48 protein-coding genes, 1 tRNA gene, 2 pseudogenes and 2 riboswitches (1 of these 53 running past the window's edge) are annotated in these 57,671 nt (G+C 67.8%); of the genes and pseudogenes, 26 read left to right on the top strand and 25 right to left on the bottom strand.

Annotation, left to right across the window (positions count from 1 at the left end):
• The 3 genes in view from ACWGID_RS38285 to ACWGID_RS38275 are tightly spaced (each overlapping or abutting the next) and all read right to left on the bottom strand, a layout consistent with a single transcriptional unit that may run on beyond the window.
• Positions 1–688, bottom strand: partial view of a carbohydrate ABC transporter permease gene (locus ACWGID_RS38285; protein WP_452204268.1) — the 5' portion only. Its footprint begins 209 nt before the window's first position; only the first 688 of its 897 coding nucleotides appear in the window; the start codon lies at positions 686–688; the stop codon falls past the left edge of the window.
• Entirely contained in the window at positions 685–1,950 is a 1,266-nt protein-coding gene (locus ACWGID_RS38280; RefSeq protein WP_452204267.1) for an extracellular solute-binding protein, read from the bottom strand. The genes ACWGID_RS38285 and ACWGID_RS38280 overlap by 4 nt, the downstream gene beginning before the upstream one ends.
• Entirely contained in the window at positions 1,947–3,416 is a 1,470-nt protein-coding gene (locus ACWGID_RS38275; protein WP_452204266.1) for a sulfatase-like hydrolase/transferase, read from the bottom strand. The genes ACWGID_RS38280 and ACWGID_RS38275 overlap by 4 nt, the downstream gene beginning before the upstream one ends.
• Before the next feature lie 112 nt (positions 3,417–3,528).
• Between ACWGID_RS38275 and ACWGID_RS38270 the strand changes: the two genes are divergently transcribed.
• On the top strand, positions 3,529–3,720 hold the full coding sequence (locus ACWGID_RS38270; RefSeq protein WP_452204265.1) for a hypothetical protein: 192 nt from the start codon (positions 3,529–3,531) through the stop codon (positions 3,718–3,720).
• 34 nt (positions 3,721–3,754) lie between these two features.
• Here ACWGID_RS38270 and ACWGID_RS38265 read toward each other — a convergent pair whose 3' ends face one another.
• Positions 3,755–4,396 (bottom strand): aspartate/glutamate racemase family protein, encoded by a 642-nt coding sequence (locus ACWGID_RS38265; RefSeq protein WP_452204264.1) that lies wholly within the window; start codon positions 4,394–4,396, stop codon positions 3,755–3,757.
• Between the two features lie 232 nt (positions 4,397–4,628).
• A riboswitch (glycine riboswitch) is annotated at positions 4,629–4,726 on the top strand.
• Positions 4,727–4,826, top strand: a riboswitch (glycine riboswitch).
• A 52-nt stretch (positions 4,827–4,878) separates the two neighbouring features.
• Between ACWGID_RS38265 and gcvT the strand changes: the two genes are divergently transcribed.
• The 5 genes and pseudogenes from gcvT to ACWGID_RS38240 all read left to right on the top strand — a co-directional run bounded on the left by gcvT (position 4,879) and on the right by ACWGID_RS38240 (position 8,811).
• A complete protein-coding gene (gene gcvT, locus ACWGID_RS38260) occupies positions 4,879–5,967 on the top strand; it encodes a glycine cleavage system aminomethyltransferase GcvT (protein ID WP_452204270.1) in 1,089 nt (362 codons plus the stop codon).
• A 14-nt stretch (positions 5,968–5,981) separates the two neighbouring features.
• Positions 5,982–6,356: a glycine cleavage system protein GcvH gene (gene gcvH, locus ACWGID_RS38255; RefSeq protein ID WP_452204263.1), complete on the top strand. Its 375-nt coding sequence runs from the start codon at positions 5,982–5,984 to the stop codon at positions 6,354–6,356.
• 1 nt (position 6,357) lies between these two features.
• Positions 6,358–7,629 (top strand): serine hydroxymethyltransferase, encoded by a 1,272-nt coding sequence (gene glyA / locus ACWGID_RS38250; protein WP_452204262.1) that lies wholly within the window; start codon positions 6,358–6,360, stop codon positions 7,627–7,629.
• Positions 7,630–7,808: 179 nt separating this feature from the next.
• Positions 7,809–8,162 (top strand): annotated as a pseudogene (locus ACWGID_RS38245) (hypothetical protein); the annotation flags it as partial.
• A 31-nt stretch (positions 8,163–8,193) separates the two neighbouring features.
• Positions 8,194–8,811, top strand: a complete 618-nt coding sequence (locus ACWGID_RS38240; protein ID WP_452204261.1) for a glycoside hydrolase family 6 protein — start codon at positions 8,194–8,196, stop codon at positions 8,809–8,811.
• A 6-nt stretch (positions 8,812–8,817) separates the two neighbouring features.
• Here ACWGID_RS38240 and ACWGID_RS38235 read toward each other — a convergent pair whose 3' ends face one another.
• The 9 genes from ACWGID_RS38235 to ACWGID_RS38195 form a co-directional block, all read right to left on the bottom strand.
• A complete protein-coding gene (locus tag ACWGID_RS38235) occupies positions 8,818–9,849 on the bottom strand; it encodes a LacI family DNA-binding transcriptional regulator (RefSeq protein WP_452204260.1) in 1,032 nt (343 codons plus the stop codon).
• A 64-nt stretch (positions 9,850–9,913) separates the two neighbouring features.
• Positions 9,914–10,243: a cupin domain-containing protein gene (locus ACWGID_RS38230; RefSeq protein WP_452204259.1), complete on the bottom strand. Its 330-nt coding sequence runs from the start codon at positions 10,241–10,243 to the stop codon at positions 9,914–9,916.
• Positions 10,243–10,860 (bottom strand): glyoxalase, encoded by a 618-nt coding sequence (locus ACWGID_RS38225; protein WP_452204258.1) that lies wholly within the window; start codon positions 10,858–10,860, stop codon positions 10,243–10,245. Before ACWGID_RS38225 ends, ACWGID_RS38230 begins: the two co-directional genes overlap by 1 nt.
• 118 nt (positions 10,861–10,978) lie before the next feature.
• Complete coding sequence (locus ACWGID_RS38220) at positions 10,979–11,761, bottom strand: polysaccharide deacetylase family protein (protein ID WP_452204257.1); 783 nt, start codon at positions 11,759–11,761, stop codon at positions 10,979–10,981.
• Positions 11,762–11,841: 80 nt separating this feature from the next.
• Positions 11,842–15,825 carry a hypothetical protein gene (locus ACWGID_RS38215; protein ID WP_452204256.1) on the bottom strand — a complete coding sequence of 1,328 codons (3,984 nt, stop codon included), beginning with the start codon at positions 15,823–15,825 and terminating at the stop codon, positions 11,842–11,844.
• 28 nt (positions 15,826–15,853) lie between these two features.
• The gene (locus tag ACWGID_RS38210; protein WP_452204255.1) at positions 15,854–16,702 is read right to left on the bottom strand and encodes an ATP-binding cassette domain-containing protein; all 849 of its coding nucleotides are present in this window, start codon (positions 16,700–16,702) and stop codon (positions 15,854–15,856) included.
• On the bottom strand, positions 16,695–18,458 hold the full coding sequence (locus ACWGID_RS38205) for a dipeptide/oligopeptide/nickel ABC transporter permease/ATP-binding protein (protein ID WP_452204254.1): 1,764 nt from the start codon (positions 18,456–18,458) through the stop codon (positions 16,695–16,697). The genes ACWGID_RS38210 and ACWGID_RS38205 overlap by 8 nt, the downstream gene beginning before the upstream one ends.
• Positions 18,455–19,396: an ABC transporter permease gene (locus ACWGID_RS38200; RefSeq protein ID WP_452204253.1), complete on the bottom strand. Its 942-nt coding sequence runs from the start codon at positions 19,394–19,396 to the stop codon at positions 18,455–18,457. Before ACWGID_RS38200 ends, ACWGID_RS38205 begins: the two co-directional genes overlap by 4 nt.
• Before the next feature lie 13 nt (positions 19,397–19,409).
• Positions 19,410–20,966: an ABC transporter substrate-binding protein gene (locus ACWGID_RS38195; RefSeq protein ID WP_452204252.1), complete on the bottom strand. Its 1,557-nt coding sequence runs from the start codon at positions 20,964–20,966 to the stop codon at positions 19,410–19,412.
• Between the two features lie 281 nt (positions 20,967–21,247).
• Here ACWGID_RS38195 and ACWGID_RS38190 point away from each other — a divergent pair, with 281 nt between their 5' ends.
• From ACWGID_RS38190 to ACWGID_RS38180, 3 genes are all read left to right on the top strand, one after another.
• Positions 21,248–22,270: a LacI family DNA-binding transcriptional regulator gene (locus ACWGID_RS38190; protein ID WP_452204251.1), complete on the top strand. Its 1,023-nt coding sequence runs from the start codon at positions 21,248–21,250 to the stop codon at positions 22,268–22,270.
• A 99-nt stretch (positions 22,271–22,369) separates the two neighbouring features.
• Positions 22,370–23,815: an arabinose isomerase gene (locus ACWGID_RS38185; protein ID WP_452204250.1), complete on the top strand. Its 1,446-nt coding sequence runs from the start codon at positions 22,370–22,372 to the stop codon at positions 23,813–23,815.
• A gap of 498 nt (positions 23,816–24,313) precedes the next feature.
• A complete protein-coding gene (locus ACWGID_RS38180) occupies positions 24,314–24,700 on the top strand; it encodes a hypothetical protein (protein ID WP_452204249.1) in 387 nt (128 codons plus the stop codon).
• 436 nt (positions 24,701–25,136) lie between these two features.
• On the opposite strand, the gene ACWGID_RS38175 is transcribed toward ACWGID_RS38180, so the two are convergent.
• Positions 25,137–26,339 (bottom strand): exo-alpha-sialidase, encoded by a 1,203-nt coding sequence (locus ACWGID_RS38175; RefSeq protein ID WP_452204248.1) that lies wholly within the window; start codon positions 26,337–26,339, stop codon positions 25,137–25,139.
• Positions 26,340–26,526: 187 nt separating this feature from the next.
• On the opposite strand from ACWGID_RS38175, the gene ACWGID_RS38170 reads away from it, so the two are divergent.
• Positions 26,527–27,534, top strand: coding sequence for a LacI family DNA-binding transcriptional regulator (locus ACWGID_RS38170; protein ID WP_452204247.1), 1,008 nt, complete (start codon positions 26,527–26,529; stop codon positions 27,532–27,534).
• Between the two features lie 14 nt (positions 27,535–27,548).
• On the opposite strand, the gene ACWGID_RS38165 is transcribed toward ACWGID_RS38170, so the two are convergent.
• The gene (locus tag ACWGID_RS38165; protein ID WP_452204246.1) at positions 27,549–29,888 is read right to left on the bottom strand and encodes a polysaccharide lyase 8 family protein; all 2,340 of its coding nucleotides are present in this window, start codon (positions 29,886–29,888) and stop codon (positions 27,549–27,551) included.
• Positions 29,889–30,161: 273 nt separating this feature from the next.
• Between ACWGID_RS38165 and ACWGID_RS38160 the strand changes: the two are divergent.
• The 4 genes and pseudogenes from ACWGID_RS38160 to ACWGID_RS38145 all read left to right on the top strand — a co-directional run.
• Positions 30,162–31,970, top strand: a pseudogene (locus tag ACWGID_RS38160) (KAP family P-loop NTPase fold protein); the annotation flags it as partial.
• A gap of 161 nt (positions 31,971–32,131) precedes the next feature.
• Positions 32,132–32,983 carry an alkaline phosphatase family protein gene (locus tag ACWGID_RS38155; protein ID WP_452204245.1) on the top strand — a complete coding sequence of 284 codons (852 nt, stop codon included), beginning with the start codon at positions 32,132–32,134 and terminating at the stop codon, positions 32,981–32,983.
• A gap of 21 nt (positions 32,984–33,004) precedes the next feature.
• Entirely contained in the window at positions 33,005–34,306 is a 1,302-nt protein-coding gene (locus ACWGID_RS38150; protein WP_452204244.1) for an MFS transporter, read from the top strand.
• On the top strand, positions 34,303–35,280 hold the full coding sequence (locus ACWGID_RS38145; RefSeq protein ID WP_452204243.1) for a hypothetical protein: 978 nt from the start codon (positions 34,303–34,305) through the stop codon (positions 35,278–35,280). Before ACWGID_RS38150 ends, ACWGID_RS38145 begins: the two co-directional genes overlap by 4 nt.
• Before the next feature lie 54 nt (positions 35,281–35,334).
• Here ACWGID_RS38145 and ACWGID_RS38140 read toward each other — a convergent pair.
• Positions 35,335–35,407, bottom strand: a tRNA-Thr gene (locus tag ACWGID_RS38140).
• Positions 35,408–35,433: 26 nt separating this feature from the next.
• Between ACWGID_RS38140 and ACWGID_RS38135 the strand changes: the two genes are divergently transcribed.
• The gene (locus ACWGID_RS38135; protein WP_452204242.1) at positions 35,434–36,642 is read left to right on the top strand and encodes an MFS transporter; all 1,209 of its coding nucleotides are present in this window, start codon (positions 35,434–35,436) and stop codon (positions 36,640–36,642) included.
• On the opposite strand, the gene ACWGID_RS38130 is transcribed toward ACWGID_RS38135, so the two are convergent.
• Positions 36,572–37,789, bottom strand: a complete 1,218-nt coding sequence (locus tag ACWGID_RS38130) for an MFS transporter (RefSeq protein WP_452204241.1) — start codon at positions 37,787–37,789, stop codon at positions 36,572–36,574. The two genes, ACWGID_RS38135 and ACWGID_RS38130, sit on opposite strands and share 71 nt — an antisense overlap.
• A 48-nt stretch (positions 37,790–37,837) precedes the next feature.
• Between ACWGID_RS38130 and ACWGID_RS38125 the strand changes: the two genes are divergently transcribed.
• From ACWGID_RS38125 to ACWGID_RS38115, 3 genes are all read left to right on the top strand, one after another.
• Entirely contained in the window at positions 37,838–39,211 is a 1,374-nt protein-coding gene (locus ACWGID_RS38125; RefSeq protein ID WP_452204240.1) for a pyridoxal phosphate-dependent decarboxylase family protein, read from the top strand.
• 71 nt (positions 39,212–39,282) lie between these two features.
• Complete coding sequence (locus tag ACWGID_RS38120; RefSeq protein WP_452204239.1) at positions 39,283–39,579, top strand: DUF4287 domain-containing protein; 297 nt, start codon at positions 39,283–39,285, stop codon at positions 39,577–39,579.
• Positions 39,580–39,594: 15 nt separating this feature from the next.
• Positions 39,595–40,335, top strand: a complete 741-nt coding sequence (locus ACWGID_RS38115; protein WP_452204238.1) for a TrmH family RNA methyltransferase — start codon at positions 39,595–39,597, stop codon at positions 40,333–40,335.
• 33 nt (positions 40,336–40,368) lie between these two features.
• On the opposite strand, the gene ACWGID_RS38110 is transcribed toward ACWGID_RS38115, so the two are convergent.
• Positions 40,369–41,049, bottom strand: coding sequence for a SecDF P1 head subdomain-containing protein (locus ACWGID_RS38110; protein ID WP_452204237.1), 681 nt, complete (start codon positions 41,047–41,049; stop codon positions 40,369–40,371).
• A 27-nt stretch (positions 41,050–41,076) separates the two neighbouring features.
• Positions 41,077–41,970 (bottom strand): GIY-YIG nuclease family protein, encoded by an 894-nt coding sequence (locus ACWGID_RS38105; protein ID WP_452204236.1) that lies wholly within the window; start codon positions 41,968–41,970, stop codon positions 41,077–41,079.
• A gap of 172 nt (positions 41,971–42,142) precedes the next feature.
• On the opposite strand from ACWGID_RS38105, the gene ACWGID_RS38100 reads away from it, so the two are divergent.
• The gene (locus ACWGID_RS38100; RefSeq protein WP_452204235.1) at positions 42,143–45,160 is read left to right on the top strand and encodes a PQQ-dependent sugar dehydrogenase; all 3,018 of its coding nucleotides are present in this window, start codon (positions 42,143–42,145) and stop codon (positions 45,158–45,160) included.
• A gap of 43 nt (positions 45,161–45,203) precedes the next feature.
• Entirely contained in the window at positions 45,204–46,340 is a 1,137-nt protein-coding gene (locus ACWGID_RS38095; RefSeq protein ID WP_452204234.1) for a serine hydrolase domain-containing protein, read from the top strand.
• Here the strand turns inward: ACWGID_RS38095 and ACWGID_RS38090 are convergent.
• Entirely contained in the window at positions 46,300–47,175 is an 876-nt protein-coding gene (locus tag ACWGID_RS38090) for an MBL fold metallo-hydrolase (RefSeq protein ID WP_452204233.1), read from the bottom strand. The two genes, ACWGID_RS38095 and ACWGID_RS38090, sit on opposite strands and share 41 nt — an antisense overlap.
• 109 nt (positions 47,176–47,284) lie before the next feature.
• Here ACWGID_RS38090 and ACWGID_RS38085 point away from each other — a divergent pair, with 109 nt between their 5' ends.
• The gene (locus ACWGID_RS38085; RefSeq protein ID WP_452204232.1) at positions 47,285–48,574 is read left to right on the top strand and encodes an esterase-like activity of phytase family protein; all 1,290 of its coding nucleotides are present in this window, start codon (positions 47,285–47,287) and stop codon (positions 48,572–48,574) included.
• 2 nt (positions 48,575–48,576) lie between these two features.
• Here the strand turns inward: ACWGID_RS38085 and ACWGID_RS38080 are convergent, their stop codons facing one another.
• The gene (locus tag ACWGID_RS38080; RefSeq protein WP_452204231.1) at positions 48,577–49,233 is read right to left on the bottom strand and encodes a DUF998 domain-containing protein; all 657 of its coding nucleotides are present in this window, start codon (positions 49,231–49,233) and stop codon (positions 48,577–48,579) included.
• A gap of 176 nt (positions 49,234–49,409) precedes the next feature.
• On the opposite strand from ACWGID_RS38080, the gene ACWGID_RS38075 reads away from it, so the two are divergent.
• Positions 49,410–50,738, top strand: coding sequence for an FAD-binding oxidoreductase (locus ACWGID_RS38075; RefSeq protein ID WP_452204230.1), 1,329 nt, complete (start codon positions 49,410–49,412; stop codon positions 50,736–50,738).
• Complete coding sequence (locus ACWGID_RS38070) at positions 50,735–51,538, top strand: SDR family NAD(P)-dependent oxidoreductase (RefSeq protein ID WP_452204229.1); 804 nt, start codon at positions 50,735–50,737, stop codon at positions 51,536–51,538. The genes ACWGID_RS38075 and ACWGID_RS38070 overlap by 4 nt, the downstream gene beginning before the upstream one ends.
• A gap of 6 nt (positions 51,539–51,544) precedes the next feature.
• Here ACWGID_RS38070 and ACWGID_RS38065 read toward each other — a convergent pair whose 3' ends face one another.
• On the bottom strand, positions 51,545–52,384 hold the full coding sequence (locus tag ACWGID_RS38065; protein ID WP_452204228.1) for an EamA family transporter: 840 nt from the start codon (positions 52,382–52,384) through the stop codon (positions 51,545–51,547).
• 111 nt (positions 52,385–52,495) lie between these two features.
• Here ACWGID_RS38065 and ACWGID_RS38060 point away from each other — a divergent pair, with 111 nt between their 5' ends.
• Positions 52,496–53,311 (top strand): endonuclease/exonuclease/phosphatase family protein, encoded by an 816-nt coding sequence (locus ACWGID_RS38060; RefSeq protein ID WP_452204227.1) that lies wholly within the window; start codon positions 52,496–52,498, stop codon positions 53,309–53,311.
• Here ACWGID_RS38060 and ACWGID_RS38055 read toward each other — a convergent pair.
• Together ACWGID_RS38055 and ACWGID_RS38050 are read right to left on the bottom strand one after the other, a co-directional pair.
• A complete protein-coding gene (locus ACWGID_RS38055) occupies positions 53,296–53,763 on the bottom strand; it encodes an N-acetyltransferase family protein (protein ID WP_452204226.1) in 468 nt (155 codons plus the stop codon). The genes ACWGID_RS38060 and ACWGID_RS38055 overlap by 16 nt on opposite strands.
• Positions 53,753–55,132: an MFS transporter gene (locus ACWGID_RS38050; protein WP_452204225.1), complete on the bottom strand. Its 1,380-nt coding sequence runs from the start codon at positions 55,130–55,132 to the stop codon at positions 53,753–53,755. The genes ACWGID_RS38055 and ACWGID_RS38050 overlap by 11 nt, the downstream gene beginning before the upstream one ends.
• Before the next feature lie 114 nt (positions 55,133–55,246).
• Here ACWGID_RS38050 and ACWGID_RS38045 point away from each other — a divergent pair, with 114 nt between their 5' ends.
• Complete coding sequence (locus ACWGID_RS38045) at positions 55,247–55,822, top strand: TetR/AcrR family transcriptional regulator (RefSeq protein WP_452204224.1); 576 nt, start codon at positions 55,247–55,249, stop codon at positions 55,820–55,822.
• Positions 55,823–56,521: 699 nt separating this feature from the next.
• On the opposite strand, the gene ACWGID_RS38040 is transcribed toward ACWGID_RS38045, so the two are convergent.
• A complete protein-coding gene (locus ACWGID_RS38040) occupies positions 56,522–56,884 on the bottom strand; it encodes a cupin domain-containing protein (protein WP_452204223.1) in 363 nt (120 codons plus the stop codon).
• Positions 56,885–57,029: 145 nt separating this feature from the next.
• Here ACWGID_RS38040 and ACWGID_RS38035 point away from each other — a divergent pair, with 145 nt between their 5' ends.
• Positions 57,030–57,554 (top strand): gamma carbonic anhydrase family protein, encoded by a 525-nt coding sequence (locus ACWGID_RS38035; RefSeq protein ID WP_452204222.1) that lies wholly within the window; start codon positions 57,030–57,032, stop codon positions 57,552–57,554.
• Positions 57,555–57,671: the final 117 nt, after the last annotated feature.

Genomic DNA, 57,671 nt, shown 5'->3' with positions numbered 1-57,671 from the left:
ACGCCGGGGTGAACGCCTGGAACGCGCCGATGATCTGCAGTACCAGGTTGAAGAACACCACCGGCGACAGCAGTGGGAGCGTCACCCGCCAGAACCGTTGCCATCGGCCCGCACCGTCCACCTCGGCGGCTTCGAGTACTTCGTCCGGAATCTGCCGCAGTCCGGCCAGGAAGATCACCATCGGCGCACCGAACTGCCAGACCCGGAGCACGATCAGCGTCCACAACGCCGTACCCGGTTCGGAGATCCAGCCGTGGCCCTGGATTCCGAAGAGGCCGAGGACCTGGTTGAGCAGACCGTCGCTGCCGAAGATCTGCTGCCAGAGCAGGGCGATCGCGACACTGCCACCGAGCAGGCTCGGCACGTAGTACAGCGCCCGGTAGACGGCCAGACCCTTGAGCCCCCGGTTGAGGAGTACGGCGACCGCGAGCGCGAACGCCATCTCGAGCGGGACCGAGACGCCGACGTAGATGAACGTGACCTTCAGCGACTGCAGGTACCGTGGGTCCTGGAAGAGCGCCGTGTAGTTCTGCAGACCCTTCCACTCGGGGGTGTTGAGCAGCGCGTAGTCGGTGAACGAGTAGTACAGCGACAGCAGCATCGGACCGATGGTCAGTCCAATGATCCCGATCAACCAGGGCAGCAGGAACAGGTACGCCGGGACGCTCCGGCGGAGGTTAGCGATCACTGACCGAGGGTCTTCCCGGCCAGGTCGACGAACTGCTGCGCGCCGGCCGCGGGCGTGGCCTTTCCGAAACCGATGTTCTCGGCGATCCGGCCGAACCCGGTGAGCAGCTCGCCGTACCCCTTCGGCCACGGCTTCGGCGACGGACCGACCTTCCCGGCCAGGCTCTCGACGTACTTGATCGCCCGCGCGCCCGCCGAGCCCGCGTCCGCGGAAACCAGGTCACGCGCTTTCTTCGACGGCGGTACGCCGAGCAGGATCCCGATCGCCTTGATCGCCTTCTCGTCGTTCAGCAGGAACCCGATCAGTTTCGCGGCGTCCTCGGGGTGCTTGCTCGCCGACGACACGCACCACAGGTCGAGGCCCTTGACGAACTGGCCCTTCAGGTCGCCCGCCGTCACCTGCGGGACCGGGAGGATCGTGAGCGGGCTCTTCACCAGCGGCTGGTAGAAGGTGACCTGCTGGACCCAGCCGAACTGCACCGGCGACTTGCCCTTGGCAATCAGCGACTTCTCGATCGCGGTCGTCTCGGCACTGACGTTCTGCGGCGGAGCGGCCTTGGCCTTCCGCAGGTCGTCCCAGTACCGGAACCACGCCTCGACGGTATCCTTGGTGGTCAGCAGTTTTCCGCCGTCGTCGGAAAACATTTCTGTTCCGTGCTGGCGGGCGAACACCTCGAACAGCTGGAAGTTTCCGGCCTGGTCCGTGGACCCGTACGAGCCCTGGACCGAGCCGGTGTAGTCGCGGGCGAACTCGGCGAACGCGTCCCACGTCCAGCCCTGTGCCGGAATCGTTCCGCCGGCTTTCTTGATCGCGCCTTCGTCGACGTACATCGAGTAGCTGATCGAGCTCTGCCCGATGCCATAGCTCTTGCCGTCGACGACACCGCTGTCCGCCACGTCTTTGTCGAGACCCGACGTGTCGATCCCCAGCGAACCGAGGTCCTTCAACGCACTCCGGCCGGCATAGTCACTGAAGTAGCTCATCGACATCCGGAGTACGTCGGGGGCGTTGTTTCCGGACGTCTGCGTGGCGAGCTTGTCCCAGTAGTCGTCGAACGGGGCACTTTCCGCGGTGTACTCCGCGCCGCCGTTCGACTTCCACGCGGCGAGGGCCGTGTTGATGGCCTTGGTCACCGGGTCCGGGCCGTACCAGGAAACTCGCATCGGACCGGACTTTCCGGAGGAGCAGCCGGGGATCATCGTCGCGGCGGTGGCGGCGGCGCCGAGCCCGAGCAGGGTGCGGCGGCTGAAGGTGGGGGTCATCGGGGTTCTCCTTGGGTGGCCGTCCAGCGCCAGTTGTGGGCCAGGCGGAGCGGGACGTAGTTGCCGTTCGGGAGGTCGTCGGTGAGCCGGGCCTGCCAGCGGGTGAGCTGGTGCAGCAGCCGGGCCCGGACGGCCAGGTGACGCTCGTCGTCGAAGAGGTTGTCGAGCTCGACCGGGTCGTTCTCCAGGTCGTACAGCTCGCCGGCGAGATCCGCGTGCACGATGAGCTTCCAGCGGCCGCTCCGCAGCATCCGCGCGGCGCCGGACTGGGTGACCGTGTTGAGTTCGTCGAACGTCCGGCCCTCGTACGCGAAGTGCAGCGGTGGCCGCGCCGTCACGTCGTACGCGCGACCGCCGAAACCTTGCTCGGCGATGACGCTGGCGAACTCCTCCTCGGGTGCTGGTTCCCCCTGGGCGAGCGGGAGCAGGCTGCGGCCCTGGACGCCATCGGGGATGGGTGCGCCGACGGCTTCACAGACGGTCGGGAGTACGTCGACGATCGAGACCGGTTCGTCGCGCTGCTGCACGGCGACGCCGTCGCCGGCGAGGACGAACGGGATCCGCATCAGGAACTCGGACAGGCCGGCGCCCTTGCGTTGCAGGCCGTACTCGCCGACGTAGTCACCGTGGTCGGCCAGCACGATCGTCAGGCGCGGTCGTTGCCGCTGCGCGAGACCGTCGTGCAGGCGGCGAATCTGGTCGTCGAGGAGCCGCAACATCCCGAGATAGTTGGCGGTGTAGCGGCGCCAGTTGTCGTCGTACCCCGGCCGTTTTTCCTCCTGGAGTTTCCGCAACCAGGCGTACGTTCCGCCTTTCTGCTCGGCCGCTTCGGGACCGGTCGATCGTTGCGGAACGTCTTCCGGTGCGACGAGGTCGAAGTACGGCTGCGGGACCTGGTACGGGTTGTGCGGCTCGGGATACGAGACCCAGAACAGACCGGGCTGATCCGGGTCGGCGTCGTCGATCGCCTTCAGCGCGTCGGACGTGATCCGGTACGGGAGCTGGCAGGTCACGTCGTACGGCGTCGGCTCGTCGGAAACACCGTGATCGAGCTGCGCGAGCCACTCGTCGAACGCTTTCTCGTCCGCGCTGCGCTCGGGGCCCTGGGTGTGGAAATAGGGGCCGGCGTAGGTGTCGAAGTCCCCGTCACCGCGGTGCATGTGCGGCTTTCCGGCGAAGTGCAGCTGGTAGTCCGCGCCCCGCAGTACGTCGAGCAGGTCCTGCTGGAAGGCGGCGTACTGCGCGTTGCTGTTCTGGCGGACCTGGTGGGCGCTCGGAAACCGTCCGGTGAGCAGACTCGTCCGCGCCGGAACGCACGCCGGGGCGGCCGTGTACGCGTTCCGGAAATCCGTTCCGCGGTCCGCCAGCCCGTCGACGAAGGGCATGGTGTCCACCGGATACCCACTCCGCCGGGTCAGCCCCACGCGCTGCTGATCGGTCATCACGATGACGATGTCGGGACGCATCGACCTACTCTCTGCTCGGGTTTTACAGCGCTGTAATACAGCGCTGTAAACCATGCCGCAGGGTCCGCGTGGTCGTCAAGAGGTGACCGGGCGGCCCGCTACCATCGCCCTCGTGATGTTCGAGCCGATGAGCCGCCGCCTGGCCGTGTCCTTCGCCGTCACCGGGCTGATCCTGTTCGTCGCCGGCCTTCTGGTGCGCCCGACGAACATCACCGTCGCGGTGGTGCTCTTCCTGCTGGCCGTCGGCCTCCTCGGCCTAGGCGCCTACGGAGCCCTCGAACGCCTCGTCAGCCGCCGCCGCTAACAGCGTCGTTCTCCTAGCGCGGGACCGTTTCCGGTCAGTGCGCAAGTGTTTCCGCGAGCCGGCGTACCCCTCGGTCGGGGCTGGTGAGGACCGGGACGGAGAGGTCCAGCCCTTCGGCCGCCGATGCCATGGATGCCTGCGCCAGCACCACCACGTCGCCATCGGCCGCCTGGATGGCAGCAGCAACCAGCGCATCGTGACGGGCACGATCTCCAGCAACGGCAGCCTCGAACGCGCCGGGCACAACAACTTCAGTGATCTCGACGTCCTGATCCAGGAGCTGCGCACGCTCACGCAGCAGCGCGGCCGTCGGCTGGACGGTGGTCGGCAGCGTCGCGATCACCGTCACACGCTTTCCGGCACGCACCGCCTCGTCCGCCATCGCCTCGTCGACGCGGTACACCGGTACGCCGATGCGGTCGGCGAGCGGAGCGGCGTACTGCGAGATCGACGAGCAGGTGAAGAGCACGGCCTCCGCGCCGGCCGCGACGGCCGCGTCACCGAGGTCGGCCAGCCGCTGGGCGACCTGCTCCGCCGCGGCACCGCGTCCGAGGTCGGCGACGATCTTGTCGTCGAGCAGGTTCTGCACCTCGACGCCCGGCAGGTGCTCCGCGGCCAGCGTCGCGAACGTCGGGATCACCACGGCCCCGGTGTGCAGGAAAGCGATCCGCGTCATCCGACGATCCTCACGTTTCAATGCGTGATACCGCTGTGGTGGCGACATCAACGGCGCTGCTTCGGAACCCAAGATTGACACGTTTCAGAACACCGGGTCAACGCCACGCGTGTCGCGCAGGAAACACCCTCCTCGAGCGTTTCCGGCGCGTTCCGGAACGGGTTTCGCGATCGTTTGACCTCGGGTGGCGGTCCGGCATACGGTCGGTCGCACAATTGCACATCGTGCCGTTCGAACCGGGGCGGAAGAGTTCCCTGCCCGACCAAGGCAGGGGCGCCGGAGGAGCAACTCTCCCCAGAAACTCTCAGGCCCAGTCACCGCTCCGGATGAGGCAACCTCTGGAAAGTCAGGACCGTCGTGTCCTGCACCCACGGTGCAAGCCGCACACTCTGCGGTGAAGCTCTCAGGTACCGATGACAGAGCGGGGAGGTCACCCAACCGGTGGTGCCACTGCGTGGCGCCGGAAGCCAGGGAGCCTCCTCATCGTGTCCCGACACACGCCGCTGTACGCCGTGCACCAAGAGCTCGGCGCGAGTTTCACCGACTTCGCGGGCTGGTCCATGCCGGTCCGCTACACCTCCGACGTCGCCGAGCACCACGCCGTCCGCACCACGTCCGGCTTGTTCGACCTCAGCCACATGGGCGAGCTCGAACTGACCGGTCCACAGGCCGGCCATGCGCTCGACTACGCGCTCGTCGGGCACCCTTCGAAGATCGCCGTCGGCCGCGCCCGCTACTCGATGCTCTGCACCGAGTCCGGCGGCATCGTCGACGACCTCGTCGTCTACCGCCTCGCCGACGAACACTTCCTGGTCGTCGCGAACGCCGGCAACGTCCCGGCTGTCCACGCGGCGCTCCAGGAACGCACCAAGTCGTACGACTGCCAGTTACGGAACACGTCCGACGACTGGGCGCTGCTCGCGGTCCAGGGTCCGGATTCGGAAAACGTTGTCGGAACGCTCACGGAACTCCCGGTCCAGCAACTGAAGTACTACGCCATCACCGCCGGCACCGTTGCCGGGCGCAACGTGTTGCTCGCCCGCACCGGGTACACCGGCGAGGACGGCTTCGAGATCTACTGCCGCCCGACGGACGCGCAGCGGGTCTGGACCACGATCAGCGCCGTACCCAGCGGGCCGCGACCGGCCGGACTCGCGTGCCGGGACACGCTCCGGCTCGAAGCGGGGATGCCGCTGTACGGCCAGGAGCTGAGCACCGCGACCACGCCGTTCGAGGCCGGACTCGGCCGGATCGTCGCCTTCGGCAAAGAAAACGGTTTCGTCGGCCGGGACGCACTCGCCCAGCGCCGCGACGACGGCTCCACGCAGATCCTGGTCGGCCTGGTGTCCGACTCGCGCCGCTCACCACGAGCCGGGTACGCCGTACTCGATCCAAGCGGTGAACCCGTCGGCACGATCACCAGCGGCGCGCCGTCGCCGACCCTGCGCCGCCCGATCGCGATGGCCTACGTCCGCCCCGGTCTGGAGCAGCCCGGAACCCCGTTGCTCGTCGACATCCGCGGCCGGCACGAGCCGGTCGAGGTCGTCACCCTGCCGTTCTACCGCCGCTGACCCCAGGAGCCACCATGCCTGTCCCGACCGACCTGAAGTACACCGCCGACCACGAATGGCTGACGCTCGACGGCGACACCGCGACCGTCGGCATCACCGCGTTCGCCGCCGACGCGCTCGGCGACGTCGTGTACGTCGACCTGCCGATCGTCGGCGCCACTGTCCGGGCCGGCGCGCCCTGCGGCGAGATCGAGTCCACGAAGTCGGTGAGCGATCTGAACGCCCCGGCCGACGGCGAGGTCGTCGAGATCAACCACGAGGTGATCGCCGACCCGTCCGTCCTGAACACCGACCCGTTCCAGGCCGGCTGGCTCTTCCGCCTGAAGGTCTCGGGGACGCCGGACCTCCTCGACGCGACCGCCTACGAAGCGCTGACGGGCGGTGCCTGACATGAGCCTGCTGGACCAGCACCTCGCGGACGCCGATCCCGAGGTACACGCCGCGATCCAGGCCGAGCTCGGCCGCCAGCGCGACACCCTCGAACTCATCGCCAGCGAGAACTTCGCGCCGATCGCCGTGATGCAGGCGCAGGGGTCGGTCCTCACCAACAAGTACGCCGAGGGCTACCCCGGCCGCCGGTACTACGGCGGTTGCGAGCACGTCGACGTCATCGAGCAGCTCGCGATCGATCGCGTGAAGGGTCTGTTCGGCGCCGGTTTCGCCAACGTCCAGCCGCACTCGGGCGCCCAGGCGAACGCCGCGGCCATGGCCGCGCTGCTCGAGCCCGGGGACACCATCCTCGGCCTCGACCTCGCCCACGGCGGCCACCTCACGCACGGAATGCGGCTGAACTTCAGCGGAAAGCTGTACGACGTCGTTTCCTACCACGTCCGCGACACCGATTTCCGGGTCGACATGGACGAGGTCGAACGGCTCGCCGTCGAGCACCGGCCGAAGCTGATCGTGGCCGGCTGGTCGGCGTACCCGTTGCACCTGGATTTCGCCGGTTTCCGGCGGATCGCCGACCTGGTGGGCGCGTACCTGATGGTGGACATGGCCCACTTCGCCGGCCTGGTCGCGGCCGGGCTGCACCCGAGCCCGGTACCGCATGCGGATGTCGTCACCACGACTACGCACAAGACCCTGGGTGGTCCGCGCGGCGGAGTGATCCTCACGAACCGCGCGGACCTCGCCAAGAAACTCAATTCCGCGGTCTTTCCGGGCCAGCAGGGCGGTCCACTGGAACACGTTGTCGCGGCGAAGGCGGTCGCCTTCAAACTGGCCGCGACGGACGAGTTCGCCGAGCGGCAGCGCCGAACGCTCGACGGCGCGCGGGCGATCGCCGGACGGCTGCTCGCGGACGACGTCCAGGCAGCCGGGATCTCGGTCCTGACCGGTGGCACGCAGGTGCACCTGGTCCTGGTCGACCTGCGGCGGTCCGAGCTCGACGGACAGCAGGCCGAGGATCTCCTGCACTCCATCGGCGTCACGGTGAACCGGAACGCCGTACCGTTCGATCCGCGGCCGCCCATGGTGTCGTCGGGCCTGCGCATCGGTACGCCGGCGCTGGCGGCGCGAGGCTTCGGGGACCCGGAGTTCCGCGAGGTCGCAGACATCATCGCGACCGCCCTGCTGCGCCCGCGGGACACCGAGAGTCGCGCCGTACTGCGGGATCGCGTCGCGGTGCTGGCCTCGAAGTTCCCGCTGTACGCCGGGAGCTGACTGGAAGCGCTCCCGGTCATATCCGGCAAAGCGAGAAATGCTCGATTTTGCTTTCTCTGCAAGCGGTTGACGGCAACGCCTGGATCGGACACTATCGGGCATGTTGTCGATACGGTGAGTGATTTCTGAGAGCGCTCCCGGAGCGTCCGCCCCGTTTGCTCGAGACAGGAGCTGCAGAGATGAGATGGATCGTGCGCGGCCTGCTGGCCGCCGGGCTGATCGGTGCCGTGGTGGCACCCGTGATCCGCACCGCCGACGCCTCGACCCCGGCCGGCACAACCCCAGCCGGCGCAGCCACCGCGACGGCCGGCAACCCGGTGCAGCTGACGAGCGGCTTTTACGTCGACCCGAACTCGAACCCGGCGACCTGGGTGCGGAACAACGGCGGCGACGGCCGGGCGACCGCGATCAAGAACTCGATCGCGAGCAAGCCGATGGCGCGCTGGTTCGGCAACTGGAGCGGCGCGATCGGGGCGGCGGTCGGCGGCTTCGTGGGGGCCGCCGACACAGCCGACAAACTCCCGGTGCTGGTCGCGTACAACATCCCGGGCCGGGACGCCTGCGGTGGCCATTCCGGCGGTGGTGCCGGGTCACCGGGCGGCGTACCGGACCTGGATCCAGGAGTTCGCGCGCGGGATCGGGAACCGTCCGGCGGTGGTCGTCATCGAGCCGGACTCGCTGGGCGACTTCAACTGCATGAACAGCGACCAGATCGCGGAACGCAACGGAATGCTCGGGTACGCCGTCCAGCAGTTCAAGGCGCTCGCGCCGAACGCGTGGGCGTACCTTGACGGTGGCAACTCCGGCTGGGTCGCCGCCGACGTGATGGCGCAGCGCCTCCAGGGTGCCGGGCTGGCGAACGCCCACGGTTTCGCGCTGAACGTCTCGAACTACTACACCACCGCCGAGTCGGTGACCTATGGCAACGCGGTGAAGAGCCACCTGTCCGCGGCGAAGCCGTTCGTCGTCGACACCAGCCGGAACGGAAACGGAACCGGAAACGACTGGTGCAACCCGCCGGGCCGGAAACTCGGCGTTCCAGCGCAGAACGGCGGCGGCGCGGAAATGCTGCTCTGGCTCAAGGTTCCGGGCGATTCCGACGGCGACTGCGGCATCGGCGCGGGCATCCCGGCCGGCACCTTCAGCCCCGACCTGGCCACGCACCTGATCAACGGAAACTGAGCCTGCTCAGCGGGAGCTGGCGGAGTCCCGGACAACGAGGCGGGTCGGGAGGATGAGGGGTGAAGGGTCCTTGCCCTCGAGCAGCGCCCGCAACATGCGGGCCATCTCCCGGCCCAGCGCCTGGATCGGCTGACTGACGGTCGTCAGCGGCGGGCTCGTGTGCCGGGCGGTGGCGATGTCGTTGAAGCCGACCACCGCGACATCGGCCGGTACCGATCGGCCGGCGTCGGCCAGCGCTCGCAACGCACCGATCGCCATTTGATCCGAAGCGACGAACACGGCGTCCAGATCCGGGTGTGCGGAAAGCAGTTCCGCCATCGCTTTCCGGCCACCGTCCTCGGAGAAGTCGGCGTGCGCCACCCGGTGCGCCTCCAGCCCGGAAACCGCGAGAGTTTCCTGAAATCCCTTGTACCGCGCGGTTCCGGCGGCCTCGTCCATCCGGCCGGTGATCGTCGCGATCCGAGTCCGGCCGACAGCCACCAGGTGCTCGACGGCAAGCCTCGCCCCGCCGCGGTTGTCCGCGTCCACGTAGTACCGAGGTTCGAAGGTCACCGGCCGGCCGCCGAACACGACCGGCACCTCGGCCTCTTCGGCGAGTCGCGCGAGCGGGTCGTCGCCGTGCATCGACATCAGCATCACGCCGGCGGCCTTTCCGTTCCGCAACAGTTTCCGCAACCGTTCCTGACCGGGGACCGAGGTCGCCGTCCTCAGCACCAGCTCGAGGTCGGTCTCCTCCAGCGCCGAGGCGATCCCGACCACGACCTCCGCCACGAACGGATCCGCGAAGACCTGCGGATCCTCGGCGGAAACCGCGAGCACGACCGATCCCAGTTCGGTTCCGGAGGGCGCGGCACCGTTCCGCCGCGCGAGTTCCCGGGCCGTTGCGTCCGGCACGTATCCGAGCGCCGCGATCGCCCGCTGCACGGCGTCCCGCTTGGCCTGGCTGACATGCGGCGCGTTGTTGATCACCCGCGACGCCGCGGACCGCGAAACCCCTGCCCGAGCGGCAACCTCGTCCAACGTGACCCGCCGGCTCACACCCACAAGCACTCACTATACGAGAGCCGCACGCGCGATCGCCGCGCCTCACTGCACTGCGACCTCAGTGCAGGGCAACCGACAGCAGCAGCACCGCCGCGGTCCGGGCGTGGACGTCGTGTCGCTGCGGCGGTACGGCGACCAGATCGCCTGCCCGCAACTCGACCTCCGCATCACCCGCCCGGAGCACGGCTTCTCCCCGAAGACACAGCAACGACGCGTCCCCGGGACTCTGATGTTCACCCAGCGTGCGCCCCGCGTCCAGCGCGATCAGCGTCTGCCGCAACCGCGCACCCGACCGCCCGTAAACGGTCGTCGCGCTCCGCCCACTGTCACTGGACGCCGCCGACTCAAGATGAGCCGCTGCCAACTCCTCGATCCGCAATGCCTCCATCAACCGATGATGGCACCGGCCTCCCAGGCGAATCCGTCCGGGTCGACGAACTGGCCGCCGTCCGCACGGAGCACGATCCGGTGCGAACCGCTGCCCTCCATCGGTACGCCGGCGTCCTTGGCCAGCGCCTTCCGCGCGTACAGTCCGAGCTTCACCTCGCCGGCCGCCGCGAACTCGACGTACTTGCGCCCGAAGCTCTTCGACACCTCGAGCCCCTGCTCCTGGTAGAACTTCTTGCTCGCGGCCACGTCGTCACACCCGAGCAGCAGGACGACGGAATCGATCGCACGCGTCGCGGGACCGGTGTCCTTCTTCGCCGACGTGGCGATCTTCCAGATCGTCCCGTCGGGTGCCTGCAGCGTTCCGCCGTACCCCCAGATCGACTTGGTCACCGGCTTCACCACCGTCGCGCCGGCCGCGACCGCGGACTCGAACAGGCTGGTCACGGTGCTCGGCTGCCCAACCGTCAGCGACAGCGTGAAACCGCGGAAACCCTGTGTTTCCGCGCTGGCCGCACGCACGGTCACCTGTCCGTCGAGCCCGAACGCCTCGCTCAGGAACCGCTCAGCCGCGGCAACGTCACTAACTTCCAGAACCACACTCTGAAGATTTGTCATGCCTTAAACCTAGGAAGCCGGGCGCCCCCGTGCTTCTCGATTCCTGACCAACCCCGATCCGGAATCTTTCCGGACCGGCGTTTCCGTCAGCAGGCGTTTCCGTCAGCAGGCGTTTCCGTCAGCAGGAAAGCGTCGCGAACCCGTACCCGCGCGCGGCCAGACTCGTCAGCGCCTGGTCCAGCGCCGCCACCGTCTGTGCTCGGTTTCCCCCACCGTCGTGCATCAGGATGATCGCGCCCGGGTGCGCGCCGGCCAGCACCCGCTGGGCGATCGTCGACGCCCCCGGCCGCTTCCAGTCGTTGGTGTCCACGTCCCACAACACCTGCTGCATCCCGTCTCGCTTGATCTCCGCCTTCACCCGCGCATTGGTCGCGCCGTACGGCGGCCGGAAACACTTCGACACGATCCCGTTCGCCACCTGCCGATGCAACTGCGCCGGCGACAACTTGGTCAGCTGCGGATGCGAGATCGAGTGATTCCCCACCGAGTTCCCCGCCGCCCGTACGTCGGCCACCAGCCCCGGATGCGCCGCTGCGTTCTGCTCCAACATGAAGAACGTCCCATGCGCCCCGTGCTTCGCCAACACCGCCAACACCTCAGGCGTCCACCGAACATCCGGCCCATCATCAAACGTCAGATAAACAACCTTCCCCTTAACCTGCTGGACAGGCTGAGTCGTCCGCACACTCGAAGGCGTGGTCGTGCTCGGCTTCGTCGTGCCCGGCGTGGTCTTGGCCGCTTTAGTAGCACCCGGCTTAACAGAACCAACCGCCACCGGCCGCGCAGTCGTCTCAGCAGCACTGGCCTTCCACCCTGGCCCAGTCACCGCCGCGTGCAGACTCCACACAGCAACCCCAGCCCCCACCGCCAACACCACCGGCAGCCTGAACCCACGCCACATAACCCCAACCCCCAAGCATCGAACCACCCTCACCTACAGCCAGTCCGACGCCCCCAACCCCCAGAAAGTTGACCCTCCGATCACCTGACCCGTGCGAGCCGCACGGGTCCGATCAGGCCGGACTCGAGCTGACCGGACAGCACCCACATCGTCGGTGTCGACTCATGCAGGAACGGCCCCAGCGTGTTGTAGACGCGGATGCTGAGCACGAACGGCGCCGCGCGCCGGCCGAGGGCAAAACGGAACGGCCCACAGAACCGCGTGCCCACGACCTCACCGTCGATCTGCACCTCGGCCGTCCCCCGGATGTGCCCGAGATCGAGTTCTACTTCGCCGTCGAGCTCCGGATCGGAAATCGTCGTACGGTACTCGACGCCGCCGCTCCACGCGGCGAGCCCGATATCGCCCCAACTCCCCAGTCTGATCGGCGCCTCGGTCGTCGTCACCTGCAACGGACCCTGCCATGCGGCACCGGCACGCCGATACGTCCGCTCCGGCAAGCGGACCGTCAAGGACCCTTCGCGTTGCAAGGGTTCGCGGAACACAACGCCGTCGGCTGTTCGCTCCCACTGCGCCGTGTCGTCGTCGAAGGTGATCGACTCCGGCTCGACATCGGCCGGAAGCGTCACGGCGGTAGCGCCCGCCGGCAGCCCGATCCGGTACCACTGCGGCGCCGGCGTCACGTCGTCGGTGAGCGCGAGCCGACGGAACTCGGTACCCACCTCGGCCTCACCACGCATCCAGCTCGCCTCAGGAAGCGGATGCGGACGCCGTACCGCTCGCATCGACGCGGTCTCGCGCCAATGCCGATTGAGTACGGCGGCCTGACGCTCGCCCCCGGGGCCGCGCACCGTCCACGACGGATCGGTCGCGATCACCGTGAGATCACCCGCACCGCTGCGCAGGGCGAGGTCGGCGTACGCGAACTCGGCCCCCGGAAATGCCTCGACCTCGAGCTCGAGGACGTGGTCACCGGGACGCAGTCGTTCAGTGAGGTCGTACGCGAAGTACCGCGGCTCGTCTCCGGTCTGGTCCTCGTACAGTTCGTTCCGAGCCTGGAGGGCCAGCACGTCGTCGTCGAGGCGAACCGCCATCGTGGCGTGGGACCCGGCGATCAGCTGCGCCGACGACAACTCTTCGTCGATGGCGAACTCGGTCCGATAGGTCAAGGTCGCGGGCTCGTCGAGCGCGCCGTACGTGACGAACTGCGCCGGGACGTCGAAGCCACCCGGTTCGGCCAGCCCGACGAACGACCCCAGCTCCGGGGTGCCCCGGGTCGGCCGCGAGATCGCCGTGAGCCGATACTCCACGATGTTGGCTCCAGGCCGTACGTCGACCTGCGCGATGGCGTAGTACCCCTGCTCGTCCGGCGTCACCTCATGCCCGTTCCACCACACCCGTTTCGTGGCCGCGGCCCCGATGACGAGATCGGCCGCGCCCGCGCTGGTGTCGGCGATCACCGCACGAATCTGCACCGTCTCGCCATCGACCGGTTGCGGTGTCCGCACGAACTCCTCGTACACCAAAGACTTGTTGCCTAGTTCCCCGTCCTCGCGTTCCCGTCCTCGCGATGCCGAGTACTCGTACCGCTGCCACTCGCCGTCCGCGAGCGGCAGCCGCCCGGCCCGGACAGCCTCGACACCATCGGCGCAGAGCGGCTCGGCCAGTCGATCGACCGGCGCCGGGCCGAAGGTGCGCAACCTTTGGCCGAACGTCACGCGCGTCGGCTCCCACTCGTCAACGGTTGGCTCCGAGGTGGCCGGAGACTCCGCCCACTCCAGCGCCCAGATCTGTAGCCGATCGAGCGATTCGCCGACGGGTCGCGCCAGGTCGCCCCAGCGGTTGTCGAGCGTCGGTATCAGCGTGCCGGTCCACTCGGTGAGGTCCCGTACCGCGACTGGCTGCCGATCCGTGGAAGGCTCGTCGGCAACCGCACTCGACTGATCGACAGCCCGCCAGGTCACGAACAGCGCCGGAGCGCCGTCGAGCGGTACGGCGATCTCATATGAGCCGCCGGCGCGGCGAACCGTCCCCGATCGACGCTCACCGGTTGCCGGATCCCAGAACTCCACGTCCCCGACCGGGCCCGGCACAGTGATCGTCCGGCTGTCGGCGTACCGACTGCGGTCGAACTGCTTCACCGTTCGCAGTCCCACACCCTCGATGTGTTCGGTGGCGCTCGGCCACACCGCCGGTACCAGCGTCACGTACTGATCGCCGGAGTGTTTGGTCAGCAGCGGTACGTCGCTGCGCGGGCCGTCGTACCGATCCCTCAGCAGCGTGAGCGTCTCGGCGACGGTGTCGACCTGGATGAGCTTCGGATGCTCCACGAGTCGCCTGATCAGTCGCTCATCGGTGGCGAGCCCGCTCGCGAGCCGCGGCACGGCGCCGACGGTGATGACCGCTCCGCCGGCATCGAGCAGATCGGCGAGCGCGGTCACGGTGCCCGGTTCGAGCACGATCGCACCTGGCAGGACCACCGTGCGGTACCGCTGGTCGCGGGCTGCCAGCGCATCGCCGTCGATCGTCGCTGCCTGGATCGACGCGTCGTCGATCACGTCGAACGGTACGCCGGCCCCGTCGAGCGCGCCCGGCTTCGGATTGAACCAGTTCCCTTCGCCGGACAGACCGACGTAGAGCTCCTGGGCGCGGTCCACTTCCGGGTACTCGTCGCCCAGGAGTCCGAGGCCCTCGGCCGAGGTGTTCGTGACGGTGTCGAGCCGCACCAGTGCCTGGGTCGTCGTGGCCGGGTGCAGCAGCGCGACATCGGCGACGAACGTTCCCCAATTGGCGACCGAGCACAACCGCGCGACCGCGGCGGCGAAGTGCGGATAGTGGCCCCAGTACGGTTGCCGCCAGTCCGTCGACGGTGGTGCCCACTCGAACCAGCCACCGAACGTGCCGAAGTAGGTCGCGTGCGGGTTGTACAGGTCGGCGCCGGACCCGACGAACGGGATCAGCCAGTCGTAGGTCTCCTCCAGCGTTCCACCCCAGCCGCTGGAGTGGAACGACTCCATCCACACCCGATCATGGCCGTACAGGTGCGCCATCGAGCTGTGGACCTTCGCGTCACCGTTGTGGTCCGAGCCAAGCGCGCTGTACCAGCGGTGGGTGCGGAAGTAGTCGGAGTACAGCTGGGTCGACTGCGTCGGCCAGCCCGACCGCGCCGGATGTGACTGATCGGCGCCGAGCAGCATGCCGTACCGCTCGTGCCACTCGCCCAGTGGCCGGAAGAACGCCTGCTCGGCGAGTGCCGTGCGTACCTCGTAGTAGTCGGTCCGGATCTTCGCGGCCCGATCGTCACCGCTCCGGAACAGCGCTGGCAACTCGTCGAGCAGGTCGTAGCCCTTGAGCTCCACGAAGCGCTCGGCGAACCGGGGCGTCCACGTGTTCACCGGTGGCAGCTCGTCCTGGAAACTGCCGAAGATCACGGTGCCGAGGTACTGCGGCACGCGCCGCTCGAACTCGCCGTGCACATAGTCGAACAGCAGCCGCGTCGCCTCGGGATTGAGGTAATCGAGCGAGGTCCGCTGGCTCGTGATCACGTCGATCTGGGCACCGCTGCGCTGCGCGTCGGGCAGTTCGTCGAGCGTGTATCTCCGGCCGTTCACGGCGTACGCCCCGACGAACGTGTCCTCGTCGAGTTCGGCCAGATCGTCGGTATCGAGGTCGGCCAGGTCGGTCCGGACCAGCTTGCGTCCCGCTACCCACGGATGCTCGCGGGTCAGGCTGCCGGGAATGTTGGCTCCCGTTCCCGGGAAACCGAGCTGGTCGTAGAACCAGATCTTCATGCCCCGCCGGTCCGCCGCGGCGCAGGTGTGGCCGAAGCGGTCCCACCAAGCCTGCGAGAACCAGGCCGGATCATCGGCGTACGCGCCGACCAATGGTCCCCGCGGAGCCAGGTTGATGATCACCAGATGGTGGACACCGCCGGCGACGAACTGATCGAGCTGCCAGTCGATGCGCTCATCGGTGACCTGATCACCGCTCCACCACCACAGCGGGATCGGCGCGAAGGAACGGTCGGGATCGGTGAAGCGATCGAGCAGGTGACGTGACGGCATGGACGTGACGGTCCTTCCGGATCGATGGTCAGGCGGGCTCGGCCGACTCGCTGGATCGCGCGGCGAGCAGCGCGCGGAGGTCGTTGCGGCGCCGGCGCTGGCGCTCGGGATCGGGCACCGGCGTCGCCATCCGCAACTGCTGCGTGTACGGGTGCTCGGGATCGTTCATGATCTTGCCGGCCGGACCGGACTCGACGATCTCGCCGTGCAGCAGCACCGCGACCCGATCGCTCATCCGGTGCACCACGGCCAGATCGTGGCTGATGAACAGGTACGCGACCCCGGTGCGCTGCTGGATCTCGGTCAGCAAGGTCAGCACCCGGTCCTGGGTGGTCATGTCGAGTGCGCTGGTGGGTTCGTCGCACACGATCAGCTTCGGGTCCAGAGCGAGCGCGCGGGCGATCGCGATCCGCTGCCGTTGCCCACCGGAGAACTCCCGCGAGTACCGCAGGCCGGCGTCGCTGGGCAGGTGAACGGCGTCCAGCAGGTCGCGTACTTTCGTCCGGCCGCTCGTGATGCCCTGGGCGCGCAGGGGTTCGACGAGGATCTCCTCGATGGTCATCGCCGGGTTCAGCGACGAGTACGGGTCCTGGAAGATCACCTGAATCCCGCGGGCGAGCCCGCGGCGCCGGCGCCGCGGCAGGTTGCTGATCGTCCGGCCGTCGAAGGCGATCGTGCCGTCGGTGACCGGAGCGAGTCCGAGCACGGCCCGTCCGATGGTGGTCTTGCCCGATCCGGACTCTCCGACCAGGCTGACCGTCTCGCCACGACCGATGCCGAGCGAGACACCGTTGATCACCTGGACCGGCTGCCGGCGCAGTCCGGGCTGGGGGAAATGGACGTGCAGGTTGTCGATCTCGAGCAGTCGGTCAGCCACGGCGATCACCTTGCTCGGCCGCGGCGATCAACGCTTTCGTGTACTCGTGTTGCGGTGACGCGAACAGTGCGCCGCAGTCTGCCGACTCGACGATCTCACCCGAACGCATCACGCTGACGGTGTCGCAGATGTCGGCCACCACGCCGAGGTTGTGCGTGACCAGGATCATCCCTAGTCCGCGCTCGTCACGCAGCCCGCGCAGGATCTCGAGTACGTCGGCCTGCACCGTCACGTCGAGTGCCGTGGTCGGCTCGTCGGCCAGGATCAGATCCGGATCGGACGCCACCGCGCCGGTGATCAACACACGCTGTGCCATCCCTCCGGAGATCTGGTGCGGGTAGGAGTCGAACACCCGTCGCGGGTCGCGGATCCCGACCGATCCGAGGAGCTCGAGCAGCTCGGCGCGGGCCTGCTGCTTGCTGATCCGCCGTACGGCGCGCAGCCCGTAGGTGAGCTGCTGCCCGACGGTCATCGTCGGGTCGAGGTTGGTCATCGGCTCCTGCGGCACGTACGCGATCCGGCGGCCGCGCATCGCCCGGAGCTCCGGCCGGCGGAGGATCTCGGCACCGTCGATCGTCACGCTGCCGCCGAGCAGGACCGCCTCCCGCGGCAGGATGTCGAGTATCGCGAAGATGGTCTGCGACTTGCCCGATCCGGACTCGCCGACCAGGCCGCGGATCTCGCCGCGCCGTACGGACAGGTCGACACCCTTGACGACCTCGGACGTGCGGCCGTCGCGGTCGGGATATCCGACTCGGAGCCCGCGGACGGTCAGGAGTTCGGCGTCGCCGGATCGTTCCGGGCGCGGTGTTTCGTTGGCCTCGACGGGCACGCTCAGCTCGAGTTGGCGCCGGGCTCGCCGGCTGAGCTCGGCGTTGCGGGTCCCGCGCTGCATCGCGTCGCGGAGTGCATTGCCCAACAGCACCAAGGCAAGCACCGTCAGGCTGATCACGACCGCCGGCCAGACGGCGGCCGACCGGTTGATGTAGATGTTGCGGAACGCCAACTGCAGCATCCCGCCCCAGGACGCCTTCTTCGGGTCGCCGAGACCGAGGAACTCCAGCCCCGCTTGGATTCCGATGCCGGCGGCGAGCACGAACGAGCTCTGGATGATCACCGGCGGACGGACCGCGCTCAATACGTGCCGGAAGATGATCCGGGTATCCGACAACCCGGCGACGTACGCGGCGTCGACGAACAGCTCGGAGCGAACCGTCGCGACGACGCCCCGGACCAGGCGGTAGTAGGTGGGGGCGATCATCAACCCGTACACCGCCATCGCGATCGTGGTCGATGTTCCGATCAACGTGTACAGCGCGATCAGCAGGATCATTCCCGGCAGCGCGATGATCGTGTCGGAAAGCCAGTTGGCGACGGTCTCGACGCGGCCGCCGTAGAAGCCGGCCAGCAGTCCGCTCGTGACGCCGACCAGCACAGACACGACCAGCACCACGAGGCAGGCGATGATGGTCGAGCTGGTTGCCCAGAGCAATCGCGACCAGATGTCGCGACCCGCGGCGTCGCCACCGAGCAGATAGTCGCCGGCGAACGGCGGCGCGTTCGTCAGCGCGGGCCGGGTCAGGTTCGGATCGTACGGCGCGATCAGCGGCGCCAGCAGACCCATCACCACGACCAACAGCAAGTAAGCGCTGCAGACCAGGCCCACGGGTTCGCGCAGCAGCGCGCGGAAGACCGACGTACGGCGGCCGCTCGGAGCCGCGATCGCTTCGGACTCGATGATGGTCTCGGCGGTCATTTGGCCCTCGCCTTCGGGTTGACCCACGCGATCACCAGGTCGGCGACGAAGTTCACCACGACCACCACCACGATCGAGAACAGCACGCAGCCCATCACCACCGGTACGTCGGAGCGCAGCGAGTTCGCGACCGTCAGGTTGCCGACGCCGGGCAACGCGAACACCTGCTCGATGATCACCGCCCCGCCCATCATCCCGACGATCTGCAGTCCGAGGATGGTCAGCCCGGGACCGGCCGCGTTCCGCAGTACGTGCCGGAAAATGATCGCGTTTTCGGACATGCCGCGGGTGCGCAGCGTCCGCACGAAGTCCTGCCGCAACACGTCGGCCACTGCGCCGCGGAACTGTTGCGCGGCGCTGGCGGTCGATCCGACCAGGATCGCCGTCCAGGGCAACGCCAGGCTGGCCATCCAGCCCGCCGGGTTCTTCAGCGAGGTGTAGCCGGTCGGCGGAAACCAGCGCACGCTGATCGCGAACGCGATGATCAGCCCGATCGCGACGATGAACTGCGGAACCGCCGCTCCGAGCACGCCCAGGAACTGCAGCACGCGATCGACCCAGCCGCCGCGTACCGCCGCCACCACGCCGACCAGCACGCTGAGCAGCGCCGTCAGCAGCATCACGACGACCATCACCGACAACGTCACCGGGATCCTGGACGCGAGCAGCCGGCTCACCGGCTCATGCGTGTAGAAGCTTTGGCCGAGATCGCCGCGGGTCAGCAGGTCTCCGAGCCAACGCCCGTACTGCGTGATCACCGGCCGATCGAGCTGCAGTTCGACGACCTTCGCGGCCACTTGATCCTGGCGGGCCTCCGGTCCCAGTACCGCGCGTGCGATGGCGGAACCGTTGCTGAACACCATGGCGTACGTAGCGAAGCTCACCACCACGAACAACCAGAGCGCCGACGCCAGCCGTTTCAGCGCGAACCTGATCATCGGCGACCCGGGCTCACTGGAAGTCCCACAGGTGTGGCGTGGTCTGGAAATAGTCGGAATTTCCGCGCAACCGGTCGTTCCGATCGATCCCGAAGTAGAACTTTCCGTTCACCCACGGCGCGAACCACGCCTCCTCGACGCAGAAACGGTTGATCGCCTGGAAGTTCTTCGTGGCCGCGTCCCCGGTCAGGGTCTGCGCCTTCGCGACCATCGCGCTCAGCCGCGGATCCACGGCTTTGCTGGTGTTCCAGACCGCGTCCGGCACCAGCGACTGGACCGTGTCGAAGAGCGGATCGGCCATCCCGATCGTCGCGAACAACACGTCGAACTGCCCGCTCAGGATGTCGTTGATCGCCTTCGGGCCGGACAACGGTTTCTCGATCACCTTGATGTTCAGCTGCCCGAGTTGCTGGATTATCAACGGGTTCGCCTGATCGGTGCTCGGGGACTGGGCCGGAATCGTCAGCTTGAAGCCCGCGGCGTACCCGGCGTCGGCCATCAGCTGCTTGGCCTTGGCGACGTCGTACGGGTACCGCGAGTCGAGGTCCTTGAGGTACGCAGGCGAGTCCGGGTGGAAGATCTGGGTCGTCGGCGTCGCCTCGCCCTGGTAGAGGCCTTTGGCGATCTCCTCACGGTTGAACACCATGTTGATCGCCTGCCGGACGCGCTTGTCCCCCAACGCCTTGGTGCGCTTGCCGTTCCGATCCATGAGGTAGAGGCCGAACCAGCTGTTCACCTTCGTCGTGACCTTGATCCCGGCGCCCTCCGCCTCGGCCGCGACTTCCCGCAGCAGGCTGGCGCCGCTGACCTGTCCGGTCCGAAGCGCGTTGATCCGGGCGTTGACGTCGGTCATCACGGTCAGCTTGAGCTTCTCGTACGGGTAGCGCGAGGCCTCCCAGTGATCCGGTCGCTTGGTGAAGGTGTAGACCGACCCGCTGGTCGTGTTGGCGGTGTCGAGCACATAAGGGCCCGAGCTGACCGGGGTGTTGTCGACGTCCTTCGACTTCAGCGCGGCCGGACTCGCAACCACGCCGGTCGAGAACGACATGAACACCGGGAGCTGACCTCTCGGCTCGGGCGACTTCAGTACGACGGTCAGGTCGTCCGGCGTCTCGATGGTCAGCCCTGCCACCCGGCTCGCGTCGGTGCCGCCACCGTTCTGCATGTTGACGATCGATGCCTTCACCGCCGCCGAGTCGACCGGATTGCCGTCCGAGAACTTCATGCCCTGGCGCAGCTTCATGGTCAGCGTCTTCGCGTCGTCGCTGAAGTCGTACGACTCGGCCGCACCTGGAACGATCTTGCCGCCGGGCTCGGCCCGGAGCAGCGTGTCGTACACGGCCATCCACCGCCACCGAACGTCACCCGCACTGGTCAGCAGCGCCGGATTCCACGAACCCGGCTCCCCCGCGAGCGCCAGGTTCAGCACACTGTGGTCGATCTTGGCGCCGCCCGCGCCCTGCTGCGTCGCCCCCACACAGCCCGAGAGCGCCGCTGTCGCGGCCGCCCCGAGGCCGGCACCCAGCACGGCTCTCCTGGAGAGCGGAACCTGATCAAGATGTCGCGTCATCGTTGCTCCTTGCAACCGATCGCAGACCGTCGGCTGATCATCGGGACCGAGGTTTTTGTATCGATTCACGACTGAACCAGGCCGATAGCGGCGCGTCAAGAGGTGACCACCGAACGTCGTGTCCACAGTCGGACAGCCACGGACGACCACGCCGGCGACCTTCCGGCGGACGTCGTGGAGTCGGCCAAGAGCCTTGGTGAGATACGGTTTATCCGCCTGGCGACGACGGTGCGGCACGATGGTCGACCGGTTCGGGCAGTCAGTCGACGGAGGTGGGTTCTGTGGCCGGGAAGGCAACGATCGGGCTCGACGCGGTGGCCCGGCATGCCGGCGTCTCGGCCGCCACCGTGTCGAATGTCTTGAATCGTCCGGAAATTGTCACCGCCAAGACCAAGGCCAAGGTCCTCGCCTCCATCGAGGCGCTGGGGTTCGTTCCCAACCGTGCCGCGGCGACCCTGCGACAGGGCCTCAGCCGGCTGGTCGGCCTGGTGGTTCCCGACATCACCAACCCCTTCTACGCCGAGATCGCGCGCGGTGTGACCGACGCCGCGGACGACGCCGGGTTCACGGTCGCGTTGTGCGTCACGCGCGACGAACCGGAACGGGAGGCCCGGCAGCTGAGCATGCTCGCCGAACAGCGTGCCGCGGGCGCACTCATCGTTCCCATCACGGCAGACCAGGGCCGGCTCCGCAGGCTGCGGGCGGTGGGCTCACGGCTCGTGCTGGTCGACCGGTTGGTGCCGACCACCGAGGGGTGCGCGGTCGCGATCGACGACGTACAGGGCGGCCGGATCGCGGTCGACCACCTGTTGTCGACGGGGCACGCCTCGATCGCGTTGATCAACGGCTCGACCACGGTGACGCAGTGCGCGAACCGGCGTACCGGAGCACGCCTTGCCTTCGAGGAGAACGGCCTCGACCCGGACACCCTCGTCGAGTACGAGGTGACCGACATGTCGATCGACGAAGGCCGCGAAATCGGCCGCCAAATGGCCGACAACGCCCTGCCGGATGCGGTTTTCTGCATCAACGACCTGTTGGCCGCGGGCCTCGTCCTCGGGCTGCACGATCGCGGCGCACGGGTACCGGAAGACGTCGCGGTGATCGGGTACGGCGACCTCGAGCCGGCCACGCACGGCATCATCGGACTGACCACCGTCGAGCAACCGAAGTACGAGCTCGGCCAGGCCGCTATGCGCATGCTTCTCGAGGAGACGACGCCCGGTCCAGGGACTCATCGGCACACCACCGTGCTGTACACGCCGAGCCTGATCATCCGCGATTCCGCGCCGGCGTCCGCGTAGACGCCGAACTCCACAGCCTCTTGCCGGGTGCCGTGGAGCGATGTTTCAATCGATTCAAATTTCGCCGGACGATTCCCCTCAGACGGACAAGGATCGACGATGCCCCCAGCGCGTGAGCTCACCGCCGACAACCTGCTCCAGCGCAAGGTCCGCCGACGGCCGCGGATCGGGTTGGTGGCCGGCGGCCTGGGCACCTACTGGCCGCAGTTCCCGGACCTGTTGCCGCAGCTCCAGGAGTCGTCGCGCTATGTCTCGGAGCGCTTCCAGCAGATGTCGGCCGACGTCACCGACGTCGGGTTCATCTCCGACGCGGTCGAAGGCGCCGCGGCGGCCGAACAGCTCCGCAAGGCCGACTGCGACCTGATCGTCCTGTTCCTGACCACGTACCTCACGTCGTCGATGGTGCTGCCGATCGCGCAGCGTTCGCACGCGCCCGTCCTGGTCATCGACCTCCAGCCGTCACCACGAATGGACCACGAGAACTTCGACACCGGCGCCTGGCTCGCGTACTGCGGTCAGTGCTCGGTACCGGAAGTCGGCAACGTGTTCCGGCGCGCCGGCATCGAGTTCCGATCGGTGTCCGGGTGGCTGCGCCAGGAAGCCGCCTGGGCGCGAATCTCGCAGTGGGTCGAGGCGGCGCGCATCCGAGCGGCCTTGCGCGAAGCACGCCATGGGCTCATGGGACACGTCTACCCCGGCATGCTCGACGTCTCGACCGATCTCACCTTGCTGCCCACCACGTTCGGGTCGCATGTCGAAGTACTCGAGTTCGATGACCTGCGGCAACGGATCGAGCGGGTCGACGACACCGCGACCACCGAACGGGTCGAGCTCGCCAAACAACTCTTCACGATCGACGACTCGGTCGTGACCGAAGACTTCGTCTGGGGCGCGCGGGTCTCGGTCGCGCTCGACCAGCTCGTCGACGACTTCGCACTCGACAGCCTCGCCTACTACCACCGCGGGCTGGACGGCGAACTCCACGAACGCATCGGCGCCGGCATGATCCTCGGCGCCTCACTGCTCACTGCCCGCGGCATCCCGACGACCGGCGAGTACGAGCTGCGGACCACGGTGGCGCAACTAGCCACCGAGGTCGCCGGCGCAGGCGGCTCCTTCTGCGAGATCCAGGCACTCAACTTCGACGACGGCGTGGTCGAGATGGGCCACGACGGCCCCGCGCACCTCGCCGTCAGCTCCCGAGACCCGCTGCTCCGCGGCCTAGGCGTTTACCACGGCAAACGCGGGTGGGGCGTCAGCGTCGAGTTCGACGTACAACCTGGCCCGGTCACCCTCCTCGGCCTCGGCCAGGACCGCGACGGCTCCCTCGCCTTCGTCGCAGCCGAAGGCATCGTGGTCCCCGGCCCACTCCTCGCGATCGGCAACACCACCAGCCGAGTCGACTTCGGCCGCGACCCCGGCGAATGGGTAGACGCCTGGAGCGCCACCGGCGTAGGCCACCACTGGTCCCTCTCCACCGGCATCCACGCCGCCAACTACAAAGCCGCCGCCTCTCTCCTGGGAATCGACTTCCGCCAGGTGTGACGTCTGGAGCATCCACCCATGTCAGCGCCACGGACTATTCTGGCGATCCATGCCGACGGCCTGGGGAATCCGCAAACGATCAGCCGGATACGACCCGCTGAAGGACCGCGCGGTGCGGATCGGTTGGGACGAAGTCGGCGACCTGGCAGAGACCGGCGCGACCCGACGCGTTCAAGGCGGCGGTAGCGCTGCAGATGCCAGAACTCGACGAGCCGTCGACCCAGCCAGCGCCGGGACTCTTTGTCGGTTCGTGCACACGATAACCGAGGGCGACGTCGTGGTCTGCCCCAATCGGGCCGACAAGACCCTGGACATCGGCAAGGTCGCGGCCGTACGAGTTTCACCCGGACAGTCAGGTCCATCTGCATTAGAGGCCAGTCACGTGGTTGCGTACTGCCGTGCCTCGCAGCGAGCTGTCAGAGGCAGCCCAGAACGAGGTCGGCGCCGCGACGACGTTGTTCGCCATTTCCCGTAGCGCTTCTCGAGAAGGTGTAGGACGTGGCGGCAGCTTCGGGGCGCCCTCAGTTGTTCAAGTACCTGCAGTCCGATCGCCGGACCGACGGCAGCTACGGGGCCTTGCGTGACGTCGGCCCGTTCACGGTGCCGGGGACATTCAACCGCGGCCTCCGGCCCGAGGCACGTTCCCTCATCGCCCGCGCGTACGGCGAGGAGTTCGATCTGGAGCCGCCCTTCCCTCACACGTTCGCAGGCGTACCAATTGTCAACAATCTCGGCTCGTGGTTCGTCTCCTGGGAGAACGTACGCGGCCCGCACGATGTCGACGCCTTGTGGGAGCTGTCCCGCGCCGCCATCGCCTACGCCGCGAAGCCACCGAGGAGACACGCGAACGACTCGTCGCCGCCTTCGACGCCTGGGCAACCGTGAGCACGCGCAAGCTGAGCATGGGCATCTACTGGATCCGGCCGCACACGTTCGCGACGACGGCTGCTTCATCCCGACCGCCGACCTCGAGCCGATGATCGAGCGACTGCGATCCCGCAAGAACATCGTCCTTCAGGGACCACCCGGAACGGGGACGACCTGGCTCGCCCGTCGGCTCGGGTGGTCACTGTGCGAGGTACGCGAAATGACGTTGTGATGCTCCAGTGCAGGTGGCGTCCCTGCGTGACGGCCCAGCCGGCCGGGCGAGGCAATCATGTCGGTGTCGAGCATCATGTCGGTCCGCGCAACCTCGTCATCGGACAGGTGGGCGACGTAGTACTGCAAGCCGACAGGCCGTCCTCCTCGCCGCCGAACCACAGGACACCTCAGGCGTCCACCGAACATCCGGCCCATCATCAAAGGTCCGGCAGCGAGACGATCAGGGTCTGACCAGTCTGAGGACGCCGATCATGATTTTGTTGCCGTCGGACCGTACGTTGGCCATCGTGGTCACGAGGGTTCGGTCTCCGGTGACCTCGATCGCGCCCCAGTACCCCTTGCCCGGCAGGAATGCCACCGCATCGCCGAAGTCGCGGGCCTCGCTGTCGCCCAGGCGGATGTATTGGCGGGAAGCCTGGTTGTAGGCCAGGACCGACTCACCGGACCGGAATCGCCCGAGATACGGGCCGGCGCCGAGGAAGAGGTTGTTCTGCCGATCGGCCGGTCCGGTCTCGTCCATGCCCAGCTTGTCCGGCCAGTTTTGCGCGGTGTAGGCCAACGAGATCATGTAATCACCGTTGGCCAGATGGGACTCCATCGCGAGCGCGATCCGGCCGGGATGGGTCTGCAGCGCACTGGGCATCTGGTCGGTGAACATCTTGACGCCGGCGTCGGTGGTCTTGGTGTACTGCTGAGCAACGCGATCGGCGGCGTACGGGGACTCGGTCACGTTCGGCGTCCACGTCCGGCCTCGGTCGTGGGATCGGATGATCGCGACGCCGGTCGACCCCGAGACGTTCTCGAGCACCCGCTTCGGCGCGGTGTGGGTGAAGTACACCTGGACCTCACCGGTCTCGGTCTGGTGCACGAACGGCTCCCAGTTGGCGCCGACATAGATCACCTGCTCGGGCTGCCAGGTCCGGCCGTTGTCGGTACTGCGGCGCAGCATCAGCCCGTCGAGCTTCATGTTGGTACTGAAGCCGCGATTCGCCCGGAACGAGCACACCGCGAGGATGTCACCGTTGTCCAACACCCGCGCGTCCCCGGAGGAGTAGCACTGGTCGTCCGCGCCGTCGAGGATCTTGTGCGTTGCGAACAGCAACTGCGGCTTGGCCCACTGCTTCAGATCGGAGCTGGTCGTCCAGTAAATGCTCCACGCCTGCGGAGAGGTTTGGTAGAAGAGGATGTAGCGACCGTCACGCATCCGCTTGATCCGCGCGTAATGGGCGGTTTGCGTGTTGAGGAAGTCGGCGTCGAGCTCGACGTACCTCGAGGCGTCCATCTCCAGCGATGCGACGCGGCGGGGAGACCTGCCGGCGGCCTGCGCCGGCGCAGGTGATCCGGCCAGGAGCGGCGCTCCGATCGCGGCGACAGAACCTGCAAGGACGTGACGGCGGGCGATCCTGCGTTCGGGTGACGGCATTGTCTGGCTCCCTTGTCAGAAGGTGTGGGCGGTGCACGAGAGTGCATGGCCGGAGAGCTGGTACAGCGCTGTACTAGACAGGCTGGTACAGCGCTGTACCACTGTCAAGACGATGGCCGCAGTTGATTGCCGCCCGGCGCGCGCACGGTCCGCTACGATCGGCCGCACAGGCGGCGAGGGAGGTCGGATGGGTACGCCGCGGTTGACCGACGTCGCGGTCCGCGCGGGGGTCTCGATGAAGACGGTCTCGAACGTCGTCAACGGAACGGGATCCGCCTCGCCGGCGACGCGCGCCCGCGTCCAGGCAGCGATCGACGAGCTCGGGTACCGCCCCAACGTCACCGCGCGACGACTGGCCACCGGCCAGACCGGGACGATCTCCGTCGCGGTCTCGTCGGTCACGGTGCCCTACTTCGCCGAGATCTCGAACCTTCTCGACCGCGCTGCCCGCAAGCTCCACCTTCGAGTGGTGATCGAGCAGACGCACGGCGATCGCAGCAACGAGTTGGCGATCCTCGACGAGCGGGAACGCGGCCTGGTCGACGGCGTGATCTTTCACCCGGTAGCCCTGACCAGCGACGATCTCGCGGACCGCAGTCCAGGATTTCCCTTGGTACTGCTCGGCGAAGGCCCTGCCCCTGCAGCGATCGACCACGTCATGATCGACAACGAGATCGCTGCGCGCGAGGTGACGACGCATCTGATCACCAGAGGATGCCGGCAGATCGCCTTCCTCGGGGTCGAAGGTCCCGAGCTGACACACACCACCGGCCAGCGCTTCGCGGGATACCGACAAGCACTCAAAGCGGCACGTCTGCGAGCAGACCGTCGACGCTACCTGCAGGTCAAGCACTACTCGGCCGACGAAGGGTACCGAGCCGTCATCGACGCGATCGACCACGGCGTTACCCTCGACGGAATCGTTTGCAGGGACGACTCACTCGCCGCGGGAGCCCTGCATGCACTGCACAGCCGACAGATCGCAGTACCAGGCGAGGTGGCCGTGACCGGCTGGGACGACATCATCGTCTCCCGGCACCTCTGGCCTCCGCTCACCACAGTCGGGGCGAACAAGACCGACATCGCTCAGACCGCTCTGCGCCTGCTCACCGAGCGCGTCCAGGGTTACAAAGGACCTGGACGCCACGAGCTCGTCACGTCACAACTGGTCGAGCGTGAAAGTACCGCCAGGTGACTGGTTCGTGTGCCTCAGCGGCGGAAGCGAGCGACGTACGCTCGACCTGCCGAGCCAGTCATGTCAACGGTCAGCGACACCGACGACTGGTGACATGAGGCGTGCACCTTGGCGTCACCGCCGACGTGCTTCCGAGCCGGCACAGCCACTTCCACGGTGACGTTGCCGGTCAGCAGTTGTGTCGGATCGCAGATGGCCACGCTGAGCTCATCGCGTCGGTCACTGACAACCACCGATGCTGTGCGGTCGACGGAGATGCCACCGACCGGCGGCGTGCCGGGCGCCCAGAAGTTCGCCATCGTCAGACCTAGGTCGCGGTGCTTCGCGGCTTGGACCGCGGGCGTGTTCGCCAGCACTTCCACCACGTTGCGCCGGGCGAAGTGTTCGGTGTCTGCGCGGGACGCCGCGGGTAGCTGCACGTAGGCATAGCGCGCGTCGGTCGGATCGGTGCCGTGGTCGACCCACAGGGTCACGAAGCGCCGTGTGTAGAGCGTTGGGTCCTCGTAGACCCCACGCTGGTCCATGTCGGTCCAGCGGCCCGACCGATCCTCGCGAAGGATGTTGAGATCGGTCCGCTCCGGGAAGACGTAGCCGCCGACCTCGTCGAGATGGACCCAACCCACGCGCTGGCGAGCCGAGGTGGCATCCGGGGCGGAGTTCGTTGCGCGTCCATCGACGGTGAGCCGAGCGGTACCGGACTCGCCGACGTTCCGGTTCTCGATCACCGTCTCGACGCCGTAGCCATCGGTGCTGGAGATCCCGGCGCCGAGGCAGACCACCGCATCGTCCATACAGAACCACGATTTGTTGCCGCGCAGCGTCTGTCCTTTCGGGTTCAGCTGCAGGCCCACCGCGGCGCGGTCGTCGAGCACCGCGCCGCCGGCCCACTCGTTGAAGGTGTACCGCGCGACGCCAGGCTGCGGCGTACGACGGTCCCTCGTGATTCCGGGGATGCGGGATTTGTCAGCCGTCGGCCAGTACATGTCCGCCCAGTGCCCGCGCTGATCCGGCAGGTAGACGTAGACCGCGCCTTCGCCGGTGTACCAGCCCTTCAGGTTCTCCTGGTTCGCGGTCTCGAAGGAATAGATGGCGTGCCGATTCATCGCGATGGCGTAGGCGAAACCAGGTCGCCGGTGGACCGCGCGGGCCATCGACGTGGCGACCCTTGTCGTCACCAGTTCGTCAGCGGCCGGGATCGACGTGTCGGCCAGCACCGCGCGGGCCTGGACGATCGACGGGATCCGGATCTGCTCGATCGGGATGGGGTCGTAGGTGAAGAACGGCTGGAACGTGTCGTCGGTCAGGTAGGCCTTGACCTGCGACTTCAGCGCCCGGGCCTGCTCTTCCGGGAACGCCTGCGCCAGTTGGAGCAGGGTGGCCGTGGTGAGCCGGCCGATGCGTTGGTCCGTCTCGTAGAAGCGCGAAAGCGCTCGGCCCCGAGTCATGTCCATGAACGCCCCGTCGTACATCCAGGGCCGGTAGTTGTCCTGCACCCAATTGATCACGCGGTCGATCGCCTCGGGAGTGAAGGCCCAGGCCGTCCCGCGCGCCGCGACGAGGCCGTAGGTCAGATACTGCAGCAGCGAGACGCCGTAACTACCGTTGTACGAGAAATGGTTGTGCTGGATGAAGCCGCCGTCGGTGTAGAACCCGTCTCCGCTGCTCGAGTACGGAAACATGCCTGCCCAGGCGGACTTGGCGAGGCTCAGCGTGTTCGCGTCCCGGCTCAACGCGCCCCGCAGCAGGGTGACCGCCGAGGTCCAGTTCAGATTCGCGCTCGTGGCCGGCCCCGACCCGATGACGCGCGGATCGGGCTCGTAGCGCGCGATTGCCGCCATGGCTGTGGCGATCCGGTCCGCCGAGAGGTCGTCGTACATCAGGACGCAGAAATCGTTGAGTGCCAACGGGATGCCGATCTGCCAATCCCACCAGCCGCCGTAGATGGCGGTCACCCCGTACTTGTTCGCGAGGAACCAGTCGAATGCCGACACCAGGTCCGCGGTCAAGCCGGGGTCGCCGGACAGGTTCGACCCGGGAGATTTGAGCGCCAGCGCGAGTTGTCGCAACCTGCCGATGTTGTTGCGCTGAACCGCGGGAATCGTGCTGCTGTCCAGATCAGCCCACAGATACGAGCGCGAGGACGACGTGTCCATCGTGCGCCACAGCTCCCCCGCACGAGCCGCGGAGTCCTCCACGTACTGGGCGACAACCGGATCATCGGCATCCGGCGCGACCAGCGTCTCGAGCCACTGCAGTCTGACGGTGTCGAAATCAGTCGCCGCCGTGGCTGTCGTGTTGGCGGAGGCGGGCGCCGGAGGTCCGGCGGCCACACCTCCGAGAGAGAGCGGAACCACCGCGGCCCCCTTCAAGAGATGCCGCCGGGAGACGCCGGGCGTGGACGACGGGTCGGACATGAGTCACCTCAGAGACGTCGACGTTCATCGGTCGAGCACCCCATGCAACCCTGCTCCACTCCGCAGGTCAAGACGATAATACCTATTAGCACAGAGGCGTCGAGCGGTTCTGCCCAGACGTATCACCGCCCCCGGCATGGATGCCGGGGGCGGTGATCTGTCGGGCGGGTCAGCGGTCGCCGGCTCGCGGTTGGGTGGCGTGTACGGACGTTCACGCCGTGGATGTACTCGGACCTCGAAACACTGCAGCTCGGGTTCTTCGACGAACTGCGGGAGGCGCTCCCGGACGACCACCAGTGGAACCTGACGCGGGAACGTATCGCGAAGCTCGCGCTGGCCGTCAGCCCGGCGGCGAAGGTCCACGGGGTCGACGCCAGCAAAGTCGTTCAAGCGAGTGCGCAGAAGTGGGGCGGCCTGAGCGCCGACGCCATCAAGCGGAAGGCCGAAACCGCACTGGAGAAGTCGGGTCTGCCGATTCTCATGGTGCTCGACGACATCGATCGGCTCACGCCTGCCGAACTGCTGCTCGTCTTCAAGCTCATCCGGGTCGCGGGCCGGCTGCCGAACGTCTACTACCTCATCGCGTACGACGAGCAGACCGTCCTCGACCTGCTCTCGAACACGGACCTGATCGACCGCGAACGCAGCACCGCCCGGGCACGCGACTACCTGGAGAAGATCGTCCAGATCCGCCTCGACATCCCACCATTGCGCGCCCAGGACGCATCAGACCTACTCAACCGGGAACTCGCGCGGTTCTTGATGACTCAGCACCTCGACGGCCGGGTCGACCTCGTCGAACGCTTCACGTCCGTGTACTACGACCACCTCATCGATCGGCTGAACACGCCACGGGCGATCCGGCGCTATGTGTCGCAGCTGGAAGCACTGTACGGTCGGCTCGCGACGGACGTCGACCTCGCCGACTTCATGCTGCTCACCTGGCTGCGCATCGCCGAGCCGGCGCTGTACCGGCTTATCCCTCGGCACCGTGCGGACCTGACCGGAACGATCTCGGGAAGGCACGAGATCGCCGATTTCGAGATCGAGGTCGACGCCACCTACAGGATCTCGAAGTGGCAGGACCGTCTGCGCGCAGCGGGAGTCGCGAACGAGGACCATCGCGCAGTGCTCGCCGTCCTGGGGCAGCTGTTCCCCCGGATCGGCCTCGCTCAGCGAGGCGCGTCACAGCCCGTCGACGACTCGACCATGGACTTCGTCCATCGACGCAAGGGCGTCGCCCACACGGACTTCTTCGACCGGTACTTCGCCATCGGCATTCCACCCGACGACCTCTCCGACATCGACGTGTCCGAGGCTCTTGACGATCTGTTTCGAGGGGCGGAACTCAAGGCCCCAGTCCGGTTCGCCCTCGTCAATGACACGGCAAGGGTGCTCCGAAAGTTTGATGCCGTGCGACCGCTCGACCTCTTCCCGATTGCCCCACTGATCACGTTCCTGGTCGATCTGTATCAAACTCTGCCCGACCAACCAGACGTCGTCCTCAGCAGCCGAGATGCCATCCGGGCGCACCTCGAAAGGGTTCTTCCGGCGGTTATCGCGTCGCCCGACAAAGAGCACCACGACCTGATCGAGAGTATGAAGTCGACAGATACCGGCCTGATGCTTCTCACGAACGCAGTCGCGCAGGCTGTCATGCGGGGAACGGCACAGCCGTGGCTGGACGAGCACAAGTCCTCGGTCCGCGACGCCGTCTCGTCGCGGCTCGCGCGAGAGACGTCCGCGCAATCGGTCGACGATATCCTCTGGCGGTCCTTCTGGGCGTGGCACATCGTCGACGAACAGGCAGCCGAGGCCTGGATCCGCGACCAGATCAGCGGTGGACGGTGGACCTTGTCCGAGACGGCTGCATGCCTGTTCGCAACGATGTGGCCCTCCGTCGGCAGCGATCCGCAGGGAGAACTGCGATTGGCCGCGATCCGCGACGTACTCGGCATGGAGAGCGTGGCCGAGTTGATCCGCCACCTCGACCCCGAGATTTCCTCCGCGGGTGCCACCTGAACCCGGAGTGGTTGAATCTTCACTCTGGGTGATCGCCGGTTGTTTACCCGGCGAACATCTGGCGTGCTTGCAGGATTGGAACTCGCGCGGTGCGGGGGTCGCAGGATTGGGCGCGGCCCTGAGGGGTGCAGCAGGGCCGTCCATCCCTGTGAGGAGGAATCGTGATACGGAAGCGCATCGCGGCCATGGTCGTGGCGGTTGCGGCAGTTGTCGCGTCGGCCATGGTAGTCACCACCCACTCGCCCACCGCGCAGGCGGCGACGACGGTGCCGGTGTTCGACCACATCGTGCTGGTGATGTTCGAGAACCACGCGTACTCGCAGATCAACGGGAGCTCCGGCGCCCCGACGTTCAACAGCCTCGCGAGCCAGGGGGCGAAGTTCACCCAGGCGTACGGCGTCACTCACCCCAGCGAGCCCAACTACCTGGCCATCTTCTCGGGGAAGACCCAGGGCGTCACCGATGACAGCTGCCCGCACACGTTCAGCGGGGACAACCTCGGCAACCAGCTGATCAGCGCCGGCAAGACCTTCAAGGGGTACTCCGAAAGCATGCCCTCCGACGGCTACACCGGCTGCTCGAGCGGCACGTATCGGCGCAAGCACAACGGCTGGGTCAACTTCAGCAACGTGCCGTCGTCCAGCAACCTGATGTACGCCGACTTCCCGAGCTCGGCCAACTACGCCGGCCTCCCGACCGTGTCGTTCGTGAGCCCGAACATGTGCAACGACATGCACGACTGCTCGGTCGGCACCGGTGACACCTGGCTGAAGAACAACCTGAACGCCTACGCGACCTGGGCGAAGACCCACAACAGCCTGCTGATCATCACCTTCGACGAGGACAACGGCGGTTCGTCGAACCACATCTTCACCGCGTTCGTCGGCGCTCACACCCAGGTCGGAACCTTCTCCAACCAGATCAACCACTACAACGTCCTGAGCACCATCGAGAGCGCGTACGGACTGAGCCACCTCAACTCGGCGTCCGAGATCACCAACGTCTGGAACTGATCTCGCCGGAATCACCCGCTCGTGGACCCGTTCCACGAGCGGGTGTCCGCCCACTCGTCGGAGGTGACTCTCGTGTACCTGTCCTCGATCGACCGTCCGCACACCGCGGACCCGTCCCGCAGGCGCGCACTGCTCCTGCTGAGCGGCAACGTCTTCGCGCTCGGCGCCGTCAGCCTGATCACCGACATCTCCTCGGAGATGGTGACCGCGGTGCTGCCCGTCTACCTGATGGTCGGACTGCATCTCAGTCCTGCTGTGTACGGCGCGGTCGACGGCACGTACACCGGCGCGACCGCACTCCTTCGGCTGGTCGGAGGGTACGTCGCCGACCGAGCACGCCGGCGCAAGTTCATCGCCGGCCTCGGCTACGGGTTGTCGGCCGCCGCCAAACTCGGCCTACTTGCTGCGGGCAACAGTGTCGGCGCGATCGGCGCTGTGATCGCGGTCGACCGTACCGGCAAGGGCCTGCGCACGGCACCACGCGACGCGCTGATCACGTTGTCCACCCCGCCGCAGTTGTACGGGCGTGCCTTCGGCGTCCACCGGATGATGGACACGATCGGGGCGTTCGCCGGACCGCTGGTCGCCCTGGGCATCCTGACGGCCACCACCCAGGCGTACGACGCGGTTTTCGTGGCGAGCTTCTGCATCGCGGCATTCGGCGTACTCGTGCTGGCGCTGTTCGTGCGCGATCACCGCAACGAACAGGCACCGAAGAGTACGGTGAGCCCCTCGGCTCTGGGCGGTCTGCTGCGGATGCCGCGGGTACGACGGCTCGTGCTGGCCGCATGCCTGGCCGGGCTGGTCACCATCGGCGACGGCTTCGTCTATCTCCTGCTCCAACGCCGCGAAGCATTGAGCATCACCTGGTTCCCGCTGCTCGCCGTGGGCACCAACCTCTCCTATCTCTTGCTGGCCGCACCCCTGGGCGTCCTGGCCGACAAGGTTGGGCGGCTCAAGGTCGTCGTAGCCGGCTACACCGCGCTGATGCTGGTGTACCTGTTGCTGTTCGGGCCGCTCGGCGGTTGGCCCTTGCTGGTCGTCGTACTGGCGCTGTACGGCGTGTTCTACGCATCCACGGACGGAGTGCTGATGGCGCTCGCTGGACCGGTCCTTCCCGAGGGACTGCGCACGACGGGAATCGCCCTGATCCAAACCGGACAAGCCTTGTCGTACGTCGCCTCCTCGGTGCTGTTCGGGATCGCCTGGACGGCTTGGGGACCAGCCGACGCGTCCCGGATCGCAGCGGCGCTGGCTGCCGCGGCCGTATTCGTGGTTGCGTTCCTGCTGCGCGGCATCTCCGCCACGGAGCAGTCGGCATGACGCGGCGGACAGTGCTCGTCCTCGTCGGCGCGCTAGTGCTTGCCACTGTCGCAGTCGGGTACGGCGTGTTCACGAACGGCCGCGAGCAGCCGACGGTGGCCGCGGCTAATACGCTGAGCCTCACCGGCCCGCGGATCATGTTCCGCAGTACTGCACCGGACAGCAAGGGCCGCCTTGCTCTGGTGGCCAAGGACAACCCCGGCGGGCCACGTTCGGTGTCGGCGCTGACCTGCCTGCGGGTCTACGCCGCCGGCGGCACCGGAACCTGTCTGCGCCAGGACGGTGCCCTGGCCACATTCCAGATCGCCATCCTCGACCAGAACCTCACCGTGAAGAAAGCGATCCCGTTGGTCGGCGTACCGAACCGCACGCGAGTCTCCGCCGACGGACGCCTCGTGGCGTGGACGGTGTTCGTCGCCGGCGACTCCTACAACAACGGCCGCTTCTCCACCCGGGCCGGTTTGATCGACCTCAAGACCGAGGACATGGTCGACTCACTCGAGTTCCTCTCGGTGACGCTGGACGGCCACCCCTACACCGCTCCCGACCTCAACTTCTGGGGCATCACCTTCGCTGCCGACGACAACCGCTTCTACGCCACGATGTCCACCGCCGGACACCGCTACCTGGTGGAAGGCGACATCGCGGCGAAGACCGTCCACACCATCGCGAAGAACGTCGAGTGCCCGTCCTTGTCCCCTGACGGCAAGCGCATCGCCTTCAAGTCCGCGATCGACGACACCCCATCGAAGGGATGGAGGCTGTCAGTCCTTGACCTGGCCACAGGGACGAGAACCCCACTCGCCGAAGCCCGCAGCGTCGACGACCAACCTGCGTGGCTCGACGCCAACACCATCGTCTACGCCGTCCCGGACGGCCCCGACGACTCCAACATCTGGTCAGTCCCCGCCAATGGCACCGGCGCCCCACACCTCGTGATCCCCCACGCCGAGTCCCCAGCCGCACTCGGCTGACCAGTAGCCGCTCCCACGATCATAAGCGGCTACTTATTTTTTCCCACAGAACGGAGCCGGTGAGGGGACTCGAACCCCTAACCCCCGCTTTACAAGAGCGGTGCGCTGCCAATTGCGCCACACCGGCGTGGTGTCGGTACATAGTAGTGGATTGTGTGGGGGTTGCTGCGCGGGTCGGCGGGGTTCAGGGGGCTTTGGGGGGCTCGGGCGGTTTCGGTGCTCGGGGACTCGGTGGGGCTGGTGGCGCTGCTGCTGTATGTGCAGGCGTCGACCGGGGCCGCGTTGGCGGTGGCGTTGTTGCTGTTGGCGGGGGACTTCGTGCCGGGGTTGTTCGGGGCGTTGGCGGGGGCGATCGGGGATCGGTTCGATCTGAAGCGGGTGATGGTCGCTTGTGATCTTGTGCAGGGTGCGCTGACGGTTGCCCTGGCGGTCACGCTGCCGCCGCTCGCGGTGTTGTTGGTCGTCGTCGCGGTGCGGGGTGTCGCGGCGCAGGTGTTTCTGGCCAGTTCGCGGAGTGCGATGCCGGCGTTGGTGCGGGACGAGCAGCTCGAGGCGGCGAACTCGGCGCTCGGTGCGGGGACGAACGGGCTGGAGGCGATCGGTCCACTGATCGCCGCGGGGCTGTTCCTGGTGACCGACGCCCGCGGGATTCTGGCGATCGACGCGGTGACCTTCTTCGTGTCGGCGGCGTTGCTCAATCGATTGCCCAGGCTGGAGTCCGGTGAGCGGTCGGGGCATAGCTTGTTCAAGGACGCGCGGGACGGGCTGGGGTACATCTGGCGGGCGACCCCGATCCGCGTGATCGGGATCGGCTTCTTCGCCGTCGTCGCGTTCAACGGGGTCGACGACGTCGCGATGGTGTTCCTCGCGAAGGACGAGCTGCACGGGAGCGATTCGGCGTCCGCGACGTTGTACGCCGGAGTTGGTATCGGACTCGTCATCGGGTTCGCGATCCTGGCGCGGTACGCGGGCTCGTTCACGATGCCAGCCCTGATGCTCCTCGGGTTCGCCGTCAGCAGCGTGGGCAACCTCCTCACCGGGCTGGCCTGGGCGATCTGGGCGGCGCTCGCGCTGCAGATCATCCGCGGGCTCGGTATCGCGGGCATCGACGTCGGCGTCAACACGCACCTGCAACGCGTCGTACCTGCGCATCTTCGGGCGCGCGTCTTCGGGAATCTGTACGGCGCGATCGGGCTGGCGGCCGGGATCTCGTACGTCCTCGGTGGACTGCTCCTCCAGCACACGAACGCGCGGACCACGTTCGTCGTCGCGGGCGCGGGCGGTCTGGTGGCTACGGTTGCGACTGCGCTCGGAGTTCGGCGATCGGGCGGCGGAGAGCGCGAGCCCCAGGGACGGCGATGAGCGCGATCGCGGCCATCACGAGAAAAGCCGCTGTCGGGTGGTCGACGAGCAGGCCGACGATGACCGCCACGACGAGCCCGCCGAGGTTGCCGGCCATCCAGATCAGGCCGGCCGCAGTGCCTTCGGCTTCTCCGGTACGGCGTTCCACGAGCTCGAGCACGATCGGGAGGGCGGGGAGGAGGAGCAGACCGATCAGGGTGATCGAGACGAAACCGGTGAGCACGCCGGGGGCGACCGCGAGCAGGACACAGGCGGCGGCGGTGGCGGTCAGGCTGGTGACGAGGAGCGCGGATTCGGCGCGGTGGCGGGCGACCAGGATCGGGATGGTGGCGCTGCCGAGGACGCCGGCGACGACGTTGACGAGGAGGATGGTGCTGGCGGTGCCGCCACTAACGCCGGCGGGTTCGAGCAGCGCTTGTGCGAAGGTGCTCATGGCAACGAAGACGCCGAACGGGAAGACCGCGAGAACACACAGGCGGCGGATCAACGGGTCACCCCAGACGGCTGCCAGTGCACCCAGGCCAGGGCGCGTTGCAGGAGTGCCCGAGGCAGAGTCGATCCTCGGATGCTCCGCTGCGGGTTCGAAGGTTCCCGGGTGGCGGAGAGCGATGCCCAGGGCGGCTGCGGCGAGGACGCAGAAGACTGCGGTGACCGTGAGCATGGTCGGTAGGGAGGACTCTGTGGTGAAGATTGCGGAGAGGAGGAAGGCGATCACCATGCCGGCGAAGATGCTGGCGGTGCCGACCGCGATGCCGGTGGGGCGGTCTTTCTCGGCGAGGTAGCGGCCGGTGATGCCGGTGACCGCGTTCAGCACCAGGGGCTGCGCGATCGACGCCAGGATCTGGCCCGCGAGCAGCCAACCGAAGTCGTCACCGATCAACCGCACGACGGCGCCGACGGCGGTCAGTACGGCGCCCGCGATCAGCCCGGCGCGGAACCAGCGGTCGAGCGCCAGTCCGCACGGGATCGCGAGCACGACGTACAGCAGCGGAAACACTTGCGCGAGCCAGCCGATCGCGCTTTCCGAGACGCCGTACCGGGCGGCGGCCACCGTGGTGACGCCGGCGAAGTTCAGCCAGACCAGCTGGGTCGCCGCCCCCACGAGGGAGTAGCCGACGATCGCCGACCAGTGGCTCCGCATCCGCATGCGCGAACTGTACGCCGGTGCGTTGGCCCGAGGGCGTACAAAAGAAACATGGTCGATTGGGAGGGACCGCTCGGTGAGGCGTACGAGCGGGCGACGAAGTATCTGGCGGGGTTGCCGGAGCGACGAGTAGGGCCGCGGGCGACGGCGGACGAGTTGCGGGAGGCGTTGGGCGGGGCGTTGCCGGCCGGGCCGAGCGACCCGCGGGAGGTGGTCGCGCGACTGGCGGAGGGTGTCGAGGACGGGCTGTTGCCGAGTGGGAGCGGCCGGTTCTTCGGGTTCGTGTTCGGTGGGGCGACGCCGGCGTCGCTCGCGGCGGACTGGCTGACGACGACGTGGGATCAGAACGCCGGCCTGTACGCCGCGTCGCCCGCGGCGGCCGTGGTCGAGGACATCACGGCGCGCTGGCTGGTCGAGTTGTTCGGGCTGCCGGAGACGACGTCGGTGGGGTTCGTCACCGGGGCGCAGATGGCGAACTTCACCGGGCTCGCGGCGGCACGGCACGAGGTACTGCGGCGCGCCGGGTGGGACGTGGAGCGGCAGGGATTGATCGGAGCGCCGCGGATCCGGGTGCTCGCGGGTGCCGAACGGCACGACACGGTGGATCGAGCGCTCAGGTTCCTCGGCCTCGGTACGGACTGCATCGAGCCGATCCCGGTCGACGACCAGGGCCGGATGCGGGCCGACGCGCTTGCGCAAGCAATTGCGCATGACACTCCACAGATCGTCTGCGCTCAGGCGGGGAACGTGAACACCGGAGCGTTCGACGCGGTGGGCGAGATCTGTGCGGTAGCGCATGCGCACAACGCCTGGGTGCATGTGGACGCGGCGTTCGGGCTGTGGGCAGCGGTCAGTCCGTCCCTCACGCATTTCCTCCACGGCGCCGAGCAGGCCGATTCGTGGGCGACCGACGCGCACAAGTGGCTGAACGTGCCGTACGACTCCGGCCTGGTGTTCTGCGCGCACCCCGAGCCGCATCGCGCCGCGATGTCGATCCGCGCCGCGTACCTGATCCAGGACGAGGACGGGCAGCGTGACTCGCTCGACTACAACCCGGAGTTCTCGCGGCGGGCGCGGGGCATCCCGGTGTACGCCGCGATTCGCGCCCTCGGCCGTTCCGGGATCGCGGAGATCGTCGACCGCTGCCACGCGATGGCGATCCGCTTCGCCGACATCCTGCGTGCCGAGGGTGTGGAGGTGCTGAACGACGTCGTACTCAACCAGGTCCTGGTCCGGTTCGGGGACGACGACACGGTGACGCGGCGGGTCGTCACGACGGTCCAGGACGAGGGCACGTGCTGGATGTCCGGGACCACCTGGCAGGGGAAGGCCGCGATGCGGATCTCGGTCACCAACTGGACCACCGGGCCGGACGACATCGACCGGTCGGCGGCGGCCGTGCTCAGGAGCTGGAAACTTTCCTAGGAACCCGTGTCGATTTCCGTGCCAGTCGCTCGACGCAGGTGTGTACGACGACCACACAGGAGGAAATCACCATGTCGTTCCAGGCCTACTTGGACAAGATCGAGGAAAAGACCGGCAAGACCCCGCGGGTTCTGGTCGACGAGGCGAAGAGCCGGGGGTACGACGCCAAGGACGTGAAGGCCGGCGTGATCTGCGACTGGCTGAAGGCGGACTACGAGCTCGGCCGCGGGCACGCGATGGCGCTCGTGCACGTGATCAAGAACGGACCGCAGATCGGCGACAAGCACGTCGGCACCAAGGGCACGCATTCCGACCCGAGCAACATGCTCTGGCTGGACGGGAAGGCAACCAACCCGCTGACCGCGTAGCGCTACCGTAGGCGGGTGGATGCGAAGAAGTCGCCGCGCGACAAGTGGATCACCGTCTACGGGCGGAAGCCGGTACTGGAGGCGTTGCACGATCCGAAGCTGTCGGTGGCGAAGGTGGTGCTCGCGGACAACGCGACCGGAAACTCGATGCAGGAAATTCTGCGGGCGGCGGAAAGGTTCGGCACGCCGGTCGAGCGGGCGACGGCCAGCCGTGTGAAGTGGCTGGCCGGGAACGGCAAGCACGACCAGGGTGTGGTCGCGGACGTGAACGCGCCGCGGATGACGCCGCTGGAGGAGTTCGTCCGGAACCGCGGAAAGCGGCCGACCAACGTTTTCCTGCTCGACGGCGTGACCAATCCCGGAAACGTCGGAATGATTCTGCGGACCGCGACCGGCGCCGGCATCGACGGCGTCATCCTCCCCCGCGCCGGTACGCCGCACGTCGGGCCGCTCGTCATCAAGGCGTCGGCCGGCGTCGCGTTCCAGGCGCCGATCGTGAACACGTCCACCGCGAAGGCCGCAGTGGATCTGCTGCGGACGGCCGGGTACCACGTTTACGGGCTCTCGGCCCGTTCCCAGGACTCGCTGTTCAAGACCGAGCTCGAACCGCGGGCGGTGTACGTGCTCGGCGGCGAGACGAACGGCATCACCGTGGCCACCGACTCGGACCTGCAGATCCCGCTGCACGCGACCGTCGAGTCGCTGAACGTCGCCGTCGCCGCCGCGGTCGTCGCCTTCGAGGTCACCAACCGCTGACGCCGGCGGGCGGCAAGGCGGAGTACGTCGCTGCTAGCCGGTGATCTTGGCGGCGAGCTCCTCGGCCGACTCGCGGGTGTAGGAGCCGGAGATCTGGATCTTGCCGCCCGGGATCGCCGACTGCACCGACGGCGCCGCGACCACCTGGTCGTGGACGACGATCGCCAGCTGATTCGCCGGTGGTTGCTGCTGGGCGAGGCTCGCGGTGAGTTGCGCGAACCGCTTGGTGCCCTCCGGGTCGAGGTTCAGGGCGACGTACCACTGGCCGGTCGTTGATCCCTGCTGCATGTCGGCCTTGACCTCCGACACGTTGCTGCCGTCCAGCTCGACCTTGCCGAGCGTGTAAGCGGTGCCCTTGTCGTCGCAGGACACACCCGAGGGAGTCGGCGAGGGACAGATACCGGGCTTCGCCGTCAGCACTCGGCGGAACTCGACCGCGGTCGGGTCCGACGGTTTCGTGCGGACCGCCGGGGTCTTGGCTGCCGGCTTGTCGTTCTGGGTCGCGATCAGCACCACACCGGTCACCACGAGGATCACCAGGAGCAGCACCAACCCGCCGACGAGCAGGAACAACCCCTTCGACCGCGGCGGCGGCCCCGGCGGCTGCGACGGAAACGGCGGCGGATAGACCGGCTGCTCCGGCAACTGCCCCGGCGGTCCGGACGGTGCCTGGTATGGCGGTTCGTTCGGCGGCGGGCCCGGCGGTTGCGTCATGGGTCACCATGCTAAGTAACGAGGAAGTCACTCCTTGAGCAACCGCGCCGCCAGTTCCGCGTTCCGCTGCGCGAACCCCCGCCACAACTCAGGCGTCGCAGCCACCCGTTCCCGCGCCGTCGCCTCCCCCACCGCCCGCTGCGTCCACGTACACATCCGCCCGCCCCGCACCTGGAACCGCACGAGCACCCCCGACGCCCACCCGTACACATCAACGTCCCGCGGCTCGAGCCACGCGACCTTCTGCTCGGCGACGATCCAGTCCAGCGCCTCGATCTCCCCCTGCACCTTCGCCGCGAACTCGTACCGCAGCTCACCCGCCGCCCGATCCCGCCGCCGTACCAACTCGTCCCGCACCGCACCGATTGCGGCCGGATCGCGTTCCAGTACGGCGATCGCGGCCCGCGCCAACGCCTCGCGGTCCTTCGGCCCGATCCCGAACAACCGGCCGAACTCCTCGGCCGACCCGTCACCTTCGACCGTGTACTGCAGCGGCAGCACCCGATGCAGACCGGAGATGGCCTGCCGGATCCGCAGTCCACCGAGGTACGGCCCGAAGTGCGGAGCGCTCCCGGCGACGGTGTGCTCGAAGCGCAGTCCCGGTCGTGCCCCACTGTCGAGGCGGATGTACCCGACCACCTCCGCCCCACCCTCGGTGCGGTTCCAGCGCGGCTTGGAGTGCTCGAGCAGATTCCGTTCGAGCCAGGCCGCCTCGTGCTCCGAGTCGCACCAAGCACCTTCCACGCGGGCGATCCGCCGTACCATCCGCGCCAGATGCGGACGGTCGCCGAGGTGCACCCAGTACGAGCGCACTCGACGCCGCAGGTTGCGCGCGCGTCCGACGTACAGCACCTTGCCGGCGTCGTCGCGGAAACGGTAGACACCGGGCCCGTCCGGAAGCTCCCGGATACTGCGGTTCATCAGCCCAGTGTGCACGGTTCGATCGGCCGAGTGATCAAGCGGTGGAGTGTTTGAAACAAAGGCTCGTCCGGTCTTGCGCGGGGGTGTTGTGAGACGCCATTCTGACGGGCGATCCGAGTGCTCGTAGGGGGCTGTGAGGGCGAGCGCCGGAGTTCGTGGAGCTGGGGGGCTCGTGAGGATTTCCGCCACGTGGCTGCGCCGTGCGCTGCCCATTTTGTCCGTCCTGCTGGTGCTGCCGCTCGCCGTGATCGCGCCGGCGCGGGCTGCAGTCACGCCGACCGGTTTCAGTGAGCAGGTGGCGTTCAGCGGGTTGACCAATCCGACGAACGTCGCGTTCTCGCCGGACGGCCGGGTCTTCGTCGCCGAGAAGAGCGGCCTGATCAAGGTCTTCCAGTCGCTCGACGACACGACACCGACCGTGTACGCCGACCTACGCACCGAGGTCTACAACTACTGGGACCGTGGCCTACTGGGGATCGCGCTGCACCCCAACTTCCCCACGGATCCACGCATCTACGTGCTGTACACCCACGACGGCCTGATCGGCGGGCCGACTCCCAAGTGGGGTACGCCGGACACGAACGACGACCCATGTCCGACGCCACCCGGTCCCACCGGTGACGGATGTCAGGCAAGCGCGCGGCTGTCGGTGATCAACGGGAACGGTGCCGAGCAGGTGCTGGTCGAGGACTGGTGTCAGGTGTACCCGAGCCACTCGATCGGCTCGATCGAGTTCGGCCCCGACGGAATGCTGTACGCCGGTGGTGGCGACGGCGCGAGCTTCAACTACGTCGACTACGGGCAGGACAGCTACACGCAGTCCGACGTCACGCCTGACAACCCGTGCGGTGACGGTCCTGCATCCGTCGGCGCGGCGCTCACCTCGCCGAGCGCCGAGGGTGGTGCGTTGCGTGCGCAGGACCTGCAGACATCCGGTGATCCCACCACCCTGGACGGCTCGATCATCCGCATCAACCCTGACACCGGTCAGGCCGCACCGGGCAATCCGCTGATCAGCAACGCCGACCTGAACGCCCGCCGGATCGTGGCGGAGGGTGTGCGCAACGCGATGCGGTTCACGTTCCGCCCGGGGACGAAGGAGCTCTGGCTCGGCGACGTCGGCTACTCGACGTGGGAGGAGATCGACCGGATCGCCGACCCGACCGCGGGCGTCACCAACTTCGGCTGGCCCTGTTACGAAGGGGCGGGCCGCCAGCCCGGGTACGACAGCGCGAATCTGAGCATCTGCGAGAAGCTGTACGCCGCCGGCTCCTCCGCGGTCGCATCGCCGTATTACTCCTACAAACACAGCGAGCAGGTCGGCGGAACGTGCTCGACCGGCAGTTCGTCCATCTCCGGTCTGTCGTTCTACTCGGGTGGCAACTACCCATCGGCGTACGACGGGGCGCTGTTCTTCACCGACTACAGCCGCAAGTGTGTGTGGGCGATGATGCCGGGCAGCAACGGGCTCCCGGATCCGGGCAAGATCCAGCTCTTCGCGTCGGGGTACGGCGCCACTCGCCTGCAGACCGGACCCGGTGGCGATCTGTTCACGGTCGACTACGACAACGGCCGGATCCTGCGCTACGTGTACAACGGCACGAACAATCCGCCGACCGCCGTCATCCACGCCAGCCCGCCGAGCGGGCCGACTCCGTTGACCGTCACGTTCGACGGGACCGCGTCCAACGACGCCGACGGCGACCCGCTCACCTACGCCTGGGATCTGGACGGCGACGGCGTGTACGACGACTCGACCGCGCCGACCGTTCAACACACCTACACGACCACCGCGACCGTGACCGCGCGCTTGCGGGTGTCCGACGGGAAGACGTCCAGTACGACGTCCACGCAGATCGACGTGGCGAACACGGCACCGACCGCGTTCATCACCTCCCCCGGTCCGGCGACGACCTGGAAGGTCGGGGACAAGATCAGCTTCTCCGGTTCGGCGACCGACCCCGAGCAGGGGACGTTGCCGGCATCGGCGCTGACCTGGTCGCTGATCATGCATCACTGCCCGAGCGACTGCCACACCCACACGATCACGTCGATTACCGGTGCGAGCAGTTCGTTCACGGCGCCGGATCACGAGTATCCGTCGTACCTCGAGCTGCGGCTGACGGCGACGGACGCGCAGGGTTTGACCGACACGAAGAGTGTGCGGCTCGATCCGAAGACGGTCGGGTTGACGTTCCGCACCGCGCCGGCGGGGCTGCCCGTGACCTTTCTGGACAAGACCGGGAAGACACCGTTCAGCGACACCGCGATCATCGGGTCCAGTCTGTCGGTGTCGGCAGATCCGGCGCAGTCGATCGCGAACCAGGCGTACCGATTCGCCACTTGGTCGGACGGCGGGGCCCGGAACCACAACCTGAACGCGCCCGCGACGGCCGCGTCGTACACGGCGACGTACGGCGTGAAGCGGAACATCGCGCAGGGCCGGCCGACTGTTGCCTCAAGCGTCTATCTGCCGGGGCGTGAGGCGGCGAAGGCCGTGGACGGATCGATGAGTACGGCGTGGTCGAGCGCGCGGTCCGATCCGCAGTGGATACGGATCGATCTCGGGTCCGTGAAAGTCGTCAACCGCGTGCTGCTGAACTGGTTGTCGACGGCGTATGCGAAGTCGTACCAGGTCCAGGTGTCCGGGAGCGGGCGGACGTGGAAGACCGTTGCGTCGACCGTCAGCGGTGACGGCGGGACGGACGACGTACGGTTCACTCCGAACTATGCGCGGTTCGTGCGGGTCAACGCGACGCGGCGGGCCGTTGCCGGGAGCTACTACTCGCTGTGGGAATTCGGCGTCTACCAGGACACTGGACCGGCGACCGGGATCGCGAACCAGTGCATCGACGTCTACCAGGCGGCGACCGCGGACGGTACTCCGACCACGCTCTACACCTGCAAGGGATCGGTCAACCAGCAGTGGACCCCGTCCACCGACGACGGCACGATCCGCACGATGGGCAAGTGCTTGTCCGCCCGTGCCACCACATCGGGCACTCCTGCGGTGCTGTGGACCTGCGACGGTACTCCGGGGCAACGCTGGGTCCCACAACCCAATGGCACCCTGGTCAACGCCGCCTCGAACCTGTGCCTGGCCGCAACCAACGGCGCAAGCGTCAACGGCACGAGACTCGTCCTCAACGCCTGCAGCACGGCGAGCAGCCAGCGGTGGTTGCTGCCGTAAATTCGATCGTTGACCGCGGCCGCTCCGGCTTATCGTCTTCCCCATGAGCAAGGGCTGGGTGGACCAAGGGTACGGCGCGGTCGCGGACACCTTCGCGGAGAACTTCTCGCTGTTCCCGGAACTGGGTGCGGCGGTCACCGTCTACTCGGGTGGACGGAAGGTGGTGGAGCTCTGGAACGGCGAGGCGGCGCCTGGCCGGGCCTGGTCGCAGGACACCGTCGTCCCGGTGTTCTCGTGCGCCAAGGGGCTCGTGAGTGTCGTCGTACACCTGTTGGCGCAGGAAGGCCGCCTGACGCTCGACGCACCGATCGGTGACTACTGGCCGGAGTTCGTTGCTGAGGGCAAAGAGGGGATCACGTCCCGGATAGTCCTCGGGCACCGGGCCGGGATCCCGGTGCTGGACACCACGCTGTCGTTCGACGAGATCGCGGCGTGGACGCCGGTGGTCGCGGCGATCGAGAAGCAGAAGCCGTTGTGGGAGCCGGGGACGACGTACGAGTACCACGGGCACGTGTTCGGTTTCGTGCTCGGTGAAGTGGTACGGCGGATCACGGGACAGTTGCCGGGCGAATACTTCCGGTCGGTCATCGGCGACCCGCTCGGCCTGCGCGCGTGGATCGGCGTACCGGCGTCGGAGCTTCCCACGCTGGCACGGTTGGCGGAGTCGGAAGCCCGACCGGCGATGGATCCCGAACACCTGTTGATGCGCATCGTGACGATGAACGGCGCGCTCGTCTTCCCGGGTCTCGACGTACCGCATGGTTGGAACGATCCCGATCTGTTGTCGATGGAGCTGCCAGGCGCCGGTGCCGTGGCGTCCGCGGCCGGTCTGGCCGGGGTGTACGCCGCTGCGATCACCGGCATCGACGGGTCGGAACGTCTGCTCAGCCGCGACACCATCTCGGATGCGGTCGCCGAGGTCTCCGCCGGTGCGGGTTTCCTGGGATTCGACGCCGGCGCCCGTTGGGGCTCGGGGTTCCTGCTCGACAGCGCCTTCCGCCCGACACTCGGCCCGCGCAGCTTCGCCAACGACGGCGCCGGCGGCCAGTTCGCGTTCGGCGACGACGAGCACGGCATCGCGTTCGCCTACACCACCAACCGGATGATCGGCCACGGCGATCCCCGAGCCACTCGCCTGGTCAGCGCGCTCCGAACGAGTCTGGAACCGGGTGCCAGCTGAACGCAGCGCCGTCGCGGCGGATGTGACCCAGGCCGGGAAACGGTAGGTGGTAGGCGTGGACGAGCAGGTTCTCGTCGGAGGCTCGTTCGAGCAGGTCTCGGCGAGTGGCGACCGACGCCGACTGGTCCAGGTCCCACGGGGTGGACCACGTCGGGTTGCTCAGCTGGAGCGGGTCGTAGAAGGTGTCGCCGATGCAGAGCAGGCGTTCACCTCGGGACTGCAAGAGGAGCGCCGTGTGACCGGGCGTGTGGCCGGGGGCTGCGAGGGCGTGCACGCCGGGTAGGAGTTCCGCGCCGTGTTCGAAGGGGCGCAGTTTCTCACCGAAGAGGCGGATCGTTTCGCGGGCGGCCTCGAGGTGGGGTTGGGCTGACGGCAGGTCGACCGGGCCTGACCAGAAGGCGACCTCCGAGGCGTGGGCGAAGGCGGTCGCGGGAGGGAACCGCAGGTCGCCGGACCAGATCGCGCCGCGGGAGTGGTCCTGGTGCAGGTGGGTGAAGACCACCGCGGCCAGATTCGACCGCGACAGACCGGCCCCGGGCATACTTCCCTCGAGCTGACCGACGAGCGGTTCGATGTACTCGCCGTACCCGAGGAAGCTGGCGCCGAGACCGGTGTCCACGACCGCCATGCCGTCGGGTGTGCCGATGAACAGGCAGTTGTAGCCGCAGGTCAACGTGGAGCGGTCCGCACGAGCAGCGGCCCGGTCCAGATCCGCGGATGGGACCCCAGAATCCGGCGTGAAGAACTGCTCCAGCGGCGGCTCGAACGGCGGCGCCGGCTGACCGTCGCTGACCACGACGCAGTCCAACTGTCCCACCGAGAACTGGAAGAACATCGCGCCAGTATCGCACCGGGTCGATCCTTCCCCTGCGGTTCACGAGATGGGTGGGCGGTGTTCATGCGGTCGGGCGAGGGTCACGGGGTCGACTGTGAGGAGAGCTGGGATGTCTCGAGGTCAGTGGTTGGTGGCGACCGCGGTGGTCGGGGTTGCTGCGCTGGTGGGAAGTACGGCGCAGGCGGCGCCAACCAGTGAGCCCCGGGCAATCGGTACGGCGACACTGCCCGACATCTCGCTGAAGAAGTTCTCCAACGACCTGATCCGCGGCTCGGTGGACACCGACCGGAAGGTCGACCTCGGCGGGATCGGCAGCGACATCTTCCCGGCCGGCAACAACGACGAGTTCTGGACCGTGACCGACCGCGGCCCGAACGGCCAGATCAAGGTCGACGGCGTGAACCGCCGGACGTTCCCGGTGCCGGGGTTCGACCCGGCGATCGTCAAGGTCAAGGTGGCCGGCAAGAAACTGAAGGTGATCGACGCCATCCCGATCACCACCCGGCACGGCAAGCCGGTGACCGGACTGCCGAACCAGGAGAGCCGTGACGAACTCCCCTACACGTACGACGCCTCGACGCGACTCCCGCTGAACCCGAACGGCCTGGACACCGAGGGCATCGTCCGGGCCAAGGACGGGACGTTCTGGCTCGTCGACGAGTACAGCCCGTCGCTGGTGCACGTCTCCGCCGGCGGCCAGGTGCTCGCGCGGTACGTGCCGAAGGGCCTGAACCTGCAGGGCGCCGACTATCCGGTGATCGAGGCGCTGCCGGCGATCTTCCTGACCCGCAAGATCAACCGCGGGTTCGAGGGTCTGGCCGAACTGCCGGGCGGCGACCTGGTGCTCGCGCTGCAGAGCCCGCTGTCGAACCCGAGCAAGAAGGTCGGCGAGGCGTCTCTGAACACCCGCCTGGTGCGGTTCTCGCCGCGGCAGGCGAAGGTGACCGCCGAGTACGCGTATCAGTTCGACCCGGTCGGTGTCGTCGACCCCGGCGAGGACGATACCAGCGAACTGAAGATCTCGTCGATCGTTGCTGCAGGCCCCGAAACGCTGCTGGTACAGGAGCGCACCGACAACGCGGCCCGGTTGCAGCGCGTCGTACTGCGTCCCGCGGACAACATCCTGGGTTCGAAGTGGGACGACGCGGCGACAACCCCGTCGTACGAGGCATCAGCTGCCGGGGTGCCGGTGCTGAAGAAGCAACTGTTCCTCGACTTGAACACTGTCAAGGGTGCGCCGAAGAAGATCGAGGGTGTCGCGCTGATGCCGCGTGACACCCTGGTCGTGATCAACGACAACGACTTCGGGATGACCGACGGTCCCGAGGCGTTCGATGCCGATGGCAACCTGGTCGACAGCGGCATCGAAACGACTCTGGTGACCATCCGGCTCAAGTAGTTTCACGCGGTACGGCGCTTGTCGAGGCAGACCGCGACGAGCCACGAGTACCCGAGGACGACCGCGACGTCGAAGGCGATGATCGTCGGGCGGCTGCCGGCGCCGGCGCTGAGCCCGGCGAACGCGCCGAAGAACAGGACGCCGGTGATCGCGGAGAAGCGCGCGAAGGTACGGCGGCCGAGGGCGCGGTAGTGCGCGGCGAACACCAGACATCCGGCGATCAGGCCGGAGAAGCCGATGGTGCCGGCGACGAAGTGGCCCATGCCGCGCGTGCTGATCTCGGCGTAGTCGGCCGGCGTCCCGACCGGGAAGCCGGCGGCCGGGTCGGCCGGGAACGCTGCGGCGAGTAGCAGGCCGACTCCGTAAGCAGCGACGAGTCGTGGGCCCCAGACCCAGCCGCGTCCGGACATGGTTCGGCGCAGGCCGATGGCCGCGGCGATCGACAGCAGGCCGCTGACGATGAAGTTGGCGGTCTGGATCCAGCCCGGGCCGCCGTTGGCCAGCAGGCTTGCCGGGTGGCGGGTGATGTCGAATCCCTCGCGAGTGAACGCCTGGATCAGCCACACCGCGACGTACAGCGGACCGGCGACGATGCCGGCGGTGAGCAGTGCGCGGGTGGAGACGCCGGCTGCGGGGAGTGTCGCGTGGTTCGTGGTCATCTCGGGTGTCCTTCCAAGGAGTGAGCGTTACCCCTGCGTCGAGCGACCCGGCCGGAAATCGACACGGCCCCAGACGAAATAGCCCGGTGTTTTGTGATGTGGGCTTGTTCACGTCACAGGGGTCGCTCGGTCGACGTCAGGTGTTTGTTCGATGAGGGCAAACGCAAAGGATCGTCATGAGCGCAGTAGTCGAGGGATTCGGTGGGACGATCGTCGCGCCGAGTGACGAGGGGTACGACATCGCGGCGCGCACTGTGCTGGTCGGGGGCAGCCCGGCGTACGTGCTGCGGCCGGCGAGTGTCGAGGACGTGCAGAAGGCCGTGCGGTACGCCGCGGCGAGCGGACTGCCGCTCGCAGTCCGCGGCGGTGGACACAGCTTCCCGGGCTTCGGGACGAACGACGGCGGCGTGGTGATCGATCTCGGCGACCTGGCCGCGATCGAGGTCATCGACAAGGACAAGCACCTGGTCCGGATCGGCGGCGGCGCCACCTGGGGGCAGGTCGCGCCCGCGCTGGCGCCACACGGGCTGGCGATCTCGTCGGGCGACACCCGCAGCGTCGGCGTCGGCGGGCTGACGTTGTCGGGCGGGATGGGCTGGAAGGTCCGCAAGTACGGTCTCGCGATGGACAGCCTGGTCGCCGCGCAGCTCGTGACCGCGACCGGTGACGTCGTGCGCGCCTCCGCCGACGAGAACGCCGAGCTGTTCTGGGCGCTCCGCGGTGGCGGCGGGAACTTCGGGATCGTGACCGCGTTCGAGTTCGCGGCGCACCCGACGACCGACATCTACTTCGGCAAGGTGGTGTTCCCGGCGGCCGAGATCGCCGAGGTGCTCCAGGGCTGGGCCGACTACCTGCGCACCGCGCCCGCAGAGCTGAGCTCGATTGCCGCGTTCGCGAACCCGTTCCTCGGCGGTCCCGAGGCGCCGCTGGAGATCCAGGTCGCGTACGACGGTGACGACGCGGAGCTCGCCGCGCGGGCGATCGATCCGATCCGTGCGCTCGGTACAGTGCTCGCCGACGACGTCGCACTGACGCCGTACGCGGAGGTGCTCGTGGACGGCGCGGTGCCGCCGCCCGGGATCCAGCTGGTGACCCGAAGTGCCTTTGTCGACAAGGATTCCGTGCCCGAGGTACTGCGGATCCTCGCCGAGACCGGTACCTCGCAGGGCTCGCCGATCATCGCGATCCGAACCGTGGGTGGCGCTGTTGCGCAGGTGGCCGCCGACGCGACGGCGTACGCGCACCGGCAGGCCGAGCTGATGATCAGCACGACGACGATCGGTCCGCCGCCGGTGATCGAGGCGACCCGTCGGGCGCGGCAGCAGCTGTGGGACCGGCTCGCACCGCTGACCGCCGGCGCGTACGCGAACTTCCTGTCCACCGCGGACGATGCCGATGTCGCGGCGGTCTACCCGGCGGCGACGTACGAGCGGCTCGCGACGGTGAAGCGCGAGTACGACCCGGCCAACCTGTTCGCGGGCAACCACAACGTGCGGCCGGCGTGACTAAGGTCTGGTTCGTCACCGGGTCGTCGCGTGGTCTGGGGCGTAGTTTCGTCGAGGCCGCCTTGTCCCGTGGGGATCGGGTGGCCGCGACGGCCCGCAGCAGTCTCACCGAGCTGACGAGCCGGTACGGCGACGCCGTACTCCCGCTCACGTTGGATGTCACCGACCGGAGCGCCGTGTTCGAAGCGGTGGAACAGGCGCACGCGCACTTCGGCCAGCTCGACGTGATCGTGAACAACGCGGGCTACGGGCTGTCCGGTGCGGTCGAGGAGTTCAACGAGGCGCAGCTGCGGGACCAGTTCGACACGAACTTCTTCGGTGCGCTCTGGGTCGTGCAGGCAGCGTTGCCGTACCTGCGCGCGCAAGGCGACGGCCACGTCATCCAGATCTCGTCGGTGGCCGGTCTCACCGGGCTCGCGTTGGGCGGTGCGTACTGCGCGTCCAAGTGGGCCCTCGAAGGTCTGAGTGAGGTGCTCGCCCAAGAGGTCGCCGGATTCGGGATCAAGGTGACGGTGGTCGCGCCGGGCGGTTACGCGACCGACGGCGTGACCGGTGGAGTGCAGGCCGAGCCGAATCCCTTGTACGACGACCTTCGCGCGGGACTGTCGGCGTACCTGGCGGCGGCCGACTTCGGCGACCCTGATGCGGCCGGGCGGGCGATCCTGAAGCTGGCCGACGCGACCGATCCACCGCTGCGGGTCTTCTTCGGTACGCAGGGGTTCCCGATGGTGCAGCAGGTGTACGCCGACCGCCTGAAGACCTGGGAGGACTGGCAGGGTTTGGCGGCCGAAGCTATGTAGTCTCAGCTATCCAGCCTCGCGATGCAGCCCGACCGCGACGACGACGATCGCCACGGCCGCCACCTCCGCGGCCTGCGGTATCTGCCGCAGGACGACGGCCCCGATCACCGTCGCCACGGCGGGCAGCAACGCCAGCATCACCGCGAACGTCGACCGCCGCACGCGCGCCATCGCGAGCTGATCGGCGACGTACGGAATCACCGACGAACACACGCCAACCCCCACGGCAGCACCGAGCAACCGCAGATCCGTGAAGGCCGGTCCGGCGTCCCGGGCACCGATCGGGAGGGCCAGGACCGTGGCGATACCCATCGCCAGCGCGAGCCCGTCGATCCGGCGCAGCCCGTCCGCGCGGGACACTCGATGCCCGAGGACAACGTACGCCGCGAAGAGGACCGCGTTGAGCGCCGTGAACAGCAAGCCGATCCAGTCGTGTGAGAGCCGGATGTCGGTCAGCAGGTAGACCCCGATCACGGCCAGCGCCAACGCCAGCAGATTGCGCAGGCTTCGGACCGCGATCGCCGCCAGGACGATCACCGGGGCGAACTCGGCGGCCGCGACCGTCCCCAGGGGCACGCGGTCGATCGCGAGGTAGAAGCAGCAGTTCATCGCTGCGAGTACGGCGCCCCACGCGAGCAGCACGTGTCGCGTTGGGTGGTCCAACGATCGCCAAGCGTGCCAGGGCCGACGCCAGATCCAGAAGATCGCGCCGGCGGCGGCGATCCGCAGCCACGCCACACCGAGCGGTTCGATCCGCGCGAACAGCAGCACCGCGAGCGCGGGTCCGAGGTAGTGGAAGGTCGCGCTGACGACGAGGTACACCTGGGGCGGAACGGTCCTGCGCATCACCTCACGGTAGGAACCGGGCCGCGGACGCACCATGGCGTTCCGGCAAGGACGGCGGGCTTCTGCTTGTCACAACGGCAAGTGACCCCGACGCTTGGAGATACTGCGGGTATGCGTCGATCGGGGATGTTTGCCGCGCTGGCAGGGTGTCTGTTGCTGACCGTTTCGCCGTTGACCGCGCAGGCGAAGGTGGAGGCGACCACGGTGAAGACACTGACGTTCAACATCCATCACGGCGCGGGGGTGGTGGACGGGAAGCTCGATCTCGAGCGGGTCGCGCGGACCATCGAGGCCTCGGGTGCCGAGGTCATTGGTCTACAGGAAGTCGACCGGTTCTTCGATGCCCGCAGCAACTTTGTGGACCAACCGGCCTGGCTGGCGGCACGGTTGAAGATGAACTACGTGTTCGCCGCGAACCTCGACTGGGACCCCGCCGAGCCGGGCAAGCCCCGTCGCCAGTACGGCACGATGGTGCTCTCGAAGTACCCGATCGTCGACTCGCACAACACGCTGCTGCCGCTGCATTCGGGGAGCGAGCAGCGCGGTCTGCTGGAGACCCTGATCGACGTCGGCGGTACGCCGTTGCGGTTCGCGGACACGCATCTGACCACGATCAACGACGGCGAGCGCGTCGAACAGGTGAACGCGATCGTCAGCCTGCTGAAGGACGCGCCCGAGGCGACGCTGCTCGTCGGCGACATGAACGCCGTACCGACGAGCACCGAGATCCGGACGCTGACGATGCACTTGACCGACACGTGGCCGCAGAAGGGCTTCGGGCTCGGGCTCACCAGTCCGGTGCCGCTGCCGACCAAGCGGATCGACTTCCAGCTGCACAGTGCGCAGCTGACGCCGACCGCGGCCTCGGTACCGGTGAGCCTCGCCTCCGACCACCTGCCGGTCGCAGCGACCTATTCGCTCAGCTGACGCTCGTACGCCTCCGGTGACCAGCCGGCCGCGGTCTTCGTGACCAGCTTGGCGCCGAGACGCTCGTAGAACCGGTAGCCCGCGGTGTTCTCGATCCGCAGGCCCCAGCTGATCGGGAGCCGATCCGGCAACGCGATCCTGGCCAGCGCGAGCATCAGTTTCCGCCCGGTTCCGGCGTCACGGAACTGCTCACGGACGTACAGATCGTCCAGTGCGAGCTGGTCGCCACCGACCCAGAGGTACGGGCGGCGGACCGCGGAAACGTAGCCCGCGGCGATTCCGTCAACGTGTGCGACCAGGACGAACACGCTTTCCTGCGCGAGGAAACCCCGCCAGTCCTCGACACTCGACGTCACGTATTTCCGTTGTTCCTGGTAGTCGGCCAACTCCCCCAGCAACGTCAGAACGGTTTCCGCGTCCGCGACCACCGCGCGGCGAATCTCAATGGACATGAACCCCTCCGGTCGAAGGCTTGAACGCCGGTACGACGACCAGTGCGAGCGCGGCCCCCACGGCAGCAGTGATCGCGGCGAACGTGAAGCCCCGGGTGAACCCGCTCGTCACCGTCCCGGCCAGACTGGCCGCCGCCACACTCGACACCACCGCGACACCGAGCGACGCACCGAACTCGTGAAACGTGCTCAGCAGTCCGGACGCGAGCCCGGCCTCCCGGGGGTCGACCTGCGCGAACGTCGTGGTCGACGCGGCCACGAACGCGGCACCGAGCCCGATCGTCCCGATGCTCATCCCGATCACGACCACGGCGGCACCTTCCCAGAGCGCGGGACCAGCGACGCCGAGCGCGGTGATCAGGAACCCGGCGAACGCGACGGGTCGCGCGCCGGCGCTGCCGACGAGCTGACCGCCGACGTGCGCGCCGACGATCGCGGCGAGGGCGACCGGCAGGAACAACAGTCCGGTGCGGAGGGCGCCGTACTGCTGGAAGTGTTGCAGGTAGAACGAGCCGAGGAAGAACATCGAGATCATCAGCGCGGTCGCGACCAGCAGCATGAAGGTGCCTGCGGCAACTGGTCGGCGGGTGAGGATCCGGAGGTCCATCAGCGGTGACCGGACGGTGCGCTGGACCCACGCGAAGACGCCGTACAGCACGATGGCGCCGGCCAGCGTGCCGAGGGTCGCGAGCGAGAGCCATCCGCGGTCGCCGGCGTTGATCAGCGCGTAGATCGCCGTACCGGTGCCGGCCGTGACCAGCAGCGCACCCGGTACGTCGAGGCGACCGGGCTGCTCGCTCGGGGCGTCAGCCGGGAGCATCCGCATCAGCAGCGTGAACACGACCAGGCCGATCGGCAGGTTGATGTAGAACACCCACTGCCAACCGGGGCCCGCGGTGAGCAGGCCGCCGAGCAGTACGCCGACCGCGGAGCCGCCACCCCCCATCGCGGACCAGATGCCCAGCGCCTTGTTGCGCTCTTCACCGTCGAACGTCTTGGTGACGACGGACAGCGCGGCCGGGGACAGCATCGCGGCACCGATCCCCTGCGCGACCCGTCCGGCGAGCAGCATCTCGGGGCCGGTGGCCAGACCGGTCGCCAGCGAGGCGAGCGTGAATACGAACAGGCCGGTCAGGACGACCCGGCGGGATCCGAAGAGGTCGGCGGCCCGGCCGCCGAGGAGCATCAGGCCGCCGAACATCAAGGTGTACGCACTGACCACCCAGGTCAGCGTCTCGCGCTGGAGCTGCAGGTCGGTCTCGATGTTCGGCAGCGCGATCGCCACCACGGTGACGTCCAGGATCAGCATGAACTGCGCGACGGCGAGCAGCCCCAGCAGTCGCCACCGCCGGGGGTCTTGTTGGGTCATGAGCTCATCCTTAAGTTGAACACGGCTGTACGGGTTATAGTCGGTACGGTAACTCGTACACTGGTGTTCGACAAGAGGATTTCGTACAGTGGTGTTCAACTTCTTGGAGGCGCGATGGCGACGGTGACCACCAGGCGTGCGGACGCGCAGCGCAACATCGCGGCGATCCTGACCGCGGCGGCCGACTGCCTGGCCCGCGACCCGGGCGCGAGTACGTCGGAGATCGCGAAGGCGGCCGGCGTCGGCCGGGTCACGCTGTACGGCCACTTCCCGTCCCGCGCCGAGCTCGTCGACGCGGTATTCGTGCAGGCGATCGCGGTCGGCGAGGAAACCCTCGGGAAGGTCGATCTGACCGGCGACCCACGGGCCGCGCTGACCCGGCTGATCGAGTCGAGCTGGCACCTCGTGGACCAGTACCGCGCGCTACTTCTCGCGGCTCAGGAGACGCTGCCGCCGGGACGCGTGCGCGAGCTGCACGCCGACCCGATGGCTCGAGTGGAGCGCCTACTCGAACGCGGCCGCGCCGAAGGGGTATTCCGTTCCGACCTGCCGACATCATGGCTGGTCAGCGTGATGCACAACGTCATGCACGGCGCCGCAAGCGAAATCCACGCCGGCCGAATCACCTCCACCGACGCCGCCCCCTACATCACCGCAACCCTCCTCGCCGCCTTCACCCCACCAAGCTAATCAGCCAGCTCTCACGACTCGGCTACCCACCACCAACCAAACGCCACGACTCGGGGACACGTGGAGCACGTACTCGAGGGACGCCCGTACGACGCAATCCCCCCGCTCGCCACTCGATCCGCCCGCTCGCTCGCTCGCTCGACAACACCTACCCACGATCCGCCGAGTCGTGAGAACTGGCTGCCAATCCACGACCACACCCCACGACTCGGCAAACCCACCACCAACCAAACGCCACGACTCGACAGCTCGCGGACACGCGGGGCACACACGCGAGTGACGCCCGTACCGGGCAATCCCCCACTCGCCGCTCGATCCGCCCGCTCGCTCGACAACACCCACCCACGATCCGCCGAGTCGTGAGAACCGGCTGCCAATCCGCAACCACACCCCACGACTCGGCAAACCCACCACCAACCAACCGCCACGACTCGACGACTCGGGGAGATGTGTGGTGCGTATGCGAGGGGCGCCCGTACGGCGCAATCCCCCGCTCGCCACTCGGTCCGCGGTGGTTGTGCGAGCCGGCCGGCCAGACGTGCAGCATGCCGTTCGCGAATCGGGCGTCGACGGTCTCGTTCGCGACCCCGCCGGCGTCCGCGAGCAACCGGCGTACCTGCTGCTCCGCGTTGTGCTGTTGGGGGTCGTCGTCATCCGGGCTGGGCGACGCGGCGGGTGGTCGCCCAGCCGTGCGTACGGCTACTCCAGCCAGACGGTTTCGAAGGTTGGGTTGGCGTGGATGTGCACTGCTTCGTAGCCGCCCGGACCGGTGCGGAACTTGTGGGGCGTGTCGGCCGGGACCACCAGGATCTGGCCGGCCTTGCCGACGATCTGCTCGGTGCCGACGGTGAACGTCGCCGAACCGCGCCGGATGATGAACGTCTCGGCGTACGGATGTTTGTGCAGTCGCGGGCCGGCGCCCTCCTGGGTGGTCGACTCGAGAATCAGCGAGACGCCGGCCCCACCCGGCAACTCGGTGTAGTTCTCGGTCCATTCCTCCCCGTCGTCCCGCCCGTCGGCGCGGTTGATCACCGCGGCCCCGGAACTCGCGATCTCCGTCATGCCACCCTCCTCGCGGTCAGAGCTGTCACCGTAACTTCGCACCCGGTGCTTTCAAACCCCTTTCGTCCTGGTGCACCCGTGCTCGACCGGCTCGCAGAACTGGTGCACCGGGGTGCCGCCGACCGGCTCGCATAAGGTGTGCCGCATGCCGCTGTACGCGTTCGAAGGTAAGCGCCCGACCGTCCATCCCGACGCCTGGATCGCGCCGACCGCCACGCTCGTCGGCGATGTCGTCGTCGAGGCCGGCGTCTCGATCTGGTACGGCGCGGTGATCCGGGCCGACCTCGGCACGATCACGATCCGGGCCGGCGCGAACATCCAGGACAACACCGTCATCCACGTCGGCCACAACGGCTGCGAGATCGGCCCGAACGCAACGGTCGGCCACCAGTGCCTCGTGCACGACTGCACGATCGGCGAACAGGCGCTGGTCGGCAACGGCGCGATCGTCCTCGACGGCGCCGTCGTCGGCACCCGCTCCCTGGTCGCCGCCGGCTCCACCGTCACTCCCGGCGCCGTCATCCCACCGGAGTCCGTCGCGATGGGCAGCCCCGCGAAGAAGATCGTCCCCCTGGACGGCACCGCCAAGCTCTTCGTCGACCACAACGCCGCCGTCTACCACGCCCTAGCCGAACGCCACGCCGCAACCGTGGAACTAGTGGAGGACTAGGCACCGCGGCCTAGCCCGGTTTTTGGGGGGGGCCCCCAAGAGGGGGGGGGGCGCGGGGGCGGTGGGGGGGGCGCGCCCCCCCGGGGGGGGGGCGGCGCGCCACGAGGTGGGGGGCGC

The sequence above is a fragment of the Kribbella sp. NPDC054772 genome, from assembly GCF_053611945.1.
The sequence above is the reverse complement of the archived record's forward strand: the minus strand, read 5'-3'. Positions and strand labels throughout refer to the sequence as shown.

Coding starts and splice junctions, on each gene's coding strand:
- ACWGID_RS38280 (WP_452204267.1), bottom strand. CDS start 1,950: ATGACCCCCACCTTCAGCCGCCGCACCCTGCTCGGGCTCGGCGCCGCC.
- ACWGID_RS38275 (WP_452204266.1), bottom strand. CDS start 3,416: ATGCGTCCCGACATCGTCATCGTGATGACCGATCAGCAGCGCGTGGGG.
- ACWGID_RS38265 (WP_452204264.1), bottom strand. CDS start 4,396: ATGACGCGGATCGCTTTCCTGCACACCGGGGCCGTGGTGATCCCGACG.
- gcvH (WP_452204263.1), top strand. CDS start 5,982: ATGCCTGTCCCGACCGACCTGAAGTACACCGCCGACCACGAATGGCTG.
- glyA (WP_452204262.1), top strand. CDS start 6,358: ATGAGCCTGCTGGACCAGCACCTCGCGGACGCCGATCCCGAGGTACAC.
- ACWGID_RS38230 (WP_452204259.1), bottom strand. CDS start 10,243: ATGGAGGCATTGCGGATCGAGGAGTTGGCAGCGGCTCATCTTGAGTCG.
- ACWGID_RS38225 (WP_452204258.1), bottom strand. CDS start 10,860: ATGACAAATCTTCAGAGTGTGGTTCTGGAAGTTAGTGACGTTGCCGCG.
- ACWGID_RS38220 (WP_452204257.1), bottom strand. CDS start 11,761: ATGTGGCGTGGGTTCAGGCTGCCGGTGGTGTTGGCGGTGGGGGCTGGG.
- ACWGID_RS38215 (WP_452204256.1), bottom strand. CDS start 15,825: ATGCCGTCACGTCACCTGCTCGATCGCTTCACCGATCCCGACCGTTCC.
- ACWGID_RS38205 (WP_452204254.1), bottom strand. CDS start 18,458: ATGACCGCCGAGACCATCATCGAGTCCGAAGCGATCGCGGCTCCGAGC.
- ACWGID_RS38200 (WP_452204253.1), bottom strand. CDS start 19,396: ATGATCAGGTTCGCGCTGAAACGGCTGGCGTCGGCGCTCTGGTTGTTC.
- ACWGID_RS38195 (WP_452204252.1), bottom strand. CDS start 20,966: ATGACGCGACATCTTGATCAGGTTCCGCTCTCCAGGAGAGCCGTGCTG.
- ACWGID_RS38185 (WP_452204250.1), top strand. CDS start 22,370: ATGCCCCCAGCGCGTGAGCTCACCGCCGACAACCTGCTCCAGCGCAAG.
- ACWGID_RS38175 (WP_452204248.1), bottom strand. CDS start 26,339: ATGCCGTCACCCGAACGCAGGATCGCCCGCCGTCACGTCCTTGCAGGT.
- ACWGID_RS38170 (WP_452204247.1), top strand. CDS start 26,527: ATGGGTACGCCGCGGTTGACCGACGTCGCGGTCCGCGCGGGGGTCTCG.
- ACWGID_RS38145 (WP_452204243.1), top strand. CDS start 34,303: ATGACGCGGCGGACAGTGCTCGTCCTCGTCGGCGCGCTAGTGCTTGCC.
- ACWGID_RS38130 (WP_452204241.1), bottom strand. CDS start 37,789: ATGCGGATGCGGAGCCACTGGTCGGCGATCGTCGGCTACTCCCTCGTG.
- ACWGID_RS38125 (WP_452204240.1), top strand. CDS start 37,838: ATGGTCGATTGGGAGGGACCGCTCGGTGAGGCGTACGAGCGGGCGACG.
- ACWGID_RS38120 (WP_452204239.1), top strand. CDS start 39,283: ATGTCGTTCCAGGCCTACTTGGACAAGATCGAGGAAAAGACCGGCAAG.
- ACWGID_RS38110 (WP_452204237.1), bottom strand. CDS start 41,049: ATGACGCAACCGCCGGGCCCGCCGCCGAACGAACCGCCATACCAGGCA.
- ACWGID_RS38105 (WP_452204236.1), bottom strand. CDS start 41,970: ATGAACCGCAGTATCCGGGAGCTTCCGGACGGGCCCGGTGTCTACCGT.
- ACWGID_RS38095 (WP_452204234.1), top strand. CDS start 45,204: ATGAGCAAGGGCTGGGTGGACCAAGGGTACGGCGCGGTCGCGGACACC.
- ACWGID_RS38090 (WP_452204233.1), bottom strand. CDS start 47,175: ATGTTCTTCCAGTTCTCGGTGGGACAGTTGGACTGCGTCGTGGTCAGC.
- ACWGID_RS38085 (WP_452204232.1), top strand. CDS start 47,285: ATGTCTCGAGGTCAGTGGTTGGTGGCGACCGCGGTGGTCGGGGTTGCT.
- ACWGID_RS38080 (WP_452204231.1), bottom strand. CDS start 49,233: ATGACCACGAACCACGCGACACTCCCCGCAGCCGGCGTCTCCACCCGC.
- ACWGID_RS38075 (WP_452204230.1), top strand. CDS start 49,410: ATGAGCGCAGTAGTCGAGGGATTCGGTGGGACGATCGTCGCGCCGAGT.
- ACWGID_RS38065 (WP_452204228.1), bottom strand. CDS start 52,384: ATGCGCAGGACCGTTCCGCCCCAGGTGTACCTCGTCGTCAGCGCGACC.
- ACWGID_RS38060 (WP_452204227.1), top strand. CDS start 52,496: ATGCGTCGATCGGGGATGTTTGCCGCGCTGGCAGGGTGTCTGTTGCTG.
- ACWGID_RS38055 (WP_452204226.1), bottom strand. CDS start 53,763: ATGTCCATTGAGATTCGCCGCGCGGTGGTCGCGGACGCGGAAACCGTT.
- ACWGID_RS38050 (WP_452204225.1), bottom strand. CDS start 55,132: ATGACCCAACAAGACCCCCGGCGGTGGCGACTGCTGGGGCTGCTCGCC.
- ACWGID_RS38045 (WP_452204224.1), top strand. CDS start 55,247: ATGGCGACGGTGACCACCAGGCGTGCGGACGCGCAGCGCAACATCGCG.
- ACWGID_RS38040 (WP_452204223.1), bottom strand. CDS start 56,884: ATGACGGAGATCGCGAGTTCCGGGGCCGCGGTGATCAACCGCGCCGAC.
- ACWGID_RS38035 (WP_452204222.1), top strand. CDS start 57,030: ATGCCGCTGTACGCGTTCGAAGGTAAGCGCCCGACCGTCCATCCCGAC.